We start from the raw sequence: 50,148 nt of genomic DNA on the forward strand, positions 1-50,148 counted from the left end.
GCAAACCCCCCGAAGGAGCCGCCGGGCCGCGCCTGACAGGCCACCACCGCCACCCAGCGCGCGACCAGCCACCCCGGCCCGCAGCCGACGAGCACACCCCGCCACCCCACCACGACGAACGGAGCGAACCCTGCCACCCCGCCGACGCAGCGCCCCGCGGCGATCGACGGCGAGCTGCCGACGACGGACCTCGACGCAAACCCCCCGAAGGAGCCGCCGGGCCGCGCCTGACAGGCCACCACCGCCACCCAGCGCGCGACCAGCCACCCCGGCCCGCAGCCGACGAGCACACCGACGGCGAGTTGCCGACGGCGGACCTGGACGCGGCGGTGCAGGTGTGGCCGGCCGTCCGCTGGGACACCATGGCTGCATGCTGCTTGCCCGGCTCGCCCAGGTGTCTCGGGAGGTGGCCGCGGCGGCGGCACGGTCCCGGAAGACGGAACTGCTCGCGGAGTTGTTCCGGGAGGCGGCGGCCGACGACGTGCCGGTCGTCATCCCGTATCTCGCCGGACGGCTGCCACAGGGCCGGCTCGGGGTCGGCTGGAAGGTGCTGGGCCGGCCGGTGCCGCCCGCCGCCGAGCCGACGCTCACGGTCCAGGAGGCCGACGCCCGCCTCACCGAGCTGGGCAGGGTCTCCGGGCCGGGGGCGCAGGCGGAACGGGGCCGGATCGTCGGGGCGCTGATGGGCGCGGCCACCGAGGACGAGCAGCGCTTCCTGCGGGGGCTGCTCACCGGGGAGGTCCGCCAGGGCGCGCTGGACGCGGTCGCGGTGGAGGGCCTGGCGCGGGCGACCGGCGCGGACCCGGCCGGGGTACGGCGGGCGGTGATGCTGGCGGGGTCGTTGCAGACGGTCGCCCAGGCACTGCTCGCCGAAGGGCCCGGGGCGCTGGAGCGGTTCCGGCTCACCGTCGGCCGGCCGGTGCTGCCGATGCTGGCGCAGACCGCCTCCTCGGTCGCCGAGGCGGTGCGCAGGCTCGGCGCCTGCGCGGTGGAGGAGAAGCTGGACGGCATCCGGGTGCAGGTCCACCGGGACGGCGACGCGGTCCGCGTGCACACCCGCACCCTGGACGACATCACCGACCGGCTGCCCGAAGTCACCTCCGCGGCACGGGACCTGGCGGCAGAGCGGTTCGTGCTCGACGGCGAGGTCATCTCCTTCGGCGACGACGGCCGCCCGCGTTCCTTCCAGGAGACCGCGGGCCGGGTCGGCTCCCGGACGGACGTGGCGAGGGCCGCCGGCGCGGTCCCGGTCTCCCCGGTCTTCTTCGACGTCCTGTCGGTCGGCGGCCGTGATCTGCTCGACCTGTCGTTCGCCGAGCGGCACGCGGAGCTGGCCCGGCTGGTGCCCGAGCCGATGCGGGTGCGCCGTACGGTCGCCGCCGGGCCCGAGGACGTCCCGGAGGCGGAGCGGTTCCTCGCCGACACCCTGGCCCGCGGGCACGAGGGCGTGGTGGTCAAGGCGCTGGACGCCCCCTACAGCGCGGGTCGGCGCGGGGCCTCCTGGCTGAAGGTCAAACCCGTGCACACCCTCGACCTGGTGGTGCTGGCCGCCGAGTGGGGCCACGGCCGTCGCACCGGCAGGCTGTCCAACCTGCACCTGGGCGCCCGCACCGCCGACGGCGGCTTCGCCATGCTGGGCAAGACCTTCAAGGGCATGACGGACGTGATGCTCGCCTGGCAGACGAAGCGGCTGCGGGAGCTGGCGATCGACGACCCCGACAACAGCTGGGTGGTCCGGGTCCGCCCCGAACTCGTCGTGGAGATCGCCTACGACGGCCTCCAGCGCTCCTCCCGCTACCCGGCCGGCGTCACCCTGCGCTTCGCCCGCGTGGTCCGCTACCGCGAGGACAAGCGCCCCGAGGAGGCCGATACGGTGGAGGCCCTGCTGGCGGCCCACCCGGAGGTCACACCGTGACGGTGCGTGCGACGAAGCGCAGCGCGGGACTGCTGTTGTTCCGGCACACCGACGAGGGACTTCAGGTATTGCTCGGCCATATGGGCGGCCCGCTGTGGGCGACGAAGGACGCGGGGGCCTGGACGGTCCCCAAGGGCGAGTACGAAGCCGGCGAGCCCGCGTGGGAGGCGGCCCGGCGCGAGTTCCAGGAGGAGCTGGGGATCGCGCCGCCCGACGGCGAGGCCGTAGCGCTGGGCGAGGTCGTGCAGAAGAACGGCAAGATCGTCACGGCCTGGGCGGTGGAGGCGGATCCGGACCTGTCGGGTTTCACTCCCGGCAGCTTCACCATGGAGTGGCCGCCGCGCTCCGGACGGGTGCGGGAGTTCCCCGAGCTGGACCGGGTGGAGTGGCTCGGCCTGGACCGGGCCCGTGCGGTGCTCATCGCGGCGCAGACCGCGTTTCTCGACCGCTTGGCGGAGCACTCGGGCTGAAGGGGACCACACGCGTTGCGGAGCGCACGCCCGCGCGCGAAGGTCGAGACAAGCCCGCTCCCAGGGAGGTCAGCCATGCCCATCGCGACGGTGAACCCCGCGAACGGCGAGACGCTCAAGACGTACGAGCCCATGGGCGAGGAGGAGCTGGAGCGCCGGCTCCAGCTCGCCGAGGCCACGTTCCGCACCTACCGGACGACCGCCTTCGCCGAGCGCGCCCGCCTGCTGAACAGGGCCGCGGAGCTGCTGGACGAGGATCGGCCGGAGATCGCCCGGGTCATGACCCTGGAGATGGGCAAGCCGCTGAAGCAGGCGCGCGCGGAGGCCGCGAAGTGCGCCAAGGCGATGCGCTGGTACGCCGAGCGCGCCGAGGCGCTGCTGGCCGACGAGGAGCCGGCCGAATCCGATGTGCGGGACTCCGGGGCGTCCCGGGTGCGGGTGCGCTACCGGCCGCTCGGTCCGGTGCTCGCGGTGATGCCGTGGAACTTCCCCCTCTGGCAGGTCGTGCGGTTCGCCGCGCCCGCGCTGATGGCGGGCAACGTGGGCCTGCTCAAGCACGCCTCCAACGTCCCCCAGACGGCCCTGTACCTGGAGGACCTGTTCCACCGGGCGGGCTTCACGGAGGGCTGCTTCCAGACACTGCTGGTGGGGTCGGGCGCGGTGGACGACATCCTGCGCGACGAGCGGGTGAAGGCGGCCACGCTCACCGGCAGCGAACCGGCGGGCCGGGCCGTCGCCTCCACCGCGGGCGAGATGATCAAGAAGACGGTGCTGGAGCTGGGCGGCAGTGACCCGTACGTGGTGATGCCCTCCGCCGACCTGGACCGCGCGGCCGAGGTCGCGGTGACCGCGCGCGTGCAGAACAACGGGCAGTCCTGCATCGCCGCCAAGCGGTTCATCGTGCACGGTGACGTCTACGACGCCTTCGCCGAGAAGTTCGTGGCGGGCATGCGGGCGCTCAAGGTCGGCGACCCGATGGAGGAGGACACCGACGTCGGGCCGCTCTCCAGCGAGCAGGGGCGCATGGATCTGGAGGAGCTGGTCGACGACGCGACGCGTGGCGGTGCCGAGGTGCTGTGCGGCGGGCGGCGGCCGGAAGGGCCGGGCTGGTACTACCCGCCGACCGTGCTCTCCGGCATCACCCGGGAGATGCGCATCCACCGCGAGGAGGCGTTCGGCCCGGTGGGCACGCTGTACCGGGCCGGCGACCTGGACGAGGCGCTGCTCATCGCCAACGACTCGCCGTTCGGGCTGAGTTCGAACGTGTGGACGCGGGACGCGGCCGAGGTGGAGCGGTTCGCCCGCGATCTGGAGGCCGGTTCGGTGTTCGTCAACGGGATGACCGCCTCCCACCCGGCGTTCCCGTTCGGCGGCCAGAAGCGCTCGGGGTACGGGCGTGAGCTGTCCGGGCACGGAATCCGGGAGTTCTGCAACATCACCACGGTTTGGCAGGGGGCGTGACCGCCGCGGGGCTACCATCCCATTTGTGAACCGCGAAGTGACTCTGCCCCTGATCGTCGACGACCGCGGGACCCTGCAGGTGGCTGCCGCCGATGTGAGCAAGCTGTTGCGGACCGTGGGCGGGCGGTGGCTGCGGCTGGTCGAGGCCGGGGAGCAGGACCTGGACGAGGACACGGTCGCGGCGTTGACCATCGAGCTGGCCAAGCTCGCGGACCGTATCGACGTGGCGTGCATCGCGCACAGCAGCGGGGCGCCGTAGCGGGTCTCAGGCAGGTGTCCTGAGCGATTCCCAGAACATGCTCTCGTACGTTTGCAGCAGCGTTCCGTAGGTGTGTGCGTCGGCCGTGTTCAGGGTGCCGTCGTCCAGGCCCTCCTGCACCGCCGCCGTCGCCTGCCGCTCCAGGTCGGGCGCCGGTGCGGCGAAGAAGCCGAAGAAGGCGCGGGAGTCGTCGTCGAAGCCGTAGTGCGTGCGCAGGCCCTCGGCGATGCGGGCGCAATAGCCGCCCCAGGCGGAGAAGTTGGCGGTCAGCGCCAGGACCGCGTCCGCGGGGGACGCGTTGACGGCCAGCCAGGCGACGTAGGCGGGATAGGCCTGGCAGCCGGGCAGGGGCGTGTAGGCGCGTGCGCGGTCCTCCGTCACGCCGCAGGCCCGCGCGAAAGCCGTCAGATGCCGTGCGGCCAGTTCCTCGCCCGTCGCCAGGCTGGTGAACCAGGCCGCCGCGGCCGGGCCGGCGCGCTCGGCCAGACGGCGGAAGGCGCGCCGGTCGGCGGGGATCACGCACCCCTGTTCGAGGGCGAGGCGGGCCAGCGCCTCGGGCGGCGCCTCGCCCCGTTCGACCAGCGGGACGAAGCGGTTGGCGGCGGGGTCCGGCGCGAGCGCCCGGGTGGTCCGCTGGAGCAGATCGGCGGCCGTGACCGTCATGGTGTTTCTCCCTCGCGCGACGTGCGGGTTCTTCCCCGACCCTGACACGGCGTCCCCGGTCTGGAGTAGTTCGGCGAGAGATCGACGCTCCCACGGGTGATCGTGGGTGGACCACCTCCTGAGGTGAACCACCCTCTGACCGGCGGGCGAAGGCCTTCCGGAAGGCTGAAAGCAGGCGCGGTTCATGGCGACTTTGTGCAGACCGGCAGTTTCGGTTCCGGAACACGTGATCACGATGGAGGAGACGCTGGAGCTGGCGCGCTCCCGTCACGCGGACCACCCACAACTCCCGCTCGCACTGCGGCTGATCGAGAACACGGGCGTGAAGACCCGGCACATCGTGCAGCCCATCGAGGAGACCCTGAAGCACCCCGGCTTCGAGGAGCGCAACAAGCTCTACGAGGCCGAGGCCAAGGCAAGGGTCCCCGCGGTGATCCAGCGGGCGCTCGACGACGCGGAACTCCTCACCACCGACATCGACGTGATCATCTACGTCTCGTGCACGGGCTTCATGATGCCCTCGCTCACGGCGTGGCTGATCAACGAGATGGACTTCGACTCCACCACCCGGCAGCTCCCCATAGCCCAGCTGGGCTGTGCGGCCGGCGGCGCGGCGATCAACCGGGCCCACGACTTCTGTTCGGCCTACCCCGAGGCCAACGCGCTGATCGTGGCCTGCGAGTTCTGCTCGCTGTGCTATCAGCCCACCGACCTCGGCGTCGGCTCGCTGCTCTCCAACGGCCTGTTCGGTGACGGCATAGCCGCCGCCGTGGTCCGCGGCAAGGGCGGCACCGGCATCGAGCTGGAGCGCAACGGCTCGTACCTGATCCCGAAGACCGAAGAGTGGATCATGTACGACGTCCGCGCGACGGGCTTCCACTTCCTGCTCGACAAACGGGTGCCGGCCACCATGGAGCCGCTCGCCCCGGCGCTGCAGGACCTCGCGGGCCTGCACGGCTGGGACGCGTCCGACCTGGACTTCTACATCGTCCACGCCGGCGGGCCGCGCATCCTGGACGACCTGAGCAAGTTCCTCCAGGTCGACCCGCACGCGTTCCGGTTCAGCCGGTCCACCCTCACCGAGTACGGCAACATCGCCTCCGCCGTCGTGCTGGACGCGCTGCGCCGGCTGTTCGACGAGGGCGGTGCCGAGCACCGGGCGCGCGGGCTGCTGGCCGGGTTCGGGCCCGGCATCACCGCGGAGATGGCGCTGGGCCGCTGGCGCGGCTCCGACCGGGAAGCGACGTGAGTGCGGCATGACGGAAGAGACGCTCACCGAGACCCTGCCCCCGGTCCGGCACTGGCCGGCGCTCGATCTGACCGGGACGGACTTCGACCCGGTGCTCAGAGAGCTGATGCGGGAGGGACCGGTCACCCGCATCCAGCTGCCCAACGGCGAGGGCTGGGCGTGGCTGGTGACCCGGTACGACGACGTGCGCATGGTGACCAACGACGCCCGCTTCAGCCGCGAGGCCGTCATGGACAAGCCGGTGACCCGGCTGGCCCCGCACTTCATCCCGGACCCGGGCGCGGTCGGCTTCCTCGACCCGCCCGACCACACCCGGCTGCGCCGCTCGGTGGCGGCCGCGTTCACCGCGAAGGGCGTGGAGCGGGTGCGGGAGAGGGCGCAGGTCATGCTGGACGAGCTGGTCGACGAACTGCTCCAGGACGGTCCGCCCGCCGATCTCACGGCCACGATCCTCAGTCCGTTCCCGATCGCGGTGATCTGCGAGATCATGGGCGTCCCGGCGGCCGACCGGCACACCATGCACACCTGGACCCAGCTCATCCTGTCCTCCTCGCACGGCAAGGAGGTCAGCGAGAAGGCCAAGCGGGAGATGGCCGCCTACTTCTCCGACCTGATCGCGCTGCGCGAGAACAGCACGGCCGAGGACGTCACCTCGCTGCTCGGTGCCGCGGTGGGCCGCGGCGAGGTGACGCTGGAGGAGGCCGTCGGGCTCGCCGGTCTGCTCCAGATCGGCGGCGAGGCGGTCACCAACAACAGCGGGCAGATGTTCTACCTGCTGCTGACCCGGCCCGACCTGGTGGAGCGGCTGCGCGCGGAACCGGAGATCCGCCCGAGGGCGATCGACGAGCTGCTGCGCTGGATCCCGCACCGCAACGCGGTCGGCCTGTCCCGCATCGCCATGGTGGACGTGGAGATCCGGGGCGTGCGGATCCGCGCGGGCGACCCGGTCTACGTCTCCTACCTGGCCGCCAACCGCGACCCGGACGTCTTCCCGGACCCGGAGACGATCGACTTCTCGCGCAGCCCCAACCCGCACGTGTCCTTCGGTTTCGGGCCGCACTACTGCCCCGGCGGCCAGCTGGCCCGGCTGGAGGAGGAGCTGCTGGTGGACACCCTGCTGGACCGGGTGCCGGGCCTGCGCCTCGCCGTACCGCCGGAGCAGGTGCCCTTCAGGAAGGGCGCGCTGATCCGGGGTCCCGAAGCCGTCCCGGTGACCTGGTGAGCGGCCGATGACCTGGAGCGAGGGACTGTACGTACCGCCGGGCCACGGCCGTGTCGTGGAGACACCGGCCCAGCGGGTGACGTTCAAGGTCACCGGCGCGCACTCGCGGATGGCCTCCACCTTCGAGGTGGAGGTCCCGCCGGGCTTCGACGTGGGTGCGCATGTGCACACGCGCAGCGAGGAGCTGTTCTACGTCCTGGAGGGCGAACTGGACGTCCTCGCCTTCGAGCCCCGCGTCCGCACCCCCGACAACTGGCGGAAATGGCAGTCGAGTTCGGGCAACAGGGTGGTGCGGGCGACCCCGGGCACGGTGATCGTCGTGCCCCCGGGGTGCCCGCACGCCTTCGCGAACCCGACGGACGCCCCGGCGAAGATGTTCTTCCAGGCCTCTCCCCCGCCGGACCACGAGCGCTATTTCGAGGAGCTGCTGGAGATCCTGGGCAACGGCGGCCCGCCGGACCAGGAGGCGATCGAGGCACTGCGGGCCAAGTACGACATCGAGCAGCTGACGCCGCTCAGGCACCGTTAGCGGATCGGCGTGCCCGAGAGGGTGCGGGCGATCACCAGCCGCTGGATCTCACTCGTGCCCTCGAAAATGGTGTAGATCGCGGCGTCCCGGTGCATCCGCTCCACCGGGTACTCCCGCGTGTAGCCGTTGCCGCCGAGGATCTGGATGGCCTGGGCGGTGACCTCTTTGGCCGTCTCGCTGGCGAAGAGCTTGGACATGGAGCCCTCGGCGGCGGTGAACGGCTTGCCGTTGACCGCCATCCAGGAGGCCCGCCAGACCAGCAGCCGGGCGGCGTCGATCCGGGTGCGCATGTCCGCGAGCTGGAAGGCGACGCCCTGGTTGTCGATGATCGGCCGCCCGAACTGCTCGCGCGTCTTCGCGTAGTCGAGGGCGACCTCGTACGCGGCCCGCGCGGTGCCGACCGCCATCGCGCCGACGGCCGGCCGGGACGCCTCGAAGGTCGCCATCGCCGCGTTCTTCACCCTCCCCCACTCTCGGCTTCGCTCGAGCGGGGAGACCCCCGCGCCGCCCCCGGCCTTCGCCTTCTCGCGGGCGCGGGCGAGCCGCTCGTCCAGCTTCTCCTTGCCGCCGAGCAGGCAGGAGCCCGGGACGCGCACGTTGTCGAGGATGACCTCGGCGGTGTGCGAGGCGCGGATACCGTGCTTCTTGAACTTCTGGCCCTGCGCGAGACCGGGCGTGCCCGGCGGGACGATGAAGGAGGCGTGGCCCTTGGAGCCCAGCTCGGGGTCGACGGCGGCGACGACGACGTGGACGTTCGCGATACCGCCGTTGGTCGCCCAGGTCTTCGTGCCGTTGATCACCCACTCGTCCTTGGCCTCGTCGTAGACGGCACGCGTGCGCATGGAGGCGACGTCGGAGCCGGCGTCGGGCTCGGAGGAGCAGAAGGCGGCGACCTTGACGTCGTTCTGGTCACCGTACATCTGCGGGATCCAGGTGCCGATCTGCTCCTCGGTCCCGTTGGCGAGAACGCCCACGGCGGCGAGTCCGGTGCCCACAATGGACAGGGCGATGCCCGCGTCGCCCCAGAACAGCTCCTCCATCGCCGTCGGGATGCCGAGCCCGGTGGGGTCGAAGTACTGCTGCGCGTAGAAATCGAGGGAGTAGATGCCGACCTTCGCCGCCTCCTGGATGACCGGCCAGGGCGTCTCCTCGCGCTCGTCCCACTCGGCGGCGGCGGGGCGGATCACGTCGGCGGCGAAGCCATGGAGCCAGTCCCGGACTTCCCTCTGTTCGTCGTTCAGCTCCATGGTGAACTCGGCCATGTCCCCTCCAGCGGCGGCACTGCGATGTTACTAACGGTAACCCGAGTCTGTTACCGACGGGTAGGAAAAGTCAAACGGCGACGACGCCTCGGTATCCCGTTCGATGTCAGGGGCACAGTCAGTGTTAGTTTGCGCAGGCGTCACCGAATCAGCACGGGCGGGGAGAGCACATGGACACCACACAGCGGACCGAGCAGCAGCGGTCCGCCGACCGCAGACGGCGCGAGCTGCTGGAGGCCGCCGACCGGGTGGTGCTCCGCGACGGCCCGCAGGCGTCGATGAACGCCATCGCGGCGGAGGCCGGGATCACGAAGCCGATCCTGTACCGCCACTTCGGCGACAAGGGCGGACTGTACGCGGCACTCGCCAAGCGGCACACGGACGCGCTGCTGGACTCGCTGAGAGCCGCGCTGGACGCCCCGGCGGACCGGCGCGAGCGGGTGGAGTCCACGCTGGACACCTACCTCGCCGCGATCGAGGCGCGGCCCCAGGTGTACCGGTTCCTGATGCATCCGGCGGAGGGGAGCACCGGGGGCGACCAGGGCTTCGACGTCGGCAAGCACTCCGCCCCGCTGCTGCGGCGGATGGGCGAGGAGCTGGCCCAGGTGATCGAGGAGCGGGTGGACCTCGGACCGGACAGCCAGCAGCTCGCGCGGGTGTGGGGGCACGGGATCGTCGGCATGATGCATGCCGCCGGCGACTGGTGGCTGGGCGAACGGCCCTGCTCCCGGGCGGAGTTGGTGCGATCACTGGCCGACCTGCTGTGGGGCCGGCTCGCGGCGGCCGGCGACCGGATCGGAGGCCCGGGCTTCTGAGCGGCTGCGGCGAGGTCCGGTGCGACCTGTCGGCGTGCCCGCCGGAAGTCCTCGTACTGGGCGTGCTTGGGCTTTCGGCCGGTGCGGCGAGTGGGGGCACCTCCCGCGCGCCGGGGGAGCCTGCCGGGCGTCGCGACGGGGCGAACGTCGCCTGCCGGGGCACGGGCAGCGGCGGACCCGCCTAGCCGCGCCACGGAGCGCGGGAGATCTGCCGCGCCAGCCGTCGCCCGCGCCACCCCGTCACGTGGTCCGCGTACACCCGGCCCTCCAGGTGGTCGCACTCGTGCTGCAGGCACCGCGCGAAGAAGCCGGTGCCGTGGACCGTGACCGGCTCCCCACGCGCCGTGCGTCCCTCGACCACGGCGTGGTCGTACCGCTCGGTCCCCGCCTCCAGGCCCGGCAGCGACAGGCAGCCCTCCGGGCCCCGGACGACGACGCCGTCCCGGGTCACGAGCCGGGGGTTCACCACGTGTCCGAGATGCCGCACATCCTCGTCATCCGGACAGTCGTAGACGAACACCCGCAAAGGCACCCCGATCTGATTCGCGGCCAGGCCCACCCCCTGCGCCGCGTACATCGTGGCGAACAAGTCCTCCACGAGGTCGGCGAGTTCCGGACCGAAGTCCGTGACATCCCGGCAGGGCTCGCGCAGGGCCGCGTCGCCGAGCAGGGTGAGGGGCCGGACTCGCCCGCGGGCGCCCGGAATGGAACCGTGTCGCATGGCCGCAAGGGTACGGTTCCTTCGACCCACGACCGTCGCGCAGGTGTGGGCACGATTCGGGTGTGCGAAGGGATCTCGATAGGCTGAGGTCCACACCACGCTGCCGGATGGCCCCAGGCGCGGCGCGTACGCAAGGAGGATCGAGAACTGATGGCAGGCAACTCGGACCCGCTCACGCCGCGGGCCAAGCTGGCCGTGACCGCGGGCAAGGCGGTCGCTGCGGCATCGCGCGCCGCGGGACGCGGCAGCGGGTCGGTGATCGGTGGCCGGGTCGCGCTGAGACTCGACCCCGACCTGCTCGCACGGCTCGCCCAGAACCTGGACGTCGTCCTGGTCTCGGCGACCAACGGCAAGACCACGACGACCCGGCTCATCGCCGAGGCGCTGCGCGCCGCGGGGCCGGTCGTCTCCAACGCGCTCGGCGCCAACATGCCGGCCGGCATCACGTCCGCGCTCGCGGGCGGCTCGGACGCCAAGTTCGCGGTCATCGAGGTCGACGAGAAGTACCTGGCCGGTGTCGCCCGGGACACCGACCCGAAGTGCATCGCCCTGCTCAACCTCTCCCGCGACCAGCTCGACCGCGCCGCCGAGACGCGGATGCTCGCCGAGAACTGGCGCGAGGGGCTCGCCGGCTCCAAGGCCGTCATCGTCGCCAACTGCGACGACCCGCTGGTGGTGTGGGCCGCCTCCTCGTCGCCGAACGTGCTCTGGGTCGCCGCCGGGCAGATGTGGAAGGACGACGCCTGGTCCTGCCCGTCCTGCGGCGGCGTGATGCAGCGCCCCGGCGAGGACTGGTACTGCAACGAGTGCGGCTTCCGCCGGCCGCAGCCGACCTGGGCGCTCTCCGGCGACCACGTGCTGGACCCGCACGGCTCCGCCTGGCCCATCCACCTGCAGCTGCCGGGCCGCGCCAACAAGGCGAACGCCGCCTCCTCCGCCGCCGTGGCCGCCGTCTTCGGGGTGCCGCCGCAGGTGGCGCTGGAGCGGATGTACCAGGTGCAGGCCGTGGCCGGACGCTACGACGTCGTCCAGTTCCAGAACCGCGATCTGCGGCTGCTGCTCGCCAAGAACCCGGCCGGCTGGCTGGAGACGTTCTCCCTGATCGACCCGCCGCCCGCGCCGGTGATCCTCTCCGTGAACGCCCGCGGCGCGGACGGCACCGACACCTCCTGGCTGTGGGACGTCGACTACACCCGGCTCACCGGCCACCCGGTCTTCGTGATCGGCGACCGCAAGCTGGACCTCGCCGTCCGCCTGGAGGTCGCGAACCAGCACTTCCAGGTCTGCGACACCCTGGACGAGGCCGTGCAGATGTGCCCGCCCGGCCGGATCGAGGTCATCGCGAACTACACCGCGTTCCAGGACCTGCGCCGCCGGGTCGGCAACTGATCTTCTGATCCTCGAAGGGCGATCACCTCATGAGCGACAACCAACTGCGGCTGGTGTGGGTCTACCCGGACCTGCTGAGCACCTACGGCGACCAGGGCAACGCGCTCGTCATGGAGCGCCGGGCCCGGCAGCGCGGCCTGGACGTGGCCCGCCTCGACGTGCGCAGCGACCAGCCGATCCCGACCTCCGGCGACATCTACCTGATCGGGGGCGGCGAGGACCGTCCGCAGCGGCTCGCGGCCGAGCGGCTGCGCCGCGACGGGCATCTGTACCGGGCGGTGGAGAACGGCGCGATCGTCTTCTCCGTGTGCGCCGGCTACCAGATCCTCGGCCACGAGTTCATCAACGACCTCGGCCAGCGCGAGCCCGGCCTCGGCCTGCTCGACGTGGTCTCGGTGCGCGGCGAGGGCGAGCGGTGCGTCGGTGACGTGCTCGCCGACGTCGACCCCCAGCTCGGCCTGCCCCAGCTGACCGGCTTCGAGAACCACCAGGGCGTCACCCACGTCGGCCCGGGCGCCCGGCCGCTCGCCCGGGTGCAGGTCGGCAGGGGCAACGGCACGGAGGACGGCACGGAGGGCGCGTACAACGGGACCGTCTTCGGTACGTACATGCACGGTCCGGTCCTCGCCCGCAACCCGCTGATCGCCGACCTGCTGCTGAAGCTGGCCCTCGACGTCAACGCGCTGCCGCCGATCGACGACCGCTGGTACGAGGCGCTGCGCACCGAGCGCATCGCCGCTGCTCAGCAGCCCGCCTGAGCGCGACGCCAGGGCGACTCCGGCGCGAGTCCGGCGGGTTCCCGCACGCTCGTGGCGGGCCCGCCTGACGGCCCGTCCGCTCATATGCGCGGGCGCGTCCAGCAGGCGGACGCCCGCTAGGGAGCGACCCCCGGACGCCGGTAGGGTGGCCGGGAATCCGCCGGACAACGTGGTCCGGTCTACCCGGCCCACGTTGAGAAGGTATTTCGGGCTATGCGCATTGGTGTCCTCACGTCCGGCGGCGACTGCCCCGGCCTGAACGCCGTCATCCGGTCCGTCGTGCACCGTGCCGTCGCCGACCACGGCGACGAGGTCATCGGTTTCCGGGACGGCTGGAAGGGCCTCCTGGAGTGCGACTACCTCAAGCTCGACCTCGACGCCGTGGGCGGCATCCTGGCCCGCGGCGGCACCATCCTCGGCTCCTCCCGGGTCCGCCCGGAGCACCTGCGCGACGGCGTGGAGCGGGCCAGGGGCCATGTCGCGGAACTCGGTCTCGACGCGATCATCCCGATCGGCGGTGAGGGCACGCTGAAGGCGGCCCGGCTGCTGTCGGACAGCGGGCTGCCGATCGTGGGCGTGCCCAAGACCATCGACAACGACATCGCCGTCACGGACGTCACCTTCGGCTTCGACACGGCCGTCACCGTGGCCACCGAGGCCCTGGACCGGCTGAAGACCACCGCCGAGTCGCACCAGCGGGTGCTGATCGTGGAGGTCATGGGCCGGCACACCGGCTGGATCGCGCTGCACTCCGGCATGGCGGCCGGTGCCCACGCCGTCGTCGTCCCGGAACGGCCCTTCGACATCGAGGAGTTGACGAGGAAGGTCGGCGAGCGGTTCGAGGCGGGCAAGCGGTTCGCCATCGTCGTCGCGGCCGAGGGCGCCAAGCCCAGGCCGGGCACGATGGAGTTCGACGAGGGCGGCAAGGACATCTACGGCCACGAGCGGTTCGCCGGTATCGCCCGGCAGCTGTCGGTGGAGCTGGAGGAGCGGCTCGGCAAGGAGGCCCGGCCGGTCATCCTCGGGCACGTCCAGCGGGGCGGCACGCCGACGGCGTACGACCGGGTGCTCGCCACGCGCTTCGGCTGGCACGCGGTGGAGGCCGTGCACCGCGGCGAGTTCGGCCGGATGACCGCGCTGCGCGGGACCGACATCGTGATGGTGTCGCTGGCCGAGGCGGTCGAGACGCTGAAGACCGTTCCGGTCGCGCGCTACGACGAGGCGGAGTGCGTCCTGTAGGCCGTCGCGCTGCGTGGTTCACCCGAGAACAACCCGCCCCCGGTCACCGTCGTGACCGGGGGCGGTTCTAGTCTTGGGGCGGACAACTCGTACAACCCCCACGAATCAGGAGCCGCCGGATGGACCACAGCGGGCACGGCATGATGATGGATCTGCCGCCGTTCACGCTGGGACGGGGGCTTCAGTGGTCCGCCGATCCGTTCTTCCTCGTCGCCTGCCTGCTCGGTCTCGGCCTGTACGGCTGGGGCGTGATGCGGCTGCGGCGGCGCGGGGACGGGTGGTCCGCCGGCCGTACGGTGGCGTACGTCGTCGGCGTGCTGACCGTCGCGCTGGTGATGTGCACCAAGCTGAACGACTACGGCATGGTCATGTTCAGCGTGCACATGACCCAGCACATGGTCATCAGCATGCTGTCGCCGATCCTGATCCTGCTCGGCGCCCCGGTCACGCTGGCACTGCGCGCGCTGCCCGTCGCCGGCAAGGGCGGCAAGGGGCCGCGCGAGCTGCTGCTGATGCTGCTGCACAGCCGCTACATGCGGATCGTCACGCATCCGGCGTTCACGATCCCGATGTTCATCGCGAGCCTGTACGTGCTGTACTTCACCCCGCTGTTCGACTTCCTCATGGGGTCCAAGACCGGGCACATCGCGATGATGGTGCACTTCTTCGCCGTGGGCATGGTGTTCTTCTGGCCGATCATGGGCGTCGACCCGGGTCCGCACCGGCCGGGATACGTGATGCGGATGCTGGAGCTGTTCGCGGGCATGCCGTTCCACGCGTTCTTCGGTATCGCCCTGATGATGGCGTCGGCGCCGATGGTGGGCACCTTCGAGCACCCGCCGGCCTCGCTCGGCATCGACGCGCTGTCCGACCAGAACGCGGCCGGCGGCATCGCCTGGGCGTTCAGCGAGGTCCCGTCGGTGCTGGTGCTGATCGCGCTGCTGTTCCAGTGGTACCGCTCCGAGCAGCGCCAGGCCAGGCGCAAGGACCGGGTCGCGGACCGGGACGGCGACAAGGAGTTGGAGGCGTACAACGCCTACCTGGCCTCGCTGAACGCCCGCGAGGGCTGAGCGGATCCGGCTCCTCCGGTCCCGTACGCGCGGCGTTCGGGGCACCATTGGTCAAGGACGGACCAAGAGGAGGGTGTCGCGATGCCCGGTTCCACGAACGGTTCCACCAAGGCGATGGGGATGCTCACGGTCGGCGGGCTCGTCGTCGTCACCGCGTACACGGTCGCGCTCGGCGGCAACGGCTGGCTGTGGTTCGGCTGGGTGGTGCTTGGTCTGCTGACGCTCGCCATGGTCGTCACACGGTCGTAGCCCGGCTCCGCGCGGCCCGGCTGATTACAGTGCCCGCATGAACAGCAGGACCGCGTCCTTCGACGACCTCGACCGCAAGATCATCACCGCGCTGATGGCGAACGCCCGGACCAGCTTCGCCGAGATCGGCGCGGACGTGGGGCTGTCGTCCACCGCGGTCAAGCGGCGGGTGGACCGGCTGCGGGAGACCGGGGTGATCACCGGGTTCACGGCCACCGTGAAGCCGTCCGCGCTGGGCTGGCGCACCGAGGCGTACGTCGAGGTCTACTGCGAGGGCGCGGCCCCGCCCCGGCGGCTGGCGGAGGTCGTCCAGGCCTATCCGGAGATCACGGCGGCCATGACGGTGACCGGCGGCGCGGACGCGCTGCTGCACGTGCGGGCCCGGGACGTGGAGCACTTCGAGGAGGTGCTGGAGCGGATCCGCGCCGAGCCGTTCATCCGCAAGACGATCAGCGTGATGGTGCTCTCCCACCTCCTCCCGGAGAGCCCGGAGGCCGGCGCGACCCAGGCGGCCCCGCAATGACGCGCAAGGGGCGCGCAGCACTGCTGCGTACGCGCCGGGAAAGACGCAGCGATGCTGCGTATGCACGCAGCTTTTCTCGCTTGTCGGTCCTGGACCTCGGTTCCTACCGTTGTGTCACCCCTCTGTGACACACAGGAACCGGAGGAAACCCTCTGTGCTCGAAAGCCGTGTGCCGCGCTCCCGGCGCTTCCTCGTCTGCGAACCCAGACACTTCGCCGTCAGCTATGCGATCAACCCCTGGATGAACCCCGACCGGCCCGTCGACGTCGATCTCGCCCAGGAGCAGTGGCAGGCGATGATCCGCGCCTACCGCGCCCATGGCCACACCGTCGACTCGGTCGAGCCGGTGCCCGGTCTGCCCGACATGGTCTTCGCCGCCAACGCGGCCTGCGTGGTCGGCGGCCGGGTCTTCGGCTCCCTGTTCCACGCGCCCGAGCGGCGCCCCGAGTCGGTGCACTACGACACCTGGTTCAAGGCGGCGGGCTACGACGTCTACCGCCCCGAGTCGGTGACCGAGGGCGAGGGCGACCTGGTGTGGACGGGCCGGTACGTACTGGCCGGCACCGGGTTCCGCACCACCCGCGAGGCACACCGGGAGGCGCAGGAGTTCCTCGGCCACCCGGTGATCGGCCTGACCCTGGTGGACCCGTACTTCTACCACCTGGACACGGCGCTGTTCGTCCTCGACGACGACAACATCTGCTACTACCCCGAGGCGTTCTCGGCGGGCAGCCGCGAGGTGCTGCGGCGGCTGTACCCGGACGCGGTGCTCGCCACCCGCGAGGACGCGATGGCGTTCGGCCTGAACTCCGTGTCCGACGGCCGCAACGTCTTCATCGCCCCCCAGGCCGAGGCGCTGGCCGAGAACCTCGCCGGCCACGGTTACGTCCCCGTCCCCGTCGACCTGTCGGAGTTCCACAAGGCCGGCGGTGGCATCAAGTGCTGCACCCAGGAGATCCGTTCATGACCGCGCCCACCCGTGTGTCCGCGCCCACGCGTACGTCCGCCGACCTCATCCGCGCGGAGGAGCCGGTCGTCGCGCACAACTACCACCCGCTGCCCGTGGTCGTCGCCCGGGCCGAGGGCACCTGGGTCGAGGACGTCGAGGGCCGGCGCTACCTCGACATGCTCGCCGGCTACTCCGCGCTGAACTTCGGCCACCGCCACCCGGCGCTGATCGAGGCCGCGCACCGCCAGCTCGACGAGCTGACGCTCACCTCCCGTGCGTTCCACAACAACCGGCTCGCCGGGTTCGCGGAGCGGCTCGCGGAGCTGACCGGGCTGGACATGGTCCTGCCGATGAACACCGGCGCGGAGGCGGTGGAGAGCGCCGTCAAGGTGGCCCGCAAGTGGGCGTACGACGTCAAGGGCGTCCCGGACGGGCAGGCGACGATCGTCGTGGCGGCCGAGAACTTCCACGGCCGTACGACGACGATCGTCAGCTTCTCCACCGACGAGACGGCCCGCCGCGGCTTCGGCCCGTTCACGCCCGGCTTCCGGATCGTGCCGTACGACGACCTGGCCGCGCTGGCCGAGGCGGTCGACGAGACGACGGCGGCGGTGCTCATCGAGCCCATCCAGGGCGAGGCCGGTGTGATCATCCCCTCCCCCGGCTATCTCGCCGGGGTGCGCGAGCTGACCCGCCGCGAGGGCTGCCTGTTCATCGCCGACGAGATCCAGTCGGGCCTCGGCCGCACCGGCCGTACCCTCGCCGTCGAGCACGACGGCGTCGTACCGGACGTGCTGCTGCTCGGCAAGGCGCTCGGCGGCGGCATCGTGCCGGTGTCGGCGGTGGTGGCCCGGCGCGAGGTGCTGGGGGTGCTCCACCCGGGCGAGCACGGCTCCACGTTCGGCGGCAACCCGCTCGCGGCGGCGGTCGGCACGGCCGTGATCGACCTGCTGGAGACCGGTGAGTACCAGCGGCGGGCGGCCGAGCTGGGGGTGGTCCTGCGGGACGGCCTGGCCGAGCTGGTAGGCGGCGGAGTGGTCGGCTTCCGGGCGCGGGGGCTGTGGGCGGGCGTCGACATCGACCCGGCGATCGGCACGGGCCGGGAGATCAGCGAGCGGCTGATGCGGGAGGGGGTCCTCGCGAAGGACACCCACGGCTCCACCATCCGGCTGGCGCCCCCGCTGACCATCACGGCGGACGAGCTGCGCTCCGCGCTTCAGGCGCTGCGTCAGGTGCTGGGGTCCTGATCCGGGCGGGGCGGCCGCGCGCCGCCCCCGCTCGTTCGCACGCCGCGCGCTATGACCGAAGAGTGAAGATTGACCTAGGAGGGGGTAGACCACTCTCAGCGACAGAGAGGTCGGCCGTGAGTACGCACGAGGAGCAGGACGTCGACCGCCGGGGGTTCGACGTGGCCGATGCCGCGCCCCTGCTGCTCGACGCGCGGGGCGTGGTGGCGAGCTGGACACCGGAGGCCCAGCGGCTGCTGGCCTACCCCGCCGCCGAGGTGGTGGGCAGGCGGGCGAGCGCCCTGCTGTCGGACGAGGACGCCGCCCGGGTGCCCGAACTGGCCGAGCGGTGCCGCAGGAACGGCGGCTGGGCGGGGCTGCTGACCGCCGTGCGGCGGGACGGGCAACCGGTCAGGGTGATGGCGCGGATCACCCACGCGGTGGAAGCCGGCGGTGCGCCGCACTGGCTGGTCCTGCTGTGCGAGACGTCCGGGGCCCGCGGCTGGGACATGAGCCGCGCGGTGCTGGAGCAGATGGTGGCCGACTCCCCCGTCGGCATCGCGATCGTGGACACCGATCTGCGGTGCGTCTGGTCGAACGCGGCCCTGGAGCGGTTCGGCGGGGGCTGCCCGGACGAACGGCTGGGGCGGCGGCTCGCCGAGATCCAGCCCGGCATCGACGCCGGGGGCATCGAAGCGCAGATGCGGCGGGTGCTGAAGACCGGGCGGCCCGTGGTCGGGTACGAGCATGTGGGCCGGGTGCGGGCCGCGCCGCACCGGGAGACGGCGCACATGATGTCGTTCACCCGCCTCGACGACGACCGGGGCCGCCCGATCGGCGTGTACTACACGGTCGTCGACATCACCGACCGGCACCGCGCCCGGCAGCGGCTGGACCTGCTCGACCGGGCGGGCGAGCAGATCGGCGGCAGCCTGGACATCGTCCGGACCGCGCAGGAACTGGCCGACGTCGCGGTACGGGACTTCGCCGACTTCGTCTGCGTGGACCTGCTGGAGTCGGTGCTGCGGGGCGCGGAGCCCCAGCCGGGGCCGCTGCGGGACACGGACGAGGTACGGCTGCGGCGTGCCGGGCACCAGTCGGTGAACGCCGGGATCCCCGAGGCCGTCGTGGAGATCGGACAGGCGGCCACCTATCTCGCCGGATCGCCGCCGATCCGCGCGCTGACCACGGGCCGGTCCTGGCGCGAGGAGCGGCTCGACCCGCTGGGCAAGGAGTGGGCCACGGACATCCCCGGCGGCCGGGAGGCGACCTTCCTGGAGCTGGGCCTGCACAGCGTGATGATCGTCCCGATCCGCGCGCGGGGCGTCACGATGGGCGTGACCTCCTTCTTCCGGCGCGGCCGCCAGGAACCGTTCGACGCCGACGACCTCAATCTCGCCGAGGACCTGGTGTCGCGGGCGGCGGTCTGCGTGGACAACGCCCGCCGCTACACCCGTGAGCGGGACGCGGCCCTGGTCCTGCAGCGCAGCCTGCTGCCGCGCCGGCTGCCGGACCAGGAGGCGGTCGAGGTGGCCGCGTGCTACCGGCCGGCCGACGAGCTGACCGGCCTCGGCGGGGACTGGTATGACCTGATCCCGCTGTCCTGCTCGCGGGTCGCCCTCGTCGTGGGCGAGGTGCCGGGACACGGGATCGACGCCGCCGCGGCCATGGGCCGGCTGCGCACCGCCGTACGCACTCTCGCGGCGCTGGACCTGCCGCCCGAGGAGGTCCTCGCGCACCTCGACGACCTGGTGGCGCGCACGCTCCGCGAGGAGGGACTGCAGCCCCCGGCCGCACCCGCCCGCGGCACCCGGGCGACGGGCCCCGGATGCGTGTACGTCGTCTACGACCCCGTCGACGGGCAGTGCACCATCGCCGCCGCGGACCATCCGGCACCCTGCGTCGTGCTGCCCGACGGCACCGTCGTGTGCGTCGACGTCCCGCAGGGCCCGCCGCTCGGCGTGGGCGGCCCGCCCTTCGAGGCGGTGGAGCTGACCCTGGCCGAGGGCAGCACGCTGGCCCTCCACACCGACGGGCTGCTGGCCCACCGGGACGGTGCCCGGACGGACGACGCGGACCGCCACCGGCTGCGCCACGCCCTGGCACAGCCCGCCGCCTCGCTGGAGGTGCGCTGCCGCGCCGTGGTCGACGCCCTGGTCCCGGACCGGCCGCACGACGATGTGGTCCTGCTGATGGCCCGCACCAGGCTGCTCGGCGCCGACCAGGTCGCCGACTGGGCACTGCCCGCCGACCCGGCCGTGGTCGCCGACGCCCGCAAGGAGACGGCCCGGCAGCTGGACGAGTGGGGTCTGGGGGACCTGGCGTTCACCGTCGAACTGGTCGTGAGCGAGCTGGTCACCAACGCCATGCGGCACGCGCAGGGCCCCATCCGGCTCCGACTGGTCAAGAACCGGGCCCTGATCTGCGAGGTCTCCGACGGTGGCGCCACCGCGCCCCATCTGCGCCATCCGCGCACCACGGACGAGGGCGGCCGCGGACTGCTGCTGGTCTCCCAGCTCACCGACCGCTGGGGGACCCGCTTCGTGCCCGGCGGGAAGGTCATCTGGGCCGAGCAGTCCCTGACGGAGCCGTCGGCCTGACCCGCGAAGCACGCGCATACCCCGCACGAGGTGGGAAAATGGCGGGACTCCGGCAGACGGGCGGTAGCCATGAACGACACGGCCATCGACTACGCGGCGGTGTTCCAGGCGCTGCCGAGCATGGTGGCGCTGCTGACACCGGATCTCGTCGTCGTGGACGCCAACACGGAGTTCCTGCGGCTGGCCGGGCGCGGCCGTGACCAGGTCGTCGGGCGCTACCTCTTCGACGTCTTCCCGGACCACCCGAACAACGCCGGCGCCTCCGGCATGCGCAACCTGGCCGCCTCGCTGGCCCGGGTGGCGGCCACGGGCGAGCGCGACACCATGGCCCTCCAGCGGTACGACGTCGAGAACCCCGAGCAGCCCGGGGAGTGGGAGGAGCGCTACTGGAGCCCGGTCAACTCCCCGGTGTTCGGGGCGGACGGCAAGGTGGTGCTGCTGGTGCACCGGGTCGAGGAGGTCACCGAGCTGATCCGGGCCCGCGGCGGCCCGACTGGCAGCCGGACCCGCGTCCTGGAGGCCGAGCTGTACACGCGCGCCCGCGAACTCCAGGAGGTCAACGAGCAGCTGCGCAAGGCCCACGCCCGCGAGCGCGAGGTGGCCCTCGCCCTCCAGAAGGCGATGCTGCCCGCCCGCCGGCAGGTCGGCCTCCATCACGCCGCCGTGCGCTACCGGCCCGCGGTCGGCGCGCTGAACGTGTGCGGGGACTGGTACGACATCGTGGACCTGGTCGGCGGCAACCGTATGTGCGTGGCCGTGGGCGACGTGGTCGGGCACGGTCTGGAGGCCGCCGGGGTGATGGGCCAGCTGCGCAGCGCGCTGAGCGCCGCCTGCCGGGTCGCCATCGGGCCGGGCGAGGCCCTGAACGTGCTGGGGCGGTACGCGCACGTCGTCGACGGCGCCGAATCGGCCACCGCCGTCGCGACGTTCATCGACTTCGACGACCACACCATCAGCTACAGCAGCGCGGGGCACCCGCCGCCGGTGCTCGTCCACGCCGAGGGCGGGGTGGAGTTCCTCGACCAGGCCACCGACCCGCCGCTCGACGCCCGCCCCGATCCGATCCCCCGCCCCCAGGCCTGGACCTCCTACACCGACGGCGCCACGCTCGTCCTCTACACCGACGGTCTCATCGAGCGCCGTCACGAGGACGTCGACACCGGTCTGGCCCGGCTCGCCGACTCGCTCGAGCGCCACCGCGGGGAGGACCCCGAGAGCCTCGCGGACGCGGTCCTGCTGGAACTGCTGCCGCCGGGGGGCGCGACCGACGACACGGCCCTGGTCATCGTGCGGCTGTGAGCCGCGCGCGCCGCGGGTCAGCCATGGCGGTGGCGGGGTCGTAGGCGCCCTTGGCCTTCTCGGCGCCGGCCATCTCGACGGCGCCCGATCCCCCCGAGTGGTCCATGCCGGCCGCCATCTCCAGAGCCTGCCGGTGGCGCGGCACCCTGTCCTGCGCGAAGGCGACGTCCTGGCCGCCGCTGCCGCCACCGCAGGCGGCGAGGGAGAGGACGGCGCTCGCGGCGACGGCGAGCTGTCCGGCACGGCGGGTCGGGGTGCGGGGCGGGGTACGGACGGTCATACGGGAACTCCCGTGGCCCTCAGGGGATTTCGACGACGCGTGGGCCGACCGCGACGCCCGCGCCGAAAGGGACGGGCGGGCGCGGCCGGCGGGGCGCTCTGGATCCGCAGGAGCTGGATTTCGGCCAGGGAGGGCGGGGCGCGGGCGCCGTCCGCTCCCGTCGCCGCCGTGGCCGTCGCCGCCGTGGCCGTCGTCCGCAGTGGTGAGCGCGACGGCATGCGCCTGGCCTATGTGGAGCGCGTGCCCCGCGACCCCGCCGGGCCCCCAGCGCGCGCACCCCCAAGAGCCCGACCAGCACGGCCGGCACGAGCACCACGCGCCTCCGCCGCGGTGCCGGGCGTCGGGGCCGTCGTACGGGGAGGGGGTGATTGCGGGTACGGGAGGGGGCCCACGGACGCGACCGCCGCGGCACGGCGCCGGCCTGACCGGTCGGACGGTGGGCGGTGGAGGGCGCGGGTGGGTATGAGGGGGTTGCGAGGCGGTTACGTATGACTGACGTATCACTGCAGCCGCGCGCGGTCCGGAGCCGGGATCATGTCCCGACGCGATCGGTGTGCCGCCGCGGCCCGGCGGAGTGAGGGGCGAGCCGTGTTCTACCACCTGCTCAAGTACGTGCTGCTGGGCCCCCTGCTGAGGCTGCTCTTCCGCCCCCGGATCGAGGGGCTGGAGAACGTGCCGGCGTCGGGCCCCGCGATCGTCGCCGGGAACCACCTGTCGTTCTCGGACCACTTCCTGATGCCGGCGATCCTCAAGCGCCGCATCACGTTCCTCGCCAAGGCGGAGTACTTCACGGGCCCGGGACTCAAGGGCCGGCTCACCGCCTTCTTCTTCCGCAGCGCCGGGCAGATCCCGGTGGACCGCTCGGGCAAGGAGGCCGGTCGGGCGGCGATCCGGGAGGGCCTCGGGGTGCTGGGCAAGGGCGAGTTGCTCGGCATCTACCCGGAGGGGACGCGCTCGCACGACGGACGGCTGTACAAGGGCAAGGTCGGCGTCGCCGTGATGGCGCTGACGGCGGGGGTGCCGGTCGTCCCCTGCGCGATGATCGGCACGTTCGAGGCCCAGCCGCCCGGCCGGGTCGTCCCGCGCATCCGGCCCGTCACCATCCGCTTCGGCAAACCCCTCGACTTCTCCCGCTACGCCGGTTTGGAGCGGGAGAAGGCGGTCCTGCGGGCCGTCACCGACGAGATCATGTACGCCATCCTTACCCTTTCCGAGCAGGAGTACGTCGACGAGTACGCGGCCGTCGTCAAGGAGCGGCAGACCGCGGAGAAGGGCGGGAAGGAGCGCCGGTTCCCGCGGGCGCCGCTCGGCTGACCTGCTGTGCCGACGGCATAAGGCCCCTGCCGGCAGGGGCACCGGGTGCCTAGGCTCGGCCCATGAAGAAGGCTGTGGTGATCGGGGCGAGCGGACAGATCGGCCGCCCGACGGTGGACGCGCTGGCGCGCGACCGCTGGGGCGTCTCACGTGCTGAGCAGATCCCGTGCCTCGTCCAGCAGCCGCCGCAGCCGCAGTGCGTCCGGCGCGACGGCGCTGACCAGGGCCGCGGGGCCCGCCAGCGGTACCAGCGCGGCGCACTCCCCCAGCACCTGCGCCCGGACCGGCGCTACGGCGAACTCGGGGCGTACGACGACGAGTTGGCCCACCGCGCGGTGTCCGGCCAGGACCGCCGGGCCGTCCCAGCCGCCCGGGGCGCCGGGGCCGCAGGCCAGTTCCTGGTCCAGGACGGCCCGGCCCGCGACGCGTACGGTCAGCCGGCTGGTGAGCCGGCCGGGTTCCTCTCCGGCCCGGCCCAGCACCTGCTCCTCGCGCAGGACGAGGCGGGCGCCGGCGGCGAGTTCGGCGCGGGTGGTGACATGCAGATCGCTGCCTCCTGCGGAGATCAACTGCTCGGGCAGCCAGTGCAGTTCGGCATCCTCGGCCACGTCGAGCCGGACGTCGTAGCGGGCCTCGCCCTTGGTCTGACCCGGCAGGGCGATGGTGGCGGCCGCCGAGCCGACGTGCAGCCGGGCGCCCTCGGCGACGCTCACGGTGAGGGCGAGGCGGTCGCCGCCGAGCGGGCCGCTCATCGCGCCGACGACCATGACCCTGGCCTCGCCTCCGGTGGCGCGGACACGGCGCAGGGCGAGGGGGCCCTCGCCGGCCAGCACGGGCAGCGCCGTGCCGCCGCGCCCGTCGGCGCGGGCGGCGATCCGTGCGTGGGCCCGGACGCCGGTGGTGGTCACGCCGTCCACGCGGCGAGCCGTCCGCGCACCCAGGCGGCGACGTCGGCGACCCCGCTCCCGCCGCGCAACGACTGGAAGACGACGGGGAGTTCGGCCCGCTGGGCCTTGGCGTCGGCGGCCATCCGGGCGAGGTCTGAGCCGACGTACGGCGCGAGGTCGGTCTTGTTGACGACGAGCAGGTCGGCGGTGGTGACGCCGGGGCCGCCCTTGCGCGGGATGTCGTCGCCGCCCGCCACGTCGATCACGAAGATCTGCGCGTCCACGAGCCCCTTGGAGAAGGTCGCGGTGAGATTGTCGCCGCCGGACTCGACGAGGATCAGGTCCAGCGGGCCGACCGCGTCCTCCAGGTCCTCCACGGCCTCCAGGTTGGCGGAGATGTCGTCGCGGATGGCGGTGTGCGGGCAGGCGCCGGTCTCCACGGCGGTGATCCGCTCCGGCGGGAGCACCGCCTCACGGAGCAGGAACTCGGCGTCCTCGCGGGTGTAGATGTCGTTGGTGACGACGGCGAGGGACAACTCGTCGCGCAGCGTCCGGCACAGCGCGGCGACGGTCGCGGTCTTCCCGGATCCGACGGGCCCGCCGAGCCCGATCCGCAGCGCACGGCGCGAGCCGTCGGGCCGGTGCGCGTCCGCGCTGACGCTGGCGGTGCCGGAGTGGGGGTGGTCGAGGTGCATGGGTGCGGCTCCAATGTGTGACACGGTTCAGGGGGCGCCGGGCTGGTTTCAGGAGGCGAAGAGGCGTACGGGCCAGGCCGCGTGCCACTCGGCGCCGACCTCCAGCAGTGGCCCGGACGCCGCCGGCAGTGCGTCGGCGCCCTCGGCCGCGGCCCTGCGCGCCGCCTCCACGGCCCGGTCCGCCACGCGCTCCAGCTCCGGTGCCAGCCGCGCGAGTACGCCGGTCGCGTCGAACGGGTCCAGGCTGAGCAGCCGTACGGTGGCCGTCGCCGGTCCGCTGACGCTCTCGTAGAGGGCGCAGTGGGCCGCGTCCTCGGGCGTGAGGCCGGCCGCCCGCGCGGCCAGCCCGAGGACCACCGGCTGGTGGGCGCCCTTGGGGAACTGCCGTGCGAACGCGTCGAGTTCGGGGGACGGCCAGCTCGCGCGGGCGGCCCGCAGCAGTTGCCGGCCGAGCCGGCGGGCGGCGGCGCGCAGCGCCGGGGAGGGGGTGCGGGCGTCGGCCGCCGCGTCCAACTGCCCGGCGTCCGCGCCGAGTACGGCGGCCGCGGCGAGCGCGCCCGCGACGAGACCGGCGGTGTGCAGCCGGCCCCGGCAGAAGTCCTCCAGGCTCGCGGCACCGGTGATCCGGCCCGCTTTGACGGCGGCCTCCGCCCCGCCGGAGTGCGCGTGCCCTCCGGCGGGAAAGCGGCCGTCGGCCAGGACGAGAAGTGCTGCCCTTGACATGGTGCGGCCTTCAGAAGAGGAAGTAGCGCTGGGCCATGGGCAGTTCGGCCGCCGGTGCCGCCTCGACGAGTTCGCCGTCGATGTGCACGGCGAAGCTGTCGGGGTCGATCCGTACGTCGGGCCGGGCGTCGTTCTCCCGCATGTCGGCCTTGGTGACCTGGCGCGTGGACTCGATCGCCACGAACCGCTTGCCGAGCTGCAGCCGCTCCGGCAGCCCGTCCTCGATCGCCAGCGGGGCGACGAAGTTGACCGAGTTGGCGGCCGGGGCGCGGCCGATCGCGCCGTACATCGGGCGCGGCAGGATCGGCTGGGGGGTGGGGATGGAGGCGTTGGCGTCGCCCATCTGCGCGTACGCGATCTGCCCGCCCTTGAGCACGAGGAGCGGCTTGACACCGAAGAACGCGGGCTCCCACAGCACCAGGTCGGCGAGCTTGCCGGTCTCGACGGAGCCGATCTCGGCGGCGAGGCCCTGGGCGAGCGCGGGATTGATCGTGTACTTCGCGACGTAGCGCCGCACCCGCCGATTGTCGGCTCGCCCGTCACCGGGAAGTGCCCCACGCCTGCGCTTCATGACATGCGCCGTCTGCCAGGTGCGCAGGATCACCTCGCCCACCCGGCCCATCGCCTGGGAGTCGGAGGAGATGATCGAGATCGCACCGAGGTCGTGCAGCACGTCCTCCGCGCCGATGGTGGACGGCCGGATCCGGGACTCGGCGAAGGCCAGGTCCTCGGGGACGGCGGGGTTGAGGTGGTGGCACACCATCAGCATGTCGAGGTGTTCCTCGGCGGTGTTGACGGTGTAGGGCCGGGTCGGGTTGGTGGAGCTGGGCAGCACGTTGGGCTGCGAGACGACGGTCATGATGTCCGGGGCGTGCCCGCCGCCGGCGCCCTCGGTGTGGTACGAGTGGATGCCCCGGCCGGCGATCGCGGCGAGGGTGTCGCCGACGAAGCCCGCCTCGTTCAGGGTGTCCGTGTGGATGGCCACCTGGATGCCCGTCCGGTCGGCCACGGTGAGCGCGGCGTCGATGACGGCCGGGGTGGACCCCCAGTCCTCGTGCAGCTTCAGTCCGGCGGCGCCGCCGCGGATCTGGGAGAGCATCGCCTCGTGGCTGACGGTGTTGCCCTTGCCGAGGAAGCCGACGTTGACCGGGTAGGCCTCCATTGCCTCCAGCATCCGGGCCAGGTGCCAGGGGCCGGGCGTCACGGTGGTCGCCTTGGAGCCCTCGGCGGGGCCGGTGCCGCCGCCGACCAGGGTGGTGATGCCGGAGGCCAGCGCCTCGTCGGCGACCTGCGGGCAGATGAAGTGGACGTGCGCGTCGATGGCCCCGGCGGTGAGGATCCGGCCGTTGCCGGCGATGATCTCGGTCTCCGGGCCGATGACCAGGTCGGGGTGGACGCCGTCCATGGTGTCGGGGTTGCCGGCCTTGCCGAGCGCGGTGATGCGGCCGTCGCGGATGCCGACGTCGGCCTTGACGACGCCCCAGTGGTCCACGACGACGGCGCCGGTGATCACGGTGTCGGGGGTGCCGTCGGCGCGGGTGGCGCGGGACTGGCCCATGGACTCGCGGATGACCTTGCCGCCGCCGAAGACGGCCTCGTCCCCGGAGCGGCCGGGGCCGCCGGAGCGGTCCTCCTCGATCTCGATCAGCAGATCGGTGTCGGCGAGCCGGATGCGGTCGCCGGTGGTGGGGCCGAAGAGATCGGCGTAGGCGGGACGGGACAGCTCAGACACCGGCTGCTCCGTTCTGCCCCAGACCCCGTCCGGGGGCGCCCCCGTCTTGGTCCGCGAGGCGTTCTTGAAGGTCGTCGGTCGTCTGCTGCCCGGCGGCGCCGCCTGCGTCGCTCGCATCGAGGGCACCCGCGGTCTCCCCGCGCAGTCCCGGCACGACGCGGGCGCCGGTGAGGGGGACGAGTTCGACGTCGACGGGGATGCCGGGTTCGAAGCGGACGGCGGTGCCGGCGGCGATGCCGAGCCGCTTGCCGCGGGCGGCGGCGCGGTCGAACTCCAGGCCGGGGTTGGCCTCGGCGAAGTGGTAGTGGGAGCCGACCTGGACGGGCCGGTCGGCTGCGTTCAGGACGGTCAGCCGGGTGACCTCGCGCCCCTCGTTGCAGACGACCGGGTCGTCCGCGAAGAGAACTTCTCCGGGAATCATCGCGGCGCCCCTCAGATGATCGGCTCGTGGACGGTGACGAGCTTGGTGCCGTCCGGGAAGGTGGCCTCAACCTGGACGTCGTGGATCATCTCGGGGACACCCTCCATGACGTCGTCCCTGGTGAGGATCTTGCGGCCGGAGGACATCAGCTCGGTGACGGTGCGGCCGTCACGGGCGCCCTCAAGGATGTGCGACGTGATGAGGGCGACCGCCTCCGGGTGGTTGAGCTTGAGCCCACGGGCCCGGCGCTTCTCGGCCACGTCGGCCGCCACGTGGATGAGCAGCCTCTCTTGCTCGTGCGGGGTCAGTTGCACGTCCCACCTCACAGTCCTCGCTCCGGACCGTGCGGGGTCCGGTTGCCGCAGCCACCGGCACAGGTCTAACACACGGACATATCGCGAGGTCAGCGACAATCCGGGCAGAAAAACCCCTGGTGACGTGGATCGGCAGGCTAGTTCGCCGGAGTTTCAACGACGTTAACCAGACCTTGATCATCCGATGACCGCGGAACGATCCACGCCTTACCCGTTCATCCGCACGGATCAGGAGGAGGCGGGACCCCGGTGCTCGGCGGCGATCCCGAACCGCTGCTGCCGTTCGCCCGAGGCGGAACGGGTCTCGTGGATCCGCGAGACCGAGCTGACGACCCGCTGCTCCTCGGCCGGCTCGTCCAGGGCGTCCAGCCGCTCCAGATCATCGGCCGAGACCAGCGCGACCAGCGGCTTTCCGTGCCGCGTCACCACGACGCGCTCACCGCCGTACACCACCCGGTTGATCAGGTCGGCGAGCTCTGCCCTGGCTTGCGTCACCGGAATCTCGTAACCCATACCCCCATTCTAACGTCACGTACGTCCTGTACATTTTTTACAGAAGTCGAGCCGCACCTGCGGCCGTGCCATGAGGAGGGGTATGTCCATGTCCCGCGCAATCGCCCGCTATGTTCTTCCGGAGTTCACCGAACGCACCGGCAGCGGCACGCGGACGCTCGATCCGTACGGCAAGCTCTTCGAGGACCGGATCGTCTTCCTCGGCACCCGGCTCGACGACACGGCGGCCAACGACGTGATGGCGCAGCTGATGTACCTCGAACACGCGGCCCCGGAGCGGGACATCACCCTCTACGTCAACTGTCCGGGCGGTACCTTCCAGGCGATGACCGCGGTCTACGACACGCTCCGCTACGTCAGCTGCGACGTGTCGACGTACTGCCTGGGCCAGGCCGTCTCCTACGCCGCGCTGCTGCTCGCGGCCGGCACCGCGGGCAAACGCTTCACGCTGCCCGGCGCGCGCATCGTCCTGGAACAGCCCCAACTGCCCGAGCCGGTGCGGGGCCAGCCCAGCGACCTGCTCATCCAGGCGGAGGAGTTGGCGCGGACGCGGGCGCTGACGGAGGAGATGCTGACGCGGCACACCGGGCGCACGGCGGAGCAGGTGCACGCGGACCTGGAGCGGGACCTGGTCCTGGACGCCCCGGCGGCCCTGGCCTACGGTCTGGTGGACGGCATCGTGCCCAGCCGGCGCGGCACGCCCGGCGCACCGGACGCGAGGTGAGCCGACGATGCTTCCGGAGCTGCCCCCGCTGCCCGCGCTGACGCGCGCCGAAGGGGACCTGATCGACCGTTACCTGGAGGCGGCCGACCTGCTGGGCAGGATCAACCCGGCCGCCGACGGCGACACGTACCGGGGTCTGCGTGCGGCTCAGGCCCTGGTGCGCAAGGCCGCAGAGCTGCGCGACGCCCTCGCGTTGATGCACCAGCGGGGCGAGACGGAGCTGCACGGTGACACGCTGGCACGGGCGCTTCGGGTGCTGGACGGAGAACGCCGTACCGCGCGCGTCGTGCTCCCGCCGGACGGCGTCCGCTGATCCGGACACCCGAGGGGTGCAACCGAACCACCGCGTCGACACGGAGGGTTCGGACCGGATCCCAAACGGCCCGAACGGCGTACCGCCGACCGGTGTATATGCAGATCATTTTCTCGGACTTCCGACTTGCGCACCGCGCGGGTCGGAAGATCGTCCGCGCATACGTCGTCCCAGGTCCGGGGCTACGCAGGGTTTCTGACGGCGCCTCGATCGGCGCACTGTCCACCCGATCGGGCGAGTGGTGAGTAACGCCACAAAGTCCCGGTTCCGTTGGGATTTTCCGACTGCCGTGGGTGAAGATCCCTGACTGACGACAAGCCCCCGCCGCTGTGGCGGGGCGATCCGGGCGGACGCCGAATCCTGCCGCCGCCCGGATGCCCGGTCGACAAGGAGTGGATCGGCAGGAGTGGAGGACCCAAGCAAGACGGGTTCGCCGGAGCGGACGTTCGCCTGTGCCTCACAGGCAGACGGCCGACAGGCTCCGAGCGGCCCTTGGGGTGAAGCCGCGGCAACGCGGCCGGGCACCTTCGCCAGCCCGAATCCGACAGGTCATCCTTCACAGGCGGCTGACGAAGGGTTGCGCATGACTGCGCTCAATCGTGTCCCGTCGCTCATGGCCCGGGCCGGTACGGCCTCGGCCCTCACCCTCGCCGCCGTGGGCGGCTCGATCGTGGTCCCCGGCCTTGCCACCGACGCCTCGGCCGCGAGCCTCGCGACGAAGGCGCTCCAGATCGCGGCCTCCAAGAAGGGTTCCCCGTACCAGTACGGAGCCACGGGGCCGCGCCGCTTCGACTGCTCGGGGCTGACGCTCTACTCGTTCAAGAAGGCGGGCAAGACCCTGCCCCGCACCGCCGCCGCGCAGTACAACACGACGCGCCACATCTCCGCCGGCAGCCGCAAGGCCGGTGACCTGGTGTTCTTCCACTCGGGTTCCAGCGTCTACCACGTCGGCATCTACGCCGGCCACGACAAGATCTGGCACGCTCCGAGGACGGGAGACGTCGTCCGGCTCCAGAAGATCTGGACCCGGAGCGTCTGGTACGGCCGGGTCAGCTGACCCCGCCGTCCGGCCCCCGGGAACGGCTCCAGCAGCGGGGCCGCTCCCCCGCACTCAGCACCGCCCCGGTGCCCGCCTGAAGCCCACGGGCGGCCCGGGGCCGCCGTCGCATGCCGCGCACTCCCCCGCCTCAGGGCACCGCCCGGACCACCCAGGGGAGTTCGATGGAGACCGTCTTGCCGCCCTCGCGGGTCGGGCGGACGCGGAGCTTGCCGCCGCACTCCGCGGTGAGCCAGCGGATGATGACCATGCCGCGGCCATTGTCCTGCTGGACGGCGGCGGGCAGTCTCTTCGGGAAGCGGGGATGACTGTCCGTGACGCCGATGCGCAGCTGTTCGTCACGGTCCAGCGCGATGTCGACCGTGAAGGTGGGTGACTGTCCGAAGGTGTGCTGTACGGCGTTCGTGGCGAGTTCGGAGACGATGAGACGGACGGTGTCGGCCGCTTCGGTGTCCGACGGCAGACCCCACTCCGCGAGGGTGCCCACGACGTAGGAGCGTGCGGCGGAGACCGAGGCGGGATCGCTCGGCAGAGTGACGGATGCTTCCAGAAGGTCTGCCATGGAGACGTCGTCCCTTTCCCGCGGGATCGCACCGACAAGGAGCGGTTGGTTCGAGTACGGTCCCGGACTGGTGCTTCTTCGTCAGACTGCCATCACCGGACGGTCACGGGGAGCGATCCACCAAGATATGCATATATCTGTCGCCCGAAGCGGTGAACTCTACGACGGAAGACCGTATTCGGGCGGCCCGGAAGGAGTAAGGAGGAGCCCATGCAGAACGGGCCGGCGGTGCGGCGCCGCAAACTGGGCGCCGAACTGCGCATGCTCCGTACCGGCGCTGGGTTCACGAGTGGTGAGGCGGCCCGGCTGGTCGGCTGGCACCAGTCGAAAGTGAGCCGTATCGAGACCGGTGCCAGCGGGGTGAAACCAGCCGATGTGCGCTCGCTGCTGGACGCCTACGGGGTGCGGGACGGGCATGTCCGCGAGTTGCTGCTGATGCTGGCGGGGTCGGAGGGGTCGGGCGACCGGAACGGCTGGTGGCACGCCTACCGGGGTGTGCTGCCGCCGGCCTACCGGGATTTCATCAGTCTGGAGTCGCAGGCGAGCGCGATGCGGACCCTGGAGACGACGGTGGTGCCGGGGCTGCTCCAGACCCCCGAGTACGCCCGCGCGGTGACCCGGGCGGCCGTGCCCGACCTGGACGAGGAGCGCCTGGACGCGCTGGTGGAGGTGCGGCTGGCCAGGCAGGACGTGCTGCGCTCGCGCCCTCCGCTGAAGCTGTGCGCGGTGCTGGACGAGGCGGTGCTGCGGCGCGAGGTGGGCGGGCCGGAGGTGATGGCCCGCCAGCTGGAGCGGCTGGCGGAGGCCGCCCGGCTGCCCCAAGTGAGCCTGCAGGTGCTGCCGTTCGGGGCCGGGGCCCATGTGGGCCTTACCGGCCCTTTCGTTATTTTCTCATTTCCGAGCACTTCTGATCTTGACGTGGTCGTTCTGGACCAATTGACGAGTAGCCTCTACCTGGAACGGAAAGAAGACCTCATGGCCTACTCCGAGGCCTTCAGCACCCTTCAGTTCCACGCCCTTTCCCCCGAGGACTCGTTGGACTACATCGCCGGGATAGGTGACGGCGCGTAAGGAGGCACGCCCCCCATGTCAGCACCGCCTCGGAACGTTCCTGCCAGTACCGACCTGCACGACGTGCGCTGGCTGCGCAGCAGCTACAGCACGGGAGCCAACAACTGCGTGGAGACGGCGCGACCGCGCTCCGGCCCCTGGGCCGGGCTGCTCGCCGTGCGCGACTCGAAGAGCCCGGCCGGGCCGGCGCTGCTGTTCCGCGCCGGCAGCTGGGCCGGATTCCTCGCCGCCCTCTGATCAGAACCGATCACTTGTAATCAGCCTGGTGTGAAGCACGGCCGTGTCACGCCGACTCATGGTCGCGTTTCGCCGATCACCCGTACAGCGCGTTCGATCTCCGCCCCGGACAGGTCCGCCCGGGCGGTCAGCCGCAGCCGCGAGATGCCGTCGGGCACGGAAGGAGGACGGAAGCAGCCCACGGCCAGTCCTGCCGTACGGCAGTCGGCCGCCCAGCGCACCGCCTGCTCCGGGGACGGAGCCCGCACCGAGACCACCGCGGCGTCCGGACGCACCGCTTCCAGACCCGCGGCGGTCAGCCGCGCGTGCAGCTCCGCGGCCACCTCGCGGGCCCGCGCCGCGCGCTCGGGCTCCCGTGCGAGCAGCCGCAGCGCCGCCAGCGCCGCACCGGCCGCCGCCGGGGCCAGGCCCGTGTCGAAGATGAAGGTCCGGGCCGCGTTGACCAGATGGTCGATCACCCGCGCCGGTCCCAGCACCACCCCGCCCTGACTGCCCAGCGACTTGGACAGGGTGGCCGTGACCACCACGTCGGCCGCGCCCGCGAGCCCTGCCGCGTACGGCGCGCCCCGGCCGCCGTCGCCCAGCACCCCGAGCCCGTGCGCGTCGTCCACGACCAGCCCGGCGCCGTACTCCCGGCAGGCCGCGGCCAACTCGGCGAGCGGTGCCGCGTCGCCGTCCACGGAGAACACCGTGTCGGAGACGACGATCGCCGCACCCGCGTGCCCGGCCAGGGCCTTGCGCACCGCCTCCGGGTCCGCGTGCCCGACGACCTGCCGCTCACCCCGGGCGAGCCGGCAGCCGTCGATCAGCGAGGCGTGGTTGCCCGCGTCGGAGACGATCAGCGAGCCGTGCGGGCCGAGCGCCGTGACGGCGGCGAGGTTCGCGGCGTAGCCGGAGGAGAAGACCAGGGCCGCCTCGAAGCCGCAGAAGCCGGCCAGCTCGCGTTCCAGCCGGGTGTGCAGCTCGGTGGTGCCGGTGACCAGTCGGGAACCGGTGGAGCCGCCGCCCCAGTCGCGGGCCGCCCCGGCCGCGCCCTCGACGACCTCGGGATGGCGGGCGAGCCCCAGGTAGTCGTTGCTCGCCAGGTCCAGCACGGGCGAGTCGGCGGGGCGCGGGCGCAGGGTCCGCACGAGTCCGGCGCGCCGGCGCGCCTCGGCCTGGTCGTCGATCCAGCCGAACGCCATGGGTCCTCCGGGGCTTTTGTAGGTAGCGGACAGACACTAGCGGCACGACCAGCCGCCCAGGGTGTGGCAATACCCACACGGTGAACCGTCTCCGTTGTGCAAACTCTCCTTGGCCCGGGGCGGTCCCGTAGGACAGGATCGGACCTCATGGACCTGCTGAACACGCTGGTGGACAAGGGGCTTCGGCGCGAGCTGCCGACCCGCGAGGAAGCGCTCGCCGTGCTGGCCACCTCCGACGACGACCTGCTCGATGTGGTGGCCGCGGCCGGGAAGGTGCGCCGGCACTGGTTCGGGCGACGGGTGAAACTCAACTATCTGGTGAACCTCAAGTCGGGTCTGTGCCCAGAGGACTGCTCCTACTGCTCGCAGCGGCTCGGCTCCGAGACCGGCATCCTGAAGTACACCTGGCTGAAGCCCGACGAGGCCTCCCGGGCGGCGGCGGCCGGACTGGCCGGCGGCGCCAAGCGGGTCTGCCTCGTGGCGTCCGGCCGCGGTCCCACCGACCGTGACGTGGAGCGGGTCGCCGGCACGATCAAGGCGATCAAGGAGCAGAACGAGGGCGTCGAGGTGTGCGCCTGTCTGGGTCTGCTCTCCGACGGCCAGGCCGAGCGGCTGCGCGAGGCCGGCGCCGACGCCTACAACCACAACCTCAACACGTCCGAGGCGACGTACGCGGACATCACCACCACCCACACGTACGCCGACCGGGTGGACACGGTGAACAAGGCGCACGCGGCCGGTCTTTCCGCGTGCTCCGGGCTGATCGCGGGCATGGGCGAGAGCGACGAGGACCTGGTCGACGTGGTCTTCTCGCTGCGCGGGCTGGACCCGGACTCGGTGCCGGTCAACTTCCTGATCCCGGTCGAGGGCACCCCGCTGGCCAAGGAGTGGAACCTGTCCCCGCAGCGCTGCCTGCGGATCCTCGCGATGGTGCGCTTCGTGTGCCCGGACGTCGAGGTGCGCATCGCGGGCGGCCGCGAGGTCCACCTGCGCACGATGCAGCCCCTCGCCCTGCACCTGGCCAACTCCATCTTCCTCGGGGACTACCTGACCACCGAGGGCCAGGCGGGCAGGGCCGACCTGGAGATGATCGCGGACGCCGGGTTCGAGGTGGAGGGCGCTGACCAGGTGACCCTCCCGGAGCACCGGGCGACGGCGGACACCGGCGGCTGCGGATCGCACGCGAGCGCCGGCTGCGGGTCGCACGAGGACGCCGGGTGCGGGTCGGTCTGCGGGGCGCACGAGGGCGCGGACCTCTGCGGTACGGCCGCCGCGCCGGCCGCGAACGAGCCGCGCACCGACCTGGTCGCCGTCCGCCGGCGGGGCGCCGGAACGGACCTCGCGCCCAATGCCTGAGGGGACCGGCCCGAGCGTGCCCGAGCTGCTGGCCCTGGACCGGCAGCACGTCTGGCACCCGTACGGCCCCATGCCCGGCCGTCAGGAACCGCTCGTCGTGGAGTCGGCGAGCGGGGTCCGGCTGCGGCTCGCGGACGGCTCCGGCGAGTTGGTCGACGGCATGTCGTCGTGGTGGTCGGCGATCCACGGCTACCGCCACCCCGTGCTCGACGAGGCCGCGCACCGGCAGCTGGGGCGGATGAGCCATGTGATGTTCGGCGGGCTCACGCACGAGCCCGCGGTACGGCTTGCGAAGCTCCTTGTCGACATGTCGCCGGACGGTCTGGAGCACGTCTTCCTGGCCGACTCCGGCTCGGTGTCGGTCGAGGTCGCCGTGAAGATGTGCCTGCAGTACTGGCGTTCGCTCGGCCGCGCGCGCAAGCAGCGCCTGCTGACCTGGCGGGGCGGCTACCACGGCGACACCTGGAACCCGATGTCGGTGTGCGACCCCGACGGCGGGTTGCACCACCTGTGGTCCGGCGTGCTGCCGCGCCAGGTCTTCGCCGACGCGCCGCCCGCGCGGTACGAGGAGGGGTACGCGGACCATCTGCGTGAGCTGATCGCCCGGCACGCGGACGAGCTGGCCGCGGTGATCGTGGAGCCGGTGGTGCAGGGAGCGGGCGGGATGCGCTTCCACTCCCCCGCGTATCTGCGGGTGTTGCGCGAGGCGTGCGACGCGCACGACGTGCTGCTGGTGTTCGACGAGATCGCCACCGGCTTCGGCCGCACCGGCGCGCTGTTCGCGGCGGACCACGCGGCCGTCGCCCCGGATGTGATGTGCGTGGGCAAGGCGCTGACCGGCGGCTATCTGACGCTGGCGGCGACGCTGTGCACCGCGCGGGTCGCCGACGGCATCTCGCGCGGCGAGCTGCCGGTGTTCGCGCACGGCCCGACGTTCATGGGCAACCCGCTCGCGGCGGCCGTGGCCTGCGCCTCCCTCGAACTGTTGCTGGGACAGGACTGGCTGTCCGAGGTCAAGCGGATCGAGACGGGCCTGCGCGAGGGGCTGGCGCCGGCGCTCACGACCGCCGGGGTGAAGGACGTCCGGGTCCTGGGCGCCATCGGGGTCGTCCAGCTCGACCACGAGGTGGACGTGAAGGCCGCCACGGACGCCGCCGTGCGCGAGGGCGTGTGGCTGCGGCCGTTCCGCGACCTGGTCTACACGATGCCGCCGTACGTCACCCCGGACGAGGACGTGGCACGGATCGCGCGCGCGGTGTGCGCCGCGGCACGGGAGGGATGACATGACGGTACTGGTCATCACAGGGACGGGCACGGAGGTCGGCAAGACCGTCACCACCGCCGCGGTCGCCGCCGCCGCGCTCGCGGCCGGGCGTACGGTGGCCGTGCTGAAGGCCGCGCAGACGGGCGTGGGCCCGGACGAACGCGGGGACGCCGACGAGGTCGCGCGGCTCGCGGGACCCGTCACGGCGATGGAGACGGCCCGGTTCCCCGAGCCGTTGGCGCCGGGTACGGCGGCCCGGCGGGCCGGGCTGGCGCCGGTGCGGCCGCGGGAGGTGGTCGACCGTGCGGCCAAGCTCGCCACCGAGCACGACCTGGTGCTGGTCGAGGGGGCGGGCGGCCTGCTCGTCCGGTTCGACGCGGTCGGCGGCACGCTGGCGGACGTGGCGGAGCTGCTGGGCGCACCGGTACTGCTCGTGGCCTCTGCCGGGCTCGGCACGCTGAACACCACCGAGCTGACGGCCCGGGAACTGCGGCGCCGCGACGTGGAGTTGGCCGGTGTGGTGATCGGCAGCTGGCCGGACTCCCCCGACCTCGCCTCCCGCTGCAACGTGACCGACCTGCCGGACGTGGCGGGGGCACCCCTGCTCGGCGCGGTCCCCTGCGGGGCCGGCGCGTTGGCTCCGGGCGCCTTCCGTACGGCGGCACCGGACTGGCTCGCGCCACGGCTGGACGGCGTGTGGGACGCGGAGGCGTTCCGGGCCCGGGTGACGCGGTAGCGACCGCTGCCTCGGCCGGCCGGCAGGGTCGGTGGCGAGCCGGGTCGGTAACAAGCCGGGTCGGAGGCGAGGCGGAGGGACGGGCGAGGCGGAGGGAAGGGCGAGGCGGAGGGAAGGATGGACGAGTCGGGGCCCGCGGGCACGGGCCCTGGCGGGCTCCTTGGGCGGGTCAGGGGCACAGGCGGGTCAGGGACACAGGCTCCGGCCGGCTCCGTGGGCGGGCATGGGCACAGGCCTCGGCCGGTCCTGTGGGCGGGGCATGGGCACAGGCCTCGGCCGGTCCTGTGGGCGGGGCATGGACACAGGCCTCGGCCGGTCCTGTGGGCGGGGCATGGGCACAGGCCTCGGCCGGTCCTGTGGGCGGGGCATGGGCACAGGCCTCGGCCGGTCCTGTGGGCGGGGCATGGGCAGTCTCCAGGCGGCTCCCTGCGCGGAGCCAGGGGCACGAGCGGGCATGGGCGCAGGCCCTGGCGGGGTGCACACGCGGAGCCCCGGGCGACGTCCGGGACGCAGTCCGCAGGCGGAAACCCCGGTGGGGTCGGCGGGTGGAGCTTCGCGGCGGGGGTGCGGGCGCAGCGGAGGGGGGACACTCTTCCCAGGCCCGTTCTGCTCCGGGAGGTTGTCATGCGGTTGCTGTCCTCCGCCTCCGGCAAGGTCGCGCCGAGCCCCGTCCACCATCCGGTGTTCGCCCGCTTCTACGCCCGGTGCAGCGTGGACGCGGAGACCCGGCTCGGTCTGGCCGGGGTGCGGGAGCGGCTGCTCGCCGGGCTGTCCGGCCGGGTGATCGAGGTGGGCGCGGGCAACGGGCTGAACTTCGCCCGCTATCCGGCCGCCGTCGCCGAGGTCGTCGCGATCGAACCGGAGCCGCTGCTGCGCAAGCTGGCGCTGGATGCGGCGCTGCGCGCCCAGGTACCGGTCGACGTCGTGCCGGGGACGGCTGAGGCGCTGCCCGTCAAGAGCGAGGCCTACGACGCGGCGGTGCTGTCGCTGGTGCTGTGCAGCGTGCGGGACGTGGCGCGGGCGCTCGCCGAGGTGCGGCGGGTGCTGCGGCCCGGCGGCGAGGTGCGCTTCTTCGAACACGGGCGCGGCGGCGGCCGGATGATGACGCTGACCCAGCGGGCCCTTGACCGCACCGTGTGGCCCGCCCTGTTCGGCGGCTGTCACGTGGCGCGCGAACCGGTGGCCGCCCTGCGCGGGTCGGGCTTCGAACTCGGGCCCTACCAGCGGCTGTTGCTGCCGGAGAAGGGCCCGAAGCTGCCGACCTCGTACGGCGTGCTCGGCGTCGCCTGGCGCCCGCGGGAGCCGGAGGCCCGCTGACCGCCCCCGCCTCCCCCTCCGCCGCTGCCCCTCCCCCTCACGCCGTCCGACGACACACGTCAGATGCTCCACCTGCGCAGCTCCCGCGCGATGGCCTCCACGTCGGCCGAGCCGTCCTTCACCAGACGGGCCAGGTCGCGCACCTGCTCGGCCGTGGTGACGACCTTGACGCCGCTCGCGACCAGATAGGCGTAGGCGACCGCCGAGGCGAAGAGGGCGTTGGAGCGCTCCAGGGCCGGTACGTGGATCAGCAGCTGGAGCAGGGACGCCGCGCGGGTGTGCGGGTCGTCGTAGACGGGCACGCCGAATATCTCGGCACGGTGCCGGGCGACGGCGGCGATCAGCGCACCCCAGTCGGTGACCTGCGGGTCCCCGGGAGTGCGCTGTTCGGCGAGCATGAGCAGCCAGGCGAGATCGATGCTGAGCTCGTCCAAGGGATCAGCGGCCGTCCCCGGTGGCGGTACCGGGGCCCCGGGTTTCGGTGAACTCCTCGGCGAACACGGTCTCGTAACTCTTCATGAAGTCGGCGGCGGCCTCCACGAACGTGCGGCCCGCCTCCCCGGTGTCCTGTCTGACCAGCTCTTCGATGTAGCGGTTGACACTGATGCCGCGTGCCAGGGCGCGTTCCCGGGCCGCGCGGGCGGTGCCCTCGTCCACGCGCACGTTCAGCTGTGTCTTGGCCATACTTCGACGCTAGCGCCACAACGCTAGCAACGGCAAGGGAGCACGGAGGCGCCGGGCCGGCCTTCCTGTCCCGCACGCACGCCGTCCCTTACGCTCCCGGGACGGGCGGTACCGGTGACGACTACGCTCGCCGGGACGGGCGGTACAGCGACCGGGAGGCGGTCATGTCCACACCTGCTGCGGGGCACGTGCCGGGCCGCGCGCCGGACGGCGGGCTCGCGGCCCGCGCCCGGGGGCTCACCAAGGCCTACGGCGCCGGCGAGGCGGCCGTCGTCGCCCTGGACGCGGTGGACGTGGACATCACGCGCGGCCGGTTCACCGCCGTGATGGGCCCCTCGGGCTCCGGCAAGTCCACGCTCATGCACTGTCTGGCGGGGCTCGACACCGTGACGTCCGGCCGGGTGTGGCTCGGCGACACCGAGGTCACCGGGCTGCGGGAGCGGGAGCTGACCCGGCTGCGGCGGGACCGGATCGGCTTCATGTTCCAGTCGTTCAACCTCGTACCGACGCTCACGGCCGTCGAGAACATCACGCTGCCGATGGCCATCGCCGGCCGCGCGCCCGACGAGCGGTGGCTGGAGCAGGTGATCGACCGGCTCGGCCTGCGGGACCGGCTGGCGCACCGGCCCGCCCAGCTCTCCGGTGGTCAGCAGCAGCGGGTCGCCTGCGCGCGGGCGCTGGTCTCCCGGCCGGAGCTGATCTTCGCCGACGAGCCGACCGGCAACCTGGACTCGCGGGCCGGTCTGGAGGTGCTGGGCTTCCTGCGCGGCGCGGTGGACGATCTCGGGCAGACGGTCGTCATGGTGACCCACGACCCCGGCGCCGCCGCCCATGCAGACCTGGTGCTCTTCCTCGCCGACGGACGGATCGTGGACGAGATGGCACGGCCGACGGCAAACGCCGTGCTCGACCGGATGAAACAGTTCGACGTGGTGCGCGAACGGATCGGCGACGAGCGCGCCGCCCAGGAGGAGTGAGCCGGTGCTCAAGGCGACCCTGCGGAGCTTTCTCGCACACAAGGGGCGGCTCGCCCTCTCCGCGCTGGCCGTGATCCTGTCCGTGGCGTTCGTCGCGGGCAGTCTGATCTTCTCCGACACCGTCACCCGTACCTTCGACCGGCTCTTCGCCTCGACGGCCGCCGATGTGACCGTCCAGCCGAAGCAGGACCTCACGTCCCCGGTCCCGGGCGGCCCGGTGCAGACCCTGCCCGCCGCGCTGCGGGACAAGGTGGCGCGGGTGCCGGGCGTCGCGGCGGCCCGCGCGGACGTCAAGGTGCGCAACGTCGTGGTGGTCAACCGGGCGAACAGGTCCGTCGGGCCGACCACCGGCGCCCCCACCGTCGCCACCGCCTGGTACGCCGGCCGGCGCAGCCCCGTGGAGCTGACCTCCGGCCGCGCGCCGCGCGGTGCGGGCGAGGCGCTGCTGGACGCGGACACCGCCGCCAGGAAGCACGTGCGGATCGGCGACCCGCTGACGGTGCAGGCGCAACCGGGCACGTTCCGGGTCCGGGTGGTCGGGATCGCCACGTTCACCACGACCAACCCGGGCGCGGCCCTGGTCTTCCTGGACCCGGCGGTGGCGGGACGGGAACTGCTCGGGTCGCAGGCGCTGGCGACCAGCGTCTCGGCGGACGCGGCGCAGGGCGTGACCGACGCGCGGCTCAAGGCGCGGGTGGGCCGGGCGATCGGCACCGGCCCCTACGACGTGCGGACGGCCCGCGAGCAGGCGAAGTCGGCGGCGGCCGCCCTCGGACCCTTCCTGGACGTCATCAAGTACGTGATGCTGGGATTCGCGGGCGTCGCCCTCCTCGTGGGCGTGTTCCTGATCGTCAACACCTTCTCCATGCTGATCGCCCAACGCACCCGTGAACTGGGCCTGTTGCGGGCGCTCGGCGCGGACCGGCGGCAGGTGCGCCGCTCAGTGCTCACCGAGGCGCTGCTCCTCGGGCTGGCCGGCTCGACGCTCGGCCTCGGGGCCGGGGTCGGGCTGGCGCTGGGGCTGATCCGGCTGATGAGCCTGCTCGGGATGAACCTGAGGGCCACGGAGATGGTCATCGGCTGGGGGACGCCCGTCGCGGCGTACGCCGTCGGACTCGGCGTCACCTTCGTGGCCGCCTATCTTCCCGCCCGGCGGGCCGCGGCGGTGTCACCGATGGCCGCGCTGGTGGACGCCGAGGTCGCCGGGGCGGGAAAGCCGCTGCGGGCGCGGGCGGTCGCCGGGGCAGTGCTCGGGGCGGCCGGGGCGGCGGCGCTGGCCGGGTGCGCGGCGGCCACGAGGACCGCGCAGGCGGCCGTGCTGCTCGGCATCGGGGTCGTGCTGACCCTGATCGCGACGGTGGTCGCCGGACCGCTGCTGGTACGGCCGGTGATCCGGGTGCTGGGCGCGGCCTTCCCGGCGCTGTTCGGCCCGGTCGGCCGGATGAGCCAGCGCAACGCCCTGCGCAACCCGCGCCGTACCGGCGCCACCGCCGCCGCGCTCATGGTGGGACTGGCCCTGGTCGCCGGGATGTCGGTGGCGAGCGACTCGATGTCGGCGTCGTTCGACCGGCGGATCGACACGACGCTCGGCGCCGATTTCATCGTGCAGAACGCCAACTTCACCCCGTTCACCGGCCAGGTGCGCGCCGCCGTGGCCGGCACGCGCGGCGTCGGGCTCGTCGTGCCGCAGCGGCTCACCCAGCTCGCCGTGCGACTGCCGGACGGGCGCCGGGTCCGGACGGCCGCCGCCGGATACGGCCGAGGGCTCGACGACGTCGTCCACCTCACCTACGCGCAGGGCACCACGGCGGACGCGCTGGCGGCCGGGCACCTGGCGATGGACGCCGGTTTCGCCAGGGACCACGGGGTGCGGACCGGCAGCGTGCTTCCGGTCGAGTTCCCGGGCGGCCGGCACACCGAACTGACCGTCGGCGCGCTCACCGACCAGGACACGACGGAGGGGTTCGGCGCGCAGGGCGGCCTGTACACCGGCCTCGCCACCATCGAGAAATACGTGCCGAACAGCCAGGACTCCGCGCTCTACGTCAATGCCGCGGCCGGCACGCGACCGCAGGACCTGCGCCCCCGGCTGGAGCGGGCGCTGCGGCCGTTCCCGCAGGTCCAGGTGCGCAACCAGAGCGACTACAAGCAACTGGTGCACGATCAGATCGCCGTCCTGCTCTACCTCGTGTACGCGCTGCTGGCGCTGGCGATCGTCATCGCCGTGCTCGGGGTGGTCAACACCCTCGCCCTGTCGGTGGTGGAGCGGACCAGGGAGATCGGGCTGCTGCGGGCGATCGGGCTCGGGCGGCGGCAGTTGCGCCGGATGATCCGGCTGGAGTCGGTGGTGATCGCGGTGTTCGGCGCGGTCCTCGGGCTCGGGCTGGGACTGGTGTGGGGCGTGTCCATGCAGCGGGTGCTGGCGCTGCGCGGCCTGAAGGAGCTGGCCGTCCCCTGGCCCACCATCGTCGCGGTCGTGGTCGGCGCGGCGGCGGTGGGCGTGGTGGCGGCCCTGCTGCCGGCGCTGCGGGCGTCGCGCATGAACGTGCTGGCGGCGATCGCCCACGAGTGAGGGCCTGCCCGCGCCGACGGGCGGGTGACGTGGTGGAATCACGGATCAAGATCAAGTGGCCCAGCACCGAGGCGAGTTCATGCCGCATCCGTTCCGTTTCGGGGTCAACCTGCTCGCGCCCGCGGCCGAGTGGCGCGCCAAGTGCCGGCGTCCCGAGGAGCTGGGGTACGACGTGATCCTCGTCCCGGATCACCTCGGCATGGTCGCGCCGTTCCCGCCCCTGGTCGCGGCGGCCCAGGCGACCGAGCGGACCCGGCTCGGCACGCTCGTGCTCAACGCCGCTCTCTGGAACCCGGCGCTGCCGGCCCGCGAGGTGACGACCACGGACGCGCTGACCGGCGGCCGACTCGAACTCGGCCTCGGCACCGGCTGTGTCCGGGCTGAGCACGAGGCGGCCGGGCTGCCGTTCGGCTCCCCGGGCGAGCGGGTGGAGCATCTGTCGCGCACGGTCGAGGAGGTGAACCGTCTGCTGTCCTCCGCCGAGTTCCAGCCCCGGCCGGTCCAGTCCCGGGTGCCGCTGCTGATCGGCGCCAACGGCGACCGGATGCTGCGGCTGACCGCCCAGCACGCCGACATCGCGGCCTTCACCGGGGCGCGGCCGGGCGCGGAGCCGGGACAGTTGCTCCCGCTCACCGCGGACGAGCTGGACGAGCGCGTGGCCCGCTACCGCGCGTTCGCGGCGGAGCACCGGGCGCAGGGCGCCGAGCTCAACCTGCTGATCCAGCTCGTCGCCGTCACCGACGACCCCGGGGCCCTGCTGAAGCCGCTGCTGGACGACCGGCGCTCGCGGCTGACCCCGGACGACGCGCTGGCGCTGCCCACCGTGCTGGCCGGCCCGATCGATGACCTCGTCGCGCGGGTGCGGGCGCAGCGCGAACGGTTCGGGTTCTCGTACCTGACCGTCCTGGAGGAGCACATGGAGGCGTTCGCGCCGGTGATGGAGCGGCTGCGCGAGGAGAGCGTGTAGCGGGGTCCGCATCGTGGAATTCGGCGAGGCGGCCCCGGCGGCGGTGATCGGATGGCCTCATGACCGATCTGCGGATACGCCCCGCCCTCGCCGACGACCTCGACGCCGTGCTGGACTTCTGGCGGACGGCCGCCGAGGGGACCAGCATCAGCGACGACCGCGCCGGGGTGGAGCGCCTGCTCGCCCGTGACCCCGGGGCCCTGCTGCTGGCCGAGCGCGACGGCGGGCTCGTGGGCACGGTGATAGCCGGCTTCGACGGCTGGCGCTGCCACCTGTACCGGCTCGCGGTCCGTCCGGAGCGGCGTCGGCAGGGCATCGCCTCGGCGCTGCTGGCCGCCGCCGAGGAGCGCTTCGTACGGCTCGGCGGGCGGCGCGCGGACGCGATGGTGCTGGTCCGCAACGAGACGGCGCACCACGCGTGGAGCGCGGCCGGGTACGGCCCCGAGGAGCACTGGCGGCGCTGGGTCAAGCCACTCGTCGGCTGAGCCGCGAAGGAGACCCCGGAAGGTTGTTTTGCTCATCCTTTACCATTGAGTGAGCACTCGTTCCTCGATGAAAGGTTGTGAGCGTCCGCCCATGGGCGAGCCTCCCAGTCCCCGACACCGCGCGTTCCGTCCTGCCCTGTCCGATCATGGGACGGGGGTGACCCGATGACCGAAGTGCTGCTCCTTGTGGTGGCGATCCTGCTGTCGCTCACCTGTGGCGCCTTCGTGGCGGCGGAATTCTCGCTGACCACGGTGGAACGCGGCGAGCTGGAGCGCGCCGCCGAGCGCGGCGAGCGCGGCGCCCCGGGCGCCCTGAAGGCCGTACGGAACCTGACCTTCCAGCTCTCCGGCGCCCAGCTCGGCATCACCGTGACCAACCTGGTGGTCGGCATGCTCGCCGAGCCGTCGATCGCCAAGCTGCTCGCCGGCCCGTTCCGGTCGATGGGCCTGTCGGCCGGTGCGGCAGCTTCGGCCGCACTCGTGCTCGGTACGGCGCTGTCGACGGTGTTCCTGATGGTCGTCGGCGAGCTGGTGCCGAAGAACTGGGCGATCTCCGCGCCGCTGGCCATGGCCAAGCGGGTGGGCAATGCGCAGCGCTTCTTCAGCGCGGCCTTCCGGCCCTTCATCACGCATCTGAACAACACGGCGAACCATTTCGTGCGCCGGCTCGGCATCGAGCCGGCGGAGGAGCTGGCCTCCGCGCGCGGCCCGCAGGAGCTGGCGGCGCTCGCCCGGCACTCCGCGAAGGAGGGCGCGCTGGAGCCGGACACCGCCGAGCTGTTCGTGCGCACCCTGAACCTGGCCGATCTCACGGCGGAGAACGTGATGACCCCGCGCGTGCAGGTCATCGCCCTGGACGCCCAGGCGACCTGCGAGGACGTGGCGAACGCGACGCGGGCCACCGGTCTGTCCCGGTTCCCGGTGTACCGGGGCGGCCTGGACGCCGTCGTCGGCATCGCCCACGTCAAGGACGTGCTGGCCGTGCCGGCCGAGGAGCGGTCGCGCCGCCCGGTCTACCAGGTGATGCGCGAGCCGCTGCTCGTGCCCGAGACGCTGACCGTCGACCGGCTGCTGGACCGCCTCGGCGGCCGGCGCACGATGGCCGTCGTCATCGACGAGTACGGCGGCACGGCGGGCGTGGCGACGCTGGAGGACATCGTGGAGGAGGTCGTCGGCGAGGTGCGCGACGAGCACGACCCGCACGAGACGCCCGACCTCGCCCCGGCCGGCGCGGACGAGCACGGCCGGGCCTTGTACTCCGCCGACGGCGCGGCCCGCACCGACCAGCTCGCGCGCGTGGGACTGCGGGTGCCCGAGGGGCCGTACGAGACGCTGGCCGGTCTGGTCGCCGCCCGGCTGGGCCGGATACCGCGCACCGGTGACGCGGTCGAGGTCGTCGGCTGGCGGCTGGACGTGGTGGACGCCTCCGGCCGCCGGGCGGCCCGCGTGCTGCTGCACGCGCCGCTGGACGACGAACGGCAGCACGAGAGCCCGGAGGGGACGCGATGACCGCCGTACAACTGCTGATCGGGCTGGCGACGCTCGTCGTCAACGCCTTCTTCGTGGCGGGCGAGTTCGCGCTGATCTCCGTGCGCCGCTCGCAGATCGAGCCGCTGGCCCAGGAGGGCGACCGGCGCGCGAAGAGCGTGCTGTGGGGTCTGGAGCACGTCTCCGCGCTGCTGGCCGCCGCCCAGCTCGGCATCACGCTGTGCACGCTGGTCCTCGGTGTGGTCGCGGAGCCGGCGATCGCCCATCTGCTGGAGCCGGTGTTCCACGCGGTCGGTGTCCCGGTGAGCGCGGGCCACGCCGTGTCGTTCGTGATCGCTCTGGCCCTGGCCACGTATCTGCACATGCTGCTCGGCGAGATGGTCCCGAAGAACATCTCCCTCGCGGAACCGGTGCGCAGCGCGCTGCTGCTCGGCCCGCCCCTGGTCGCGCTGTCCCGCGCGCTGCGCCCGGTGATCTTCTCGGTCAACGCCTTCGCCAACGGGCTGCTGAAGCTGCTGCGGGTGGACGCCAAGGACGAGGTCGCGGCGACCTTCACGGACGCCGAGCTGGCCGAGATCGTCAAGGACGCCGGTGAGGCCGGGCTGATCGACGACCGGGCCCAGGAGCGGCTGCACGACGCCCTGGAGCTGGGCAGCCGGCCGGTGCGGGACGTCGTGGTGCCGCTGGAGAAGGTCGTCTACGCGCGCGTGGGCGTCACGCCGGAGGAGCTGGAGCGGCTGACGGCCGAATCGGGCTTCTCCCGGTTCCCGGTGGTCGACGTGGGCCGGCGCATCGTGGGCTATCTGCACGTCAAGGACGCGCTGGACGCCTCGCCCCGGGACGTGCCCTTCCGGCTGCGGGACATGCGCCCCATCGCGCGCGTCCGCGAGAGCACCCCGCTGGACGACGTCCTCACCGCGATGCGCGCCGGCCGTACGCATCTGGCGGCCGTCCTCGGCGACGACGGCCGGCTGTCCGGCCTGGTGACCATGGAGGACGTCCTGCGAGAACTGTTCGGCCAACCGGCGTGACCCGCCATCCGGCCCGGCCGGGCTCGGGCGGGATGGCGGGCATCACCGGACGGCCGGGCGTAGCCGGACGTCCCCGGGTGTCCGGGTATCACCGGGGCGAGCCGGAGCGGGCAGGCAGAGGCAGGCCGCAGCGAGCCGCAGGCGAGCCAGGCCGGGCAGGCGGGAGCCGACGGCCGGCGCAAGGCCGCAGACCGGACGAGCGGGAGCGGGCGGCCGGGGCAAGGCCGCAGGCCGGGCGGGTGTGAGCGGGTGGGCCGGGGTGACCGACCGGCAGGTATGGAGCCGGGATACCATCGCTGACGCCATGCAGACGAATCCCGCATCTCCCCCCTACAGCAGCCTGGTCGCGGTCGGGGACTCCTTCACCGAGGGCATGTCGGACCTGCTGCCCGACGGTTCCTACCGGGGCTGGGCCGACGTTCTCGCCGCGCGGATGGCCGCCCGCACTCCGGGTTTCCGGTACGCCAACCTCGCCGTGCGGGGCAAGCTGATCCGGCAGATCGTGGACGAGCAGGTGGACGTGGCGGCGGCGATGAACGCCGACGTCATCACGCTGGTGGGCGGCCTCAACGACACCCTGCGGCCCAAGTGCGACATGGACCGGGTCAGGGACCTGCTGACCGAGGCCGTGGAGCGGCTCGCGCCGGCCTGCAGGCAGCTGGTGCTGATGCGCAGCCCCGGCCGCCAGGGCCCGGTGCTGGAGCGGTTCCGGCCGCGCATGGAGGAGCTGTTCTCCTGCGTCGACGAACTGGCCGCCCGGCACGGCGCGGTCGTCGTCGACCTGTACGGCGCGCCCGCCCTGGGCGATCCCCGGCTGTGGGACGTGGACCGGCTGCACCTGACGGCGGAGGGACACCGCCGGGTCGCCGAGGCGGTGTGGCAGGCGCTCGGCTACGAGGCGGAGGACCCACAGTGGCGGGTTCCGATGCCGGCCACGCCGCCGCCGGACTGGCTGACGCGCCGGGTCGCGGACGCGCGCTTCGCCCGGGAGCACCTGCTGCCCTGGATAGGCCGTCGCCTGACCGGCCGTTCCTCGGGCGACGGCCGCCCGCCCAAGCGTCCGGATCTGCTGCCGTACGAGGGGCAGGCGTAGCCGCGCGCCGGCCGACACCCGGCCACGCCCCTGCCGGCCCCCGGACGTGACCCGCGTCTCGTAGCTTCCGCCGACCGGGGCCCTGGCGCTGGCCTGCACGAATCGCCAGTAAACTCTGGACACGTGACTTCTGCGCCCGCCAAGCCCCGCATCCCGAACGTCCTCGCCGGACGCTACGCCTCCGCCCAGCTCGCCACGCTCTGGTCGCCCGAGCAGAAAGTGCGGCTGGAGCGGCAGCTCTGGCTCGCCGTGCTGCGCGCCCAGAAGGACCTCGGCATCGAGGTGCCCGACGAGGCGATCGCCGACTACGAGCGCGTCCTCGACACCGTCGACCTGGCCTCCATCGCCGAGCGCGAGAAGGTCACCCGGCACGACGTGAAGGCGCGGATCGAGGAGTTCAACGACCTCGCCGGGCACGAGCACGTGCACAAGGGCATGACCTCCCGCGACCTCACCGAGAACGTGGAGCAGCTCCAGATCCGGCTCTCGCTGGAGCTGATGCGCGACCGCACGGTGGCCGTTCTCGCGCGCCTCGGCAAGCTGGCGGGCGAGTACGGCGAGCTGGTCATGGCCGGCCGCTCGCACAACGTGGCCGCGCAGGCCACCACCCTCGGCAAGCGGTTCGCGACCGCCGCCGACGAGCTGCTCGTCGCCTACGGCCGCGTCGAGGAACTGCTGGGCCGCTACCCGCTGCGCGGCATCAAGGGCCCGGTCGGCACGGCGCAGGACATGCTGGACCTGCTCGGCGGCGACGCGGCCAAGCTCGCCCAGCTGGAGAACCGCATCGCGCGGCACCTGGGCTTCTCGCAGGCGTTCACCTCGGTCGGCCAGGTCTACCCCCGTTCGCTGGACTACGAGGTCGTCACCGCGCTGGTGCAGCTGGCGGCGGCGCCGTCGTCGCTGGCCAGGACGATCCGGCTGATGGCCGGGCACGAGCTGGTCACCGAGGGCTTCAAGCCCGGCCAGGTCGGTTCCTCGGCGATGCCCCACAAAATGAACACCCGCTCCTGCGAGCGCGTCAACGGCCTCATGGTCATCCTGCGCGGCTACGCCTCGATGACGGGCGAGCTGGCGGGCGACCAGTGGAACGAGGGCGACGTGTCCTGCTCGGTGGTGCGCCGGGTCGCGCTGCCGGACGCGTTCTTCGCGCTCGACGGCCTGCTGGAGACCTTCCTCACGGTCCTGGACGAGTTCGGTGCCTTTCCGGCCGTCATCGCCCGTGAGCTGGACCGCTACCTGCCGTTCCTCGCCACCACCAAGGTGCTCATGGGCGCCGTGCGCGCCGGGGTCGGCCGCGAGGTCGCGCACGAGGCGATCAAGGAGAACGCCGTGGCCACCGCGCTCGCGATGCGTGAGCAGGGTGCCGAGCGCAACGACCTGCTCGACAAGCTCGCCGCCGACGAGCGCCTCCCGCTCGACCGCGAGCAGCTGGCTGCCCTGATGGCCGACAAGCTGTCCTTCACCGGCGCCGCTGCCGATCAGGTAAGCACCGTCGTCGGCCGGATCGAGGAGATCGTCAAGCAGCGTCCGGAGGCGGCTGGTTACACCCCTGGGGCGATCCTCTGACCACCCGCGCTCCCCGCGTCACCAAGGCGGAACTGGAGGCCGCCCGCGACCGTCTCGTACCGGACGTCGTCGCGGACGGCCTCCGCGTGCTCTTCTGCGGCATCAACCCGGGGCTGATGACGGCGGCGACCGGTCACCACTTCGCCCGCCCCGGCAACCGCTTCTGGCCGGTGCTGCACCTGTCCGGCTTCACCCCGAGGTTGCTGCGGCCGGCGGAGCAGCGGGAGCTGCTGACGTACGGGCTGGGCATCACGAACGTCGTGGCGCGCGCCACTGCGCGGGCGGACGAGCTGACCGCCGAGGAGTACGTCGCGGGCGGGCGGCTGCTCACCGAGAAGGTGCAGCGCCTGGCGCCGAGGTGGCTGGCCGTGGTCGGGGTGACCGCGTACCGTGCGGCCTTCGGTGACCGCACGGCTCAGGTGGGGCCGCAGGAGCGGGCGTTCGGGTCGACCCGGGTGTGGGTGCTGCCCAATCCGAGCGGGCTGAACGCGCACTGGACGGCACAGACGATGGCCGAGGAGTTCGCCCGGCTCCGGGCCGCCGCACAAGCCGACGGTCCCGACCGGGACCCCGCGTGACGGCGGCCCGGTGAGCTGCCCCAGCGGCGGATCGCCGCACAGCCCGGCGGCCCGGCCTGGGGTCCGCGTGACGCCGGCCGGGTGACTTCCCCCGGCTCCAGACCACCACATGGACCGGCAGCCCAGGCCCAAGAGCCCC

At 72.7% G+C, this 50,148-nt stretch carries 52 protein-coding genes and 1 pseudogene; 37 read left to right on the forward strand and 16 right to left on the reverse strand.

Annotation, left to right across the window (positions count from 1 at the left end):
* The first annotated feature begins 370 nt into the window (after positions 1-370).
* The 4 genes from ACZ60X_RS30125 (at position 371) to ACZ60X_RS30140 (ending at position 4,105) form a co-directional block, all read left to right on the forward strand.
* Positions 371-1,915 (forward strand): ATP-dependent DNA ligase, encoded by a 1,545-nt coding sequence (locus tag ACZ60X_RS30125; protein ID WP_469605029.1) that lies wholly within the window; start codon positions 371-373, stop codon positions 1,913-1,915.
* On the forward strand, positions 1,912-2,385 hold the full coding sequence (locus ACZ60X_RS30130; protein WP_469605032.1) for an NUDIX hydrolase: 474 nt from the start codon (positions 1,912-1,914) through the stop codon (positions 2,383-2,385). Before ACZ60X_RS30125 ends, ACZ60X_RS30130 begins: the two co-directional genes overlap by 4 nt.
* A 75-nt stretch (positions 2,386-2,460) precedes the next feature.
* Positions 2,461-3,846: an NADP-dependent succinic semialdehyde dehydrogenase gene (locus ACZ60X_RS30135; RefSeq protein ID WP_469605034.1), complete on the forward strand. Its 1,386-nt coding sequence runs from the start codon at positions 2,461-2,463 to the stop codon at positions 3,844-3,846.
* Between the two features lie 25 nt (positions 3,847-3,871).
* Positions 3,872-4,105, forward strand: a complete 234-nt coding sequence (locus ACZ60X_RS30140) for a DUF6213 family protein (RefSeq protein ID WP_469605036.1) — start codon at positions 3,872-3,874, stop codon at positions 4,103-4,105.
* A gap of 6 nt (positions 4,106-4,111) precedes the next feature.
* Here the strand turns inward: ACZ60X_RS30140 and ACZ60X_RS30145 are convergent, their stop codons facing one another.
* Positions 4,112-4,768 (reverse strand): thiaminase II/PqqC family protein, encoded by a 657-nt coding sequence (locus ACZ60X_RS30145; RefSeq protein ID WP_469605038.1) that lies wholly within the window; start codon positions 4,766-4,768, stop codon positions 4,112-4,114.
* A gap of 184 nt (positions 4,769-4,952) precedes the next feature.
* On the opposite strand from ACZ60X_RS30145, the gene ACZ60X_RS30150 reads away from it, so the two are divergent.
* The 3 genes from ACZ60X_RS30150 to ACZ60X_RS30160 are packed head-to-tail and all read left to right on the forward strand — an operon-like array spanning position 4,953 to position 7,768.
* Positions 4,953-6,017, forward strand: a complete 1,065-nt coding sequence (locus tag ACZ60X_RS30150) for a type III polyketide synthase (RefSeq protein WP_469605042.1) — start codon at positions 4,953-4,955, stop codon at positions 6,015-6,017.
* Between the two features lie 7 nt (positions 6,018-6,024).
* Positions 6,025-7,239, forward strand: a complete 1,215-nt coding sequence (locus tag ACZ60X_RS30155; RefSeq protein WP_469605044.1) for a cytochrome P450 — start codon at positions 6,025-6,027, stop codon at positions 7,237-7,239.
* Between the two features lie 7 nt (positions 7,240-7,246).
* On the forward strand, positions 7,247-7,768 hold the full coding sequence (locus ACZ60X_RS30160) for a cupin domain-containing protein (RefSeq protein WP_469605047.1): 522 nt from the start codon (positions 7,247-7,249) through the stop codon (positions 7,766-7,768).
* Here ACZ60X_RS30160 and ACZ60X_RS30165 read toward each other — a convergent pair.
* On the reverse strand, positions 7,765-9,030 hold the full coding sequence (locus ACZ60X_RS30165) for an acyl-CoA dehydrogenase family protein (RefSeq protein ID WP_469605049.1): 1,266 nt from the start codon (positions 9,028-9,030) through the stop codon (positions 7,765-7,767). The two genes, ACZ60X_RS30160 and ACZ60X_RS30165, sit on opposite strands and share 4 nt — an antisense overlap.
* Before the next feature lie 170 nt (positions 9,031-9,200).
* Between ACZ60X_RS30165 and ACZ60X_RS30170 the strand changes: the two genes are divergently transcribed.
* Positions 9,201-9,845: a TetR/AcrR family transcriptional regulator gene (locus ACZ60X_RS30170; RefSeq protein WP_469605051.1), complete on the forward strand. Its 645-nt coding sequence runs from the start codon at positions 9,201-9,203 to the stop codon at positions 9,843-9,845.
* A 181-nt stretch (positions 9,846-10,026) separates the two neighbouring features.
* On the opposite strand, the gene def is transcribed toward ACZ60X_RS30170, so the two are convergent.
* Positions 10,027-10,566: a peptide deformylase gene (def, locus tag ACZ60X_RS30175; protein ID WP_469605053.1), complete on the reverse strand. Its 540-nt coding sequence runs from the start codon at positions 10,564-10,566 to the stop codon at positions 10,027-10,029.
* A 150-nt stretch (positions 10,567-10,716) separates the two neighbouring features.
* Between def and ACZ60X_RS30180 the strand changes: the two genes are divergently transcribed.
* The 10 genes from ACZ60X_RS30180 to ACZ60X_RS30225 all read left to right on the forward strand — a co-directional run bounded on the left by ACZ60X_RS30180 (position 10,717) and on the right by ACZ60X_RS30225 (position 21,868).
* Positions 10,717-11,955 (forward strand): DUF1727 domain-containing protein, encoded by a 1,239-nt coding sequence (locus tag ACZ60X_RS30180; protein ID WP_469605057.1) that lies wholly within the window; start codon positions 10,717-10,719, stop codon positions 11,953-11,955.
* Between the two features lie 29 nt (positions 11,956-11,984).
* On the forward strand, positions 11,985-12,713 hold the full coding sequence (locus ACZ60X_RS30185; RefSeq protein ID WP_469605060.1) for a type 1 glutamine amidotransferase: 729 nt from the start codon (positions 11,985-11,987) through the stop codon (positions 12,711-12,713).
* Between the two features lie 213 nt (positions 12,714-12,926).
* Positions 12,927-13,952, forward strand: a complete 1,026-nt coding sequence (locus ACZ60X_RS30190) for a 6-phosphofructokinase (RefSeq protein WP_469605062.1) — start codon at positions 12,927-12,929, stop codon at positions 13,950-13,952.
* A 119-nt stretch (positions 13,953-14,071) separates the two neighbouring features.
* Entirely contained in the window at positions 14,072-15,022 is a 951-nt protein-coding gene (locus tag ACZ60X_RS30195) for a cytochrome c oxidase assembly protein (RefSeq protein ID WP_469605064.1), read from the forward strand.
* 81 nt (positions 15,023-15,103) lie between these two features.
* Positions 15,104-15,271 carry a hypothetical protein gene (locus tag ACZ60X_RS30200; RefSeq protein ID WP_469605067.1) on the forward strand — a complete coding sequence of 56 codons (168 nt, stop codon included), beginning with the start codon at positions 15,104-15,106 and terminating at the stop codon, positions 15,269-15,271.
* Positions 15,272-15,308: 37 nt separating this feature from the next.
* On the forward strand, positions 15,309-15,794 hold the full coding sequence (locus ACZ60X_RS30205) for an Lrp/AsnC family transcriptional regulator (RefSeq protein ID WP_469605069.1): 486 nt from the start codon (positions 15,309-15,311) through the stop codon (positions 15,792-15,794).
* A 154-nt stretch (positions 15,795-15,948) separates the two neighbouring features.
* Positions 15,949-16,761 carry a dimethylargininase gene (gene ddaH / locus ACZ60X_RS30210; protein ID WP_469605071.1) on the forward strand — a complete coding sequence of 271 codons (813 nt, stop codon included), beginning with the start codon at positions 15,949-15,951 and terminating at the stop codon, positions 16,759-16,761.
* Positions 16,758-17,990, forward strand: coding sequence for an ornithine--oxo-acid transaminase (rocD, locus tag ACZ60X_RS30215; RefSeq protein ID WP_469605074.1), 1,233 nt, complete (start codon positions 16,758-16,760; stop codon positions 17,988-17,990). The genes ddaH and rocD overlap by 4 nt, the downstream gene beginning before the upstream one ends.
* Before the next feature lie 116 nt (positions 17,991-18,106).
* Positions 18,107-20,569, forward strand: coding sequence for a SpoIIE family protein phosphatase (locus tag ACZ60X_RS30220; RefSeq protein WP_469605077.1), 2,463 nt, complete (start codon positions 18,107-18,109; stop codon positions 20,567-20,569).
* Positions 20,570-20,638: 69 nt separating this feature from the next.
* On the forward strand, positions 20,639-21,868 hold the full coding sequence (locus tag ACZ60X_RS30225) for a PP2C family protein-serine/threonine phosphatase (protein ID WP_469605080.1): 1,230 nt from the start codon (positions 20,639-20,641) through the stop codon (positions 21,866-21,868).
* Here ACZ60X_RS30225 and ACZ60X_RS30230 read toward each other — a convergent pair.
* Both ACZ60X_RS30230 and ACZ60X_RS30235 read right to left on the reverse strand, forming a co-directional pair.
* Positions 21,852-22,148, reverse strand: coding sequence for a hypothetical protein (locus ACZ60X_RS30230; protein ID WP_469605085.1), 297 nt, complete (start codon positions 22,146-22,148; stop codon positions 21,852-21,854). The two genes, ACZ60X_RS30225 and ACZ60X_RS30230, sit on opposite strands and share 17 nt — an antisense overlap.
* Positions 22,145-22,366: a DUF6153 family protein gene (locus tag ACZ60X_RS30235; RefSeq protein WP_469605087.1), complete on the reverse strand. Its 222-nt coding sequence runs from the start codon at positions 22,364-22,366 to the stop codon at positions 22,145-22,147. The genes ACZ60X_RS30230 and ACZ60X_RS30235 overlap by 4 nt, the downstream gene beginning before the upstream one ends.
* Before the next feature lie 370 nt (positions 22,367-22,736).
* Here ACZ60X_RS30235 and ACZ60X_RS30240 point away from each other — a divergent pair, with 370 nt between their 5' ends.
* Positions 22,737-23,462, forward strand: a complete 726-nt coding sequence (locus ACZ60X_RS30240; protein WP_469605090.1) for a lysophospholipid acyltransferase family protein — start codon at positions 22,737-22,739, stop codon at positions 23,460-23,462.
* Between the two features lie 146 nt (positions 23,463-23,608).
* Here ACZ60X_RS30240 and ACZ60X_RS30245 read toward each other — a convergent pair whose 3' ends face one another.
* From ACZ60X_RS30245 to ACZ60X_RS30275, 7 genes and pseudogenes are all read right to left on the reverse strand, one after another.
* Positions 23,609-24,370, reverse strand: a complete 762-nt coding sequence (locus ACZ60X_RS30245) for an urease accessory protein UreD (RefSeq protein ID WP_469605441.1) — start codon at positions 24,368-24,370, stop codon at positions 23,609-23,611.
* Positions 24,367-25,044 (reverse strand): urease accessory protein UreG, encoded by a 678-nt coding sequence (gene ureG, locus ACZ60X_RS30250; protein ID WP_469605092.1) that lies wholly within the window; start codon positions 25,042-25,044, stop codon positions 24,367-24,369. Before ureG ends, ACZ60X_RS30245 begins: the two co-directional genes overlap by 4 nt.
* Positions 25,045-25,092: 48 nt before the next feature.
* Complete coding sequence (locus tag ACZ60X_RS30255) at positions 25,093-25,767, reverse strand: urease accessory protein UreF (RefSeq protein WP_469605094.1); 675 nt, start codon at positions 25,765-25,767, stop codon at positions 25,093-25,095.
* A gap of 10 nt (positions 25,768-25,777) precedes the next feature.
* The gene (locus ACZ60X_RS30260; RefSeq protein ID WP_469605096.1) at positions 25,778-27,499 is read right to left on the reverse strand and encodes an urease subunit alpha; all 1,722 of its coding nucleotides are present in this window, start codon (positions 27,497-27,499) and stop codon (positions 25,778-25,780) included.
* Between the two features lie 112 nt (positions 27,500-27,611).
* Positions 27,612-27,920: pseudogene (locus ACZ60X_RS30265) on the reverse strand (urease subunit beta); the annotation flags it as partial.
* Positions 27,921-27,931: 11 nt separating this feature from the next.
* Positions 27,932-28,234: an urease subunit gamma gene (locus tag ACZ60X_RS30270; protein ID WP_469605098.1), complete on the reverse strand. Its 303-nt coding sequence runs from the start codon at positions 28,232-28,234 to the stop codon at positions 27,932-27,934.
* Between the two features lie 228 nt (positions 28,235-28,462).
* Positions 28,463-28,747 (reverse strand): type II toxin-antitoxin system Phd/YefM family antitoxin, encoded by a 285-nt coding sequence (locus tag ACZ60X_RS30275; RefSeq protein ID WP_469605100.1) that lies wholly within the window; start codon positions 28,745-28,747, stop codon positions 28,463-28,465.
* Between the two features lie 88 nt (positions 28,748-28,835).
* Here ACZ60X_RS30275 and ACZ60X_RS30280 point away from each other — a divergent pair, with 88 nt between their 5' ends.
* The 3 genes from ACZ60X_RS30280 to ACZ60X_RS30290 all read left to right on the forward strand — a co-directional run bounded on the left by ACZ60X_RS30280 (position 28,836) and on the right by ACZ60X_RS30290 (position 30,841).
* On the forward strand, positions 28,836-29,471 hold the full coding sequence (locus ACZ60X_RS30280; RefSeq protein ID WP_469605102.1) for an ATP-dependent Clp protease proteolytic subunit: 636 nt from the start codon (positions 28,836-28,838) through the stop codon (positions 29,469-29,471).
* Between the two features lie 7 nt (positions 29,472-29,478).
* Positions 29,479-29,784 carry a hypothetical protein gene (locus ACZ60X_RS30285; protein WP_469605104.1) on the forward strand — a complete coding sequence of 102 codons (306 nt, stop codon included), beginning with the start codon at positions 29,479-29,481 and terminating at the stop codon, positions 29,782-29,784.
* Positions 29,785-30,367: 583 nt separating this feature from the next.
* Complete coding sequence (locus ACZ60X_RS30290; protein ID WP_469605106.1) at positions 30,368-30,841, forward strand: C40 family peptidase; 474 nt, start codon at positions 30,368-30,370, stop codon at positions 30,839-30,841.
* 130 nt (positions 30,842-30,971) lie between these two features.
* On the opposite strand, the gene ACZ60X_RS30295 is transcribed toward ACZ60X_RS30290, so the two are convergent.
* The gene (locus ACZ60X_RS30295) at positions 30,972-31,403 is read right to left on the reverse strand and encodes an ATP-binding protein (RefSeq protein WP_469605109.1); all 432 of its coding nucleotides are present in this window, start codon (positions 31,401-31,403) and stop codon (positions 30,972-30,974) included.
* A 210-nt stretch (positions 31,404-31,613) separates the two neighbouring features.
* Between ACZ60X_RS30295 and ACZ60X_RS30300 the strand changes: the two genes are divergently transcribed.
* Positions 31,614-32,474 carry a helix-turn-helix domain-containing protein gene (locus ACZ60X_RS30300; RefSeq protein ID WP_469605112.1) on the forward strand — a complete coding sequence of 287 codons (861 nt, stop codon included), beginning with the start codon at positions 31,614-31,616 and terminating at the stop codon, positions 32,472-32,474.
* A gap of 15 nt (positions 32,475-32,489) precedes the next feature.
* Entirely contained in the window at positions 32,490-32,711 is a 222-nt protein-coding gene (locus ACZ60X_RS30305; protein ID WP_469605114.1) for a DUF397 domain-containing protein, read from the forward strand.
* 56 nt (positions 32,712-32,767) lie between these two features.
* On the opposite strand, the gene ACZ60X_RS30310 is transcribed toward ACZ60X_RS30305, so the two are convergent.
* Positions 32,768-33,895, reverse strand: coding sequence for an 8-amino-7-oxononanoate synthase (locus ACZ60X_RS30310; RefSeq protein ID WP_469605118.1), 1,128 nt, complete (start codon positions 33,893-33,895; stop codon positions 32,768-32,770).
* Positions 33,896-34,042: 147 nt separating this feature from the next.
* On the opposite strand from ACZ60X_RS30310, the gene bioB reads away from it, so the two are divergent.
* The 4 genes from bioB (at position 34,043) to ACZ60X_RS30330 (ending at position 38,568) form a co-directional block, all read left to right on the forward strand.
* A complete protein-coding gene (bioB, locus tag ACZ60X_RS30315) occupies positions 34,043-35,251 on the forward strand; it encodes a biotin synthase BioB (RefSeq protein WP_469605121.1) in 1,209 nt (402 codons plus the stop codon).
* A complete protein-coding gene (locus ACZ60X_RS30320) occupies positions 35,244-36,533 on the forward strand; it encodes an adenosylmethionine--8-amino-7-oxononanoate transaminase (RefSeq protein WP_469605124.1) in 1,290 nt (429 codons plus the stop codon). The genes bioB and ACZ60X_RS30320 overlap by 8 nt, the downstream gene beginning before the upstream one ends.
* 1 nt (position 36,534) lies before the next feature.
* Positions 36,535-37,251 (forward strand): dethiobiotin synthase, encoded by a 717-nt coding sequence (gene bioD / locus ACZ60X_RS30325; protein ID WP_469605127.1) that lies wholly within the window; start codon positions 36,535-36,537, stop codon positions 37,249-37,251.
* A 624-nt stretch (positions 37,252-37,875) separates the two neighbouring features.
* Positions 37,876-38,568 carry a class I SAM-dependent methyltransferase gene (locus tag ACZ60X_RS30330; protein WP_469605130.1) on the forward strand — a complete coding sequence of 231 codons (693 nt, stop codon included), beginning with the start codon at positions 37,876-37,878 and terminating at the stop codon, positions 38,566-38,568.
* Between the two features lie 59 nt (positions 38,569-38,627).
* Here the strand turns inward: ACZ60X_RS30330 and ACZ60X_RS30335 are convergent, their stop codons facing one another.
* Both ACZ60X_RS30335 and ACZ60X_RS30340 read right to left on the reverse strand, forming a co-directional pair.
* Positions 38,628-39,002 (reverse strand): fic family toxin-antitoxin system, toxin component, encoded by a 375-nt coding sequence (locus tag ACZ60X_RS30335; protein ID WP_469605132.1) that lies wholly within the window; start codon positions 39,000-39,002, stop codon positions 38,628-38,630.
* A 4-nt stretch (positions 39,003-39,006) separates the two neighbouring features.
* Positions 39,007-39,252, reverse strand: coding sequence for a toxin-antitoxin system HicB family antitoxin (locus ACZ60X_RS30340; RefSeq protein WP_469605135.1), 246 nt, complete (start codon positions 39,250-39,252; stop codon positions 39,007-39,009).
* A gap of 164 nt (positions 39,253-39,416) precedes the next feature.
* Between ACZ60X_RS30340 and ACZ60X_RS30345 the strand changes: the two genes are divergently transcribed.
* The 9 genes from ACZ60X_RS30345 to mug all read left to right on the forward strand — a co-directional run bounded on the left by ACZ60X_RS30345 (position 39,417) and on the right by mug (position 50,009).
* Entirely contained in the window at positions 39,417-40,229 is an 813-nt protein-coding gene (locus tag ACZ60X_RS30345) for an ABC transporter ATP-binding protein (RefSeq protein WP_469605137.1), read from the forward strand.
* A 4-nt stretch (positions 40,230-40,233) separates the two neighbouring features.
* Positions 40,234-42,801, forward strand: a complete 2,568-nt coding sequence (locus tag ACZ60X_RS30350; protein WP_469605139.1) for an ABC transporter permease — start codon at positions 40,234-40,236, stop codon at positions 42,799-42,801.
* A gap of 79 nt (positions 42,802-42,880) precedes the next feature.
* The gene (locus ACZ60X_RS30355) at positions 42,881-43,768 is read left to right on the forward strand and encodes a TIGR03621 family F420-dependent LLM class oxidoreductase (protein WP_469605443.1); all 888 of its coding nucleotides are present in this window, start codon (positions 42,881-42,883) and stop codon (positions 43,766-43,768) included.
* Positions 43,769-43,827: 59 nt separating this feature from the next.
* Positions 43,828-44,253: a GNAT family N-acetyltransferase gene (locus ACZ60X_RS30360; RefSeq protein ID WP_469605142.1), complete on the forward strand. Its 426-nt coding sequence runs from the start codon at positions 43,828-43,830 to the stop codon at positions 44,251-44,253.
* 165 nt (positions 44,254-44,418) lie between these two features.
* The gene (locus tag ACZ60X_RS30365) at positions 44,419-45,762 is read left to right on the forward strand and encodes a hemolysin family protein (RefSeq protein WP_469605145.1); all 1,344 of its coding nucleotides are present in this window, start codon (positions 44,419-44,421) and stop codon (positions 45,760-45,762) included.
* Complete coding sequence (locus ACZ60X_RS30370; RefSeq protein ID WP_469605149.1) at positions 45,759-46,772, forward strand: hemolysin family protein; 1,014 nt, start codon at positions 45,759-45,761, stop codon at positions 46,770-46,772. Before ACZ60X_RS30365 ends, ACZ60X_RS30370 begins: the two co-directional genes overlap by 4 nt.
* 304 nt (positions 46,773-47,076) lie before the next feature.
* Positions 47,077-47,865 (forward strand): SGNH/GDSL hydrolase family protein, encoded by a 789-nt coding sequence (locus ACZ60X_RS30375; RefSeq protein ID WP_469605150.1) that lies wholly within the window; start codon positions 47,077-47,079, stop codon positions 47,863-47,865.
* A 123-nt stretch (positions 47,866-47,988) separates the two neighbouring features.
* On the forward strand, positions 47,989-49,431 hold the full coding sequence (purB, locus tag ACZ60X_RS30380; protein ID WP_469605153.1) for an adenylosuccinate lyase: 1,443 nt from the start codon (positions 47,989-47,991) through the stop codon (positions 49,429-49,431).
* Positions 49,428-50,009 carry a G/U mismatch-specific DNA glycosylase gene (gene mug, locus ACZ60X_RS30385; RefSeq protein ID WP_469605446.1) on the forward strand — a complete coding sequence of 194 codons (582 nt, stop codon included), beginning with the start codon at positions 49,428-49,430 and terminating at the stop codon, positions 50,007-50,009. Before purB ends, mug begins: the two co-directional genes overlap by 4 nt.
* Positions 50,010-50,148 lie beyond the last annotated feature (139 nt).

Source organism: Streptomyces sp. NPDC104106 (genome assembly GCF_055584345.1).

What these genes read in the sequence shown, in the direction of transcription:
- ACZ60X_RS30125 (WP_469605029.1), top strand. Translation starts at nt 371, where the DNA reads ATGCTGCTTGCCCGGCTCGCCCAGGTGTCTCGGGAGGTGGCCGCGGCG.
- ACZ60X_RS30135 (WP_469605034.1), top strand. Translation starts at nt 2,461, where the DNA reads ATGCCCATCGCGACGGTGAACCCCGCGAACGGCGAGACGCTCAAGACG.
- ACZ60X_RS30145 (WP_469605038.1), bottom strand. Translation starts at nt 4,768, where the DNA reads ATGACGGTCACGGCCGCCGATCTGCTCCAGCGGACCACCCGGGCGCTC.
- ACZ60X_RS30150 (WP_469605042.1), top strand. Translation starts at nt 4,953, where the DNA reads ATGGCGACTTTGTGCAGACCGGCAGTTTCGGTTCCGGAACACGTGATC.
- ACZ60X_RS30155 (WP_469605044.1), top strand. Translation starts at nt 6,025, where the DNA reads ATGACGGAAGAGACGCTCACCGAGACCCTGCCCCCGGTCCGGCACTGG.
- ACZ60X_RS30160 (WP_469605047.1), top strand. Translation starts at nt 7,247, where the DNA reads ATGACCTGGAGCGAGGGACTGTACGTACCGCCGGGCCACGGCCGTGTC.
- ACZ60X_RS30165 (WP_469605049.1), bottom strand. Translation starts at nt 9,030, where the DNA reads ATGGCCGAGTTCACCATGGAGCTGAACGACGAACAGAGGGAAGTCCGG.
- ACZ60X_RS30170 (WP_469605051.1), top strand. Translation starts at nt 9,201, where the DNA reads ATGGACACCACACAGCGGACCGAGCAGCAGCGGTCCGCCGACCGCAGA.
- def (WP_469605053.1), bottom strand. Translation starts at nt 10,566, where the DNA reads ATGCGACACGGTTCCATTCCGGGCGCCCGCGGGCGAGTCCGGCCCCTC.
- ACZ60X_RS30180 (WP_469605057.1), top strand. Translation starts at nt 10,717, where the DNA reads ATGGCAGGCAACTCGGACCCGCTCACGCCGCGGGCCAAGCTGGCCGTG.
- ACZ60X_RS30185 (WP_469605060.1), top strand. Translation starts at nt 11,985, where the DNA reads ATGAGCGACAACCAACTGCGGCTGGTGTGGGTCTACCCGGACCTGCTG.
- ACZ60X_RS30190 (WP_469605062.1), top strand. Translation starts at nt 12,927, where the DNA reads ATGCGCATTGGTGTCCTCACGTCCGGCGGCGACTGCCCCGGCCTGAAC.
- ACZ60X_RS30195 (WP_469605064.1), top strand. Translation starts at nt 14,072, where the DNA reads ATGGACCACAGCGGGCACGGCATGATGATGGATCTGCCGCCGTTCACG.
- ACZ60X_RS30200 (WP_469605067.1), top strand. Translation starts at nt 15,104, where the DNA reads ATGCCCGGTTCCACGAACGGTTCCACCAAGGCGATGGGGATGCTCACG.
- ACZ60X_RS30205 (WP_469605069.1), top strand. Translation starts at nt 15,309, where the DNA reads ATGAACAGCAGGACCGCGTCCTTCGACGACCTCGACCGCAAGATCATC.
- rocD (WP_469605074.1), top strand. Translation starts at nt 16,758, where the DNA reads ATGACCGCGCCCACCCGTGTGTCCGCGCCCACGCGTACGTCCGCCGAC.
- ACZ60X_RS30225 (WP_469605080.1), top strand. Translation starts at nt 20,639, where the DNA reads ATGAACGACACGGCCATCGACTACGCGGCGGTGTTCCAGGCGCTGCCG.
- ACZ60X_RS30230 (WP_469605085.1), bottom strand. Translation starts at nt 22,148, where the DNA reads ATGACCGTCCGTACCCCGCCCCGCACCCCGACCCGCCGTGCCGGACAG.
- ACZ60X_RS30235 (WP_469605087.1), bottom strand. Translation starts at nt 22,366, where the DNA reads ATGCCGTCGCGCTCACCACTGCGGACGACGGCCACGGCGGCGACGGCC.
- ureG (WP_469605092.1), bottom strand. Translation starts at nt 25,044, where the DNA reads ATGCACCTCGACCACCCCCACTCCGGCACCGCCAGCGTCAGCGCGGAC.
- ACZ60X_RS30255 (WP_469605094.1), bottom strand. Translation starts at nt 25,767, where the DNA reads ATGTCAAGGGCAGCACTTCTCGTCCTGGCCGACGGCCGCTTTCCCGCC.
- ACZ60X_RS30275 (WP_469605100.1), bottom strand. Translation starts at nt 28,747, where the DNA reads ATGGGTTACGAGATTCCGGTGACGCAAGCCAGGGCAGAGCTCGCCGAC.
- ACZ60X_RS30280 (WP_469605102.1), top strand. Translation starts at nt 28,836, where the DNA reads ATGTCCCGCGCAATCGCCCGCTATGTTCTTCCGGAGTTCACCGAACGC.
- ACZ60X_RS30285 (WP_469605104.1), top strand. Translation starts at nt 29,479, where the DNA reads ATGCTTCCGGAGCTGCCCCCGCTGCCCGCGCTGACGCGCGCCGAAGGG.
- ACZ60X_RS30290 (WP_469605106.1), top strand. Translation starts at nt 30,368, where the DNA reads ATGACTGCGCTCAATCGTGTCCCGTCGCTCATGGCCCGGGCCGGTACG.
- ACZ60X_RS30295 (WP_469605109.1), bottom strand. Translation starts at nt 31,403, where the DNA reads ATGGCAGACCTTCTGGAAGCATCCGTCACTCTGCCGAGCGATCCCGCC.
- ACZ60X_RS30300 (WP_469605112.1), top strand. Translation starts at nt 31,614, where the DNA reads ATGCAGAACGGGCCGGCGGTGCGGCGCCGCAAACTGGGCGCCGAACTG.
- ACZ60X_RS30305 (WP_469605114.1), top strand. Translation starts at nt 32,490, where the DNA reads ATGTCAGCACCGCCTCGGAACGTTCCTGCCAGTACCGACCTGCACGAC.
- ACZ60X_RS30310 (WP_469605118.1), bottom strand. Translation starts at nt 33,895, where the DNA reads ATGGCGTTCGGCTGGATCGACGACCAGGCCGAGGCGCGCCGGCGCGCC.
- bioB (WP_469605121.1), top strand. Translation starts at nt 34,043, where the DNA reads ATGGACCTGCTGAACACGCTGGTGGACAAGGGGCTTCGGCGCGAGCTG.
- ACZ60X_RS30320 (WP_469605124.1), top strand. Translation starts at nt 35,244, where the DNA reads ATGCCTGAGGGGACCGGCCCGAGCGTGCCCGAGCTGCTGGCCCTGGAC.
- bioD (WP_469605127.1), top strand. Translation starts at nt 36,535, where the DNA reads ATGACGGTACTGGTCATCACAGGGACGGGCACGGAGGTCGGCAAGACC.
- ACZ60X_RS30330 (WP_469605130.1), top strand. Translation starts at nt 37,876, where the DNA reads ATGCGGTTGCTGTCCTCCGCCTCCGGCAAGGTCGCGCCGAGCCCCGTC.
- ACZ60X_RS30340 (WP_469605135.1), bottom strand. Translation starts at nt 39,252, where the DNA reads ATGGCCAAGACACAGCTGAACGTGCGCGTGGACGAGGGCACCGCCCGC.
- ACZ60X_RS30345 (WP_469605137.1), top strand. Translation starts at nt 39,417, where the DNA reads ATGTCCACACCTGCTGCGGGGCACGTGCCGGGCCGCGCGCCGGACGGC.
- ACZ60X_RS30355 (WP_469605443.1), top strand. Translation starts at nt 42,881, where the DNA reads ATGCCGCATCCGTTCCGTTTCGGGGTCAACCTGCTCGCGCCCGCGGCC.
- ACZ60X_RS30360 (WP_469605142.1), top strand. Translation starts at nt 43,828, where the DNA reads ATGACCGATCTGCGGATACGCCCCGCCCTCGCCGACGACCTCGACGCC.
- ACZ60X_RS30365 (WP_469605145.1), top strand. Translation starts at nt 44,419, where the DNA reads ATGACCGAAGTGCTGCTCCTTGTGGTGGCGATCCTGCTGTCGCTCACC.
- ACZ60X_RS30370 (WP_469605149.1), top strand. Translation starts at nt 45,759, where the DNA reads ATGACCGCCGTACAACTGCTGATCGGGCTGGCGACGCTCGTCGTCAAC.
- ACZ60X_RS30375 (WP_469605150.1), top strand. Translation starts at nt 47,077, where the DNA reads ATGCAGACGAATCCCGCATCTCCCCCCTACAGCAGCCTGGTCGCGGTC.